This is a genomic window from Acinetobacter junii CIP 64.5 (assembly GCF_000368765.1).
Lineage (GTDB): Bacteria > Pseudomonadota > Gammaproteobacteria > Pseudomonadales > Moraxellaceae > Acinetobacter > Acinetobacter junii.
On the sequence record NZ_KB849654.1, the window covers coordinates 692729 to 750399 of the forward strand.

A 57671-nucleotide genomic window follows, 5' to 3' on the forward strand; every position below is an offset into this window, starting at 1 on the left:
TCTTTAAAGTCAACAGGTAATTTAGATATTTTTAAAACTTATCAACCAACCCAAGAATCCAACCATTTTAGCCAAATCCTTGTTTCTCAACAAGTTTTTATCCGCATCACCGCCGATGGATGTGCATTCTACAGTATTCTCACACCTATGCAACACCCTTCAATAGGATTTTATTTCGAGTGAACATTTTTAAACCAAATTCACAATATTTCTTATATTTTTCGATCGAATTTGCTTTAATAATAGTAGAACAAATAAATTGTACTTACTTTATCTATGTTTTGCGTTTAATTAGCGCATTCATTTTAATGACTGTAATTTCGCTCTAACTGCGATTAAGGACTTATATGCATTACTCAAATTTTTTCTTGCTTGGGTTGTTAACTGCTGGAGCATTTAATACAGCAATAGCTCAAGATGTATCTGAGCAATCCCCAGTCGTAACTGAATCAATTGAAAACCAATTAAATACACAACAAAAAACATCAACTCTGCAAGCAATTAAAGATTTAAAAAAAATAACCAAGGATGATTTGAAGGTAAATGCAAATGCAGCGCAACCTGATGCGGTTAAAGATCCTCTACAACCATTAAATCGCCAAATCTTTGCCTTCAACGATACATTAGACCGATATGTACTTAAGCCAGTAGCTATCCAATACGTTGAAAAAGTACCAGAACCTGTACGAAGTCCTTATCGTCAATTTCGCAAAAACCTCGGTGAGCCGTGGAATGCCGTCAACCAACTTATACAAGGGCGTCCATCTCGCGCAGCAAAAACATTAGGACGCTTTACTTTAAATACTTTAACAACCTTAGGTTTTTCTGACCCAGCACGTCGTTTAGGATTACCAACCGAAGAGGAAAGCTTTGGTGTGACTTTAGGCTATTACGGCGTCCCGTCTGGTCCTTATGTAATGCTTCCTTTTTTCGGACCTAGTACTTTTCGTGATGGGTTTGGCTTAGCTATCGATCGTTATGGTCGCCCACAAAAATATATGCTCGACGACCAACAAGGAATTTATTGGTCTACAAATGTGTTACAAGCTATAGATGCTCGTGCTCAAGTTTTGGATATTGAAGAAAGCTTAAAAGGCGATAAATATGCAATGATTCGAGATTTCTATCTGCAAAGAAAGGCTTTCCAAATTGCTGAAAAACATAGCGACTCTGCAGATGTATCATTTGTAGATGATACTGAAGATAGTGAAGAATCTTCGGATAATCAGTAAATTCGTATTTCTATATTTATAGACATAAGTATTACTCTCTATTTTAAATGTGAGTAATACTATGTTTTCCATCATATTTCATCTATGATGAATTAAAAAATGATCATACAAAGGATCGGCTATTCATCTATGTATTTCATTCAACCATCGCGCTCAATACCTTGTTTAGATCAAGCTCTGAATGAGCTACCCAGTCTACAGATCATTCAAGTTGATGATTTAGACTTATATGATCAAACAATAATTGCAATTGCCGATGTGCAGGACTTTTTGAAATATCAATGGAAGCTCCCAACGATCGTATTAGCATTTGAAGATGAAGGTGCTGCATTAGCCCAAGCTTGGGAAATGGGTGCTTTAGCTGGTTGGATTTGGAACAATTTACCCAAAAATCCAATACATGCTTTATTCAAAATTGATGCGCAATACAAACGAAATCAAGATAGTCGTGATCTTCCTTCAGCAGCAGCATTACAGAAACGTTTACTACCGAACCCAATAAGTCTACCCAATTATGAGGTTGAGTCTTTTTTTCAACCTTCGGCTTATTTATCAGGAGATTGGTATGATTATTGGAAACTCAATGAATATGAAGTGCTGTTTTATTTAGCTGATGTTTCAGGTCATGGTGTCACAAGTAGTTTACTAACCTCATGGATGGCAGCTTTTCATGGTCGTTCCAAGACACCTCGCCAGCTCATTCAAAAACTGAATGCAATGTTAGTTCAAGAGAATATTGAAAAACATATCACAATGGTGGCAGGTATTCTAAATCTACAAACTCATGAAATTACATGGTCTAGTGCAGGGCACTATCCACCTCCAATTATCTTTGAACCTAATCAAGCACCTCAAATTCTTACAACCAGTAGTTTCCCTTTGGGACTCACTGAGGATTTAGATGTTGAAGAACACATTTGTAAATTAAATCCTGATGCACGTTTTATTTTATGTTCAGATGGTGCTCTTGAACCCTTTGATGGTGGTTTGAATGATCAGTTCAACCAATTGGTTGATCATCTTCAGAATAATTCATTCCAAGCTCCTGAACACGTTGCAGATGACATCGCTATACTCAGCATATGCCGAATGAATTAATCTAATTATCAATAACTTAAAAACAAAGAACTATACAACCACTTGTGTCTACCATATCACTATGGGATAATTTTATATCCTTTCTCTGAAAATGGCATTTATATGTCAACAGGTCATGTTGAATATGCAAGTTTGAACGGAACGCATATTTTCAAGCTTATTGGCGAAGTGCGTGCACATTCTTGTATAAGTCTAGACAAATTACTCAACAAAATTGAACAGCAGCAAAATGTTGTTGGTGCAATCGTTGATTTAACTGAAACAACGTTCATTGATAGTACTGTATTAGGTGTACTTGCAAAGTTGGGCTTAAAACTCAAACAAGTTCATCATATACAAGCAGTGATGCTGTCAACCAATCCAGATATTACCACCCTAGCCAATAGCATGGGTTTGGGTCAGGTCTTTGTGATTTTAAATTACTGTGGTGATCCTAATGTTTGCACGCTTGAGCTAACTGAAGAACATGTTACTCACAGCGCCATGCTCAACACTGTATTAGAAGCACACAAAACATTAATGCGTTTGAATGAAAACAATCAAAATATGTTTGAACCATTAGTGAAGCAATTGCAAAAAGAGCAAGATTGTCTAAATCTTGATACACACCAACAAAATGCTTAATTGATAACTAAGTCTGCACACTTATGACCTTACTTTCTGTTGCTCAAATGAATTCACAAGATGACATTGAATCTAATTTCCTTGTCATCGAGTCATTAATTCAACAAAGTAAGGCTCAGGGTGGCGAATTAATCGTTTTTCCTGAAAACTTTGTTTGTTTTGCTGCAGGAAAACAACGTGAAACTGCAAATCAATTTGAAACCATTCAGCAACGTTTAGAACAATTATCACACCGATATCAAATATGGATTATCGCTGGCACTTTACCGTGCCCTTTTCGCCCAGATGGATCAGTCATTACTGATGGACGTGTCAGAACCGTAAGCTTATGTATTAGTCCTGAAGGTACTGAGGCTCGTTATGACAAAATCCATTTGTTTGATGTTCAAGTGGGTGATGCTGTTGGTGGCTATCAAGAATCAAAATTCTTTGAACCAGGTGATCAAGTCGTTGTTGCAAAAACACCTTTTGGTCATATTGGCTTAATGGTTTGTTATGATCTTCGCTTTCCAGAACTCGCACTAACCTTACGCCAACAAGGTGCAAACATTTTATCTGCTCCTGCTGCTTTTACTTACACAACAGGTCAAATGCACTGGCAATTGTTACTACAAGCACGAGCTATGGACAGTCAATGTTTTGTATTAGGTGCTGCACAACAGGGTTGGCATGGTGAAAAACGTCAAACATGGGGTCATTCGGGTATAGCCAATAGTCGTGGACAACTTTTACAAATAATCGACTACGAAGGGCATGGTTTAATTAGCGCTGATTTCGATCAAGTTGAACAAGAAAATATTCGCTTATCTATGCCACTTATGCAACATCGAAGAATAATTGCCTACTAAGTCTCACTTTAATTATTGAAATTTTAGTTTTTGAATTTTTTAGTCACGCTTTATCTCCCCTCCACACCTAGGTTCATGATTTAATAAACATAATTTAGGATAGTCAAACAAACCATAATATTTATGTAGTTTGATTATTGTAAAATTCTTTCTTAACACCAATTAAGCTGTATCCATGTTTAGACTTTTTTCTATTTTGTTGATTATAGGGGCAACTACATTCATTAATGTGGTACCAAGTTATGCTAATGCTGTTGAAGTAACAAATGACATGCAGCACTTACCTACACAATCAAATTTATCATTTAATAGCTTTGGTCTTTGGATTATTGGTTGGGGGACTGGTGCTGAAGGTGCTCGACAAAGACTAGATAATATCCAGCGTGAAGATGTCGTGATCATCAAACAGAAAGGTGTTACTCAAGATATGATTAAAGCTTGGTATAGTTTTTATGAACAACAATCTCAAAATGATATAAATAATCCAACCGCACGTTTTAGAGCAAAATTGATGAAAAAAATCATAGAGCTTTGGTAGATTTTCTGCATCTATTTGATGGGTAGATACTCTTTTCAATTTTATATTTTGTCTTTTACTTCTTTACCAAAGCCGTCATTAAATTTACCGTTTTCTCCTTTGCTTTCATCATCCATTTATGCAGGATTGAATGATACCAAACTGTGTCAGCTAGGATTATTCAATATGTCATTAGAAAAAGTAGTTTATCGAGCAAAAGCTAAAGCAACAGGTGGTCGTGATGGTCGTGCGACATCTTCTGATGGTGTTTTAGATGTTAAATTAGGCGTACCTAAAGAAATGGGCGGTGCTGGTGGTGAAGTGACCAATCCAGAACAACTTTTTGCAGCAGGCTATTCAGCATGTTTTTTAGGTGCCATGAAGTTTGTAGCAAACCGAGATAAATTAAAGATTACTCCAGATGCTTATATTGAGGGTGAAGTTGGTATTGGCCCGATTCCAAATGGCTTCGGTATTGAAGTGACTTTGAATATCTATTTAATCGGAATGGATCAAACTGAGGCTGAGGAACTTGTAGCAGCAGCACACATCGTATGTCCGTATTCAAATGCAACACGCAACAATATTGATGTGAATTTCAATATCATAACATATTGATATATAAAATAAAAAACAGCATGATTGATCATGCTGTTTTTCATTAAGAGTAGAAAATTATTCTTCAGCTGCTTCGTTTGTAACACGTAGCACTTCTTCTAAAGTGGTTTTACCAGCCAAGACTTTTAATAAGCCATCATCACGAATCGATGCGGCATGACGGCGAGCATGATTTTCCAACTCATATTCGGCTGCATTACCATGAATTAATCGACGCATCGACTCATCGACTGGCACAATTTCATAAATCGCTGTTCGCCCACTAAAACCAACATGTGAACATTTCTCGCAACCATGTGGTTCAGGTAATTCCATGTGTTCATCTACCTTGAGATGCTGAAACACCTGTCGTTCAAAATCATCTGCTTTTCGCCAAGTTACGCAATGTGGACATAATGTTCGAACTAAACGCTGTGCAATTACACCAATCAATGAACTTGAAAGCAAGAATGGTTCAATCCCCATATCTTTTAAACGAGTTACCGCACCAATTGCAGTATTGGTATGTAACGTAGATAAAACAAGGTGACCTGTGAGTGAGGCTTGTACCGCAATTTCTGCCGTTTCAAGATCACGAATCTCACCCACCATAACAACATCAGGATCTTGACGCAGCATAGCTTTAAGCGCACGAGCAAATGTCATATCAACTTTCGTATTGACCTGTGTCTGCCCAATCCCTTCTAGTTGGTATTCAATTGGATCTTCGGCCGTCAAAATATTGCGCGTATTATCATTCAAGTCAGATAAGGCTGCATATAAAGTTGTGGTTTTACCTGAACCCGTTGGACCAGTGACCAAAATGATGCCATGTGGACGATGAACCAATTGAGTTAAACGTTCATAATCATTTTGCATCAAACCAAGGTGTGTCATGTTCAAACGACCCGCCTGCTTATCAAGTAAACGCATCACCACGCGCTCACCATGAGATGAAGGTAAAGTAGAAACACGAACATCGACCTCACGTCCTGCTAAACGCAAAGAAATACGACCATCTTGTGGAATACGTTTTTCAGCAATGTCCAACTTTGCCATGACTTTAATACGTGAGACCAGCAAAGGAGCTAATTCACGGCGTGGTTGAACAATTTCTCGTAATTGACCATCTACGCGTAAACGAACAGACAACTTTTTTTCAAATGCCTCAATATGAATATCTGATGCGCCAACACGAATCGCTTCGGATAACAACGCATTAATCAGACGAACAATAGGTGCATCATCTTCTTGATCCATTAAATCTTCAGCTTCAGGCACCTGATCAGCCAAACTTAATAAATCAGGATGATCCTCTAAACCAGCAGCAACTTGCTGAGATTCGCCTGTATCACCTGCATAACTGGAACTGAGTAGAGCATGAAACTCTTGATCTGTACACAATTGATCATGCGCAGCTTTCCCCAAAATTCGACGTGCTTCTTGTAATGCAATTCGCGCTGTATCCTTGCGTCGTACAATAAAAACTTGATCGCCTTCATAGCGCAATAAAACGCCATGCCTTTTGGCGAAACTATATGGAATTTGTATTTGTTTAAGTATTTGCATCACAATTTATAATGATGAAAGGGAGAGTTGAGTGTACTCTAAGGAGATTACAGCGTGAAGTCTGTTTAGCATACTCACAAAGGAATTTTGCACCTTGTCTCAAAATAATCCATATAAAGCACCTCACTCTGACACATTGAGATGGTGGGGTGAACAACAATTTGAAATTCAACAAGCCAAAGCTTGGCAATTTGGTTCACTGCTCTTTCGCCTAACGAGAGGCATTAAAGAATGGCGTTTAGAATATCATCGACCACAATGTCAGCATGATTACGAGCAACAATGGCATGTTTTGTCTGATACAGAATTTGCAATGCCTCAACCTGCAAAAATTGAACGCTATATGTTTCACAAAACCAATAGCTCATTTCATTTAATGCCACGTTTGGCAGATCGCTCTGTTGTTATTAAACCTGTTGATCCGATTTATATTCCTGCTGGTCAACGCGGAACGCTGTATATCAGCACTCCGTTATGGATTGCAGGCTTAGTAGATGGTTTAAGTGAACCTTTGTTTGATATCCCTGTGATTCAGCCGAAAGACACATGGTTTGGTAAAGATCCTCAGCATGGTGAAATTTGTTATGCGACATCTGTAGATGGACGAACTGACCTAAATCTATTAAAGCCACGTGCCTTTAGAGCTGTTACACCTATCGAGTTTCATAATACAAGTCAGCATCAACTGCGATTTGATCGTATGAATGTTCCTGTTCCTGCCCTACCTTTATTCTATAGTGAAGGCACAGGTCGTCTCTGGACATCTCAAATCAAGGTGTATTATGAGGGTTCAGAACATCCTGCACGTATTCGTATTGAAAACAAAACCCCAACTCAGGCGGGTGAAGTCATTTACGTACATCCTCCACGTGCGCCTGGAAGCAACTTATTTAATATGTTTGATTCATTCTTTTAAGGAGTTGCTATGGCAGATACCAATATTCCAAAAGATGTCGCATCTAGCTTCACCAGCATATTTACCAATATTAATTTTGAAAGACTAAGTGAAATTGCTGTAGCCCTAATTTTATGTTTAATCGGCTTTGTAATTGCACGTCTAGTTTCTAATACCTTTATACGCACCATTGGTAGTCGGTTTAACGCACATCAACGATTATTATGGCGAAGAGGTATTTTTTACTTTATTTTCCTACTCTTCATCATGACCAGTTTAAGAGAAGCTGGATTTAAACTCAGTGTCTTCTTGGGCGCAGCAGGGATACTAACTGTTGCTCTAGGTTTCGCTTCTCAAACCTCAGCGACAAACTTAATCAGCGGGCTCTTCTTAATCGGTGAAGGTTCTTTTGAAGTCGGCGATACAATACAGATTACGTTGATTCGAGGACAAACCATTGAAGGTGAAGTGATCTCTATCGATCTTTTATCGGTCAAACTTCTGACGCTCGACAATGTCTACATTCGGCTTCCAAATGAGCAGCTCATTCGCACCCCTGTCATGAATTTATCCAAATACCCGATACGGCGTATTCCGATTACCTTAGCGATTAATTTTCACGAAGATATTATTAAGGTAAGACAGGTACTATTAGATGTTGCATCTAAATATCCACTGGTTATGGATGATCCTAAACCAACCGTAACAGTAACTGCATTTCGTGAATCCTCAATTGAGCTGTTGTTTGCGGTATGGTGTCGTCAGGAAAATGCATTAAAAGTCCGAGATGAAATGCAAGAAAGGGTTCGTAATGGTTTCCTTGAAAATGAAATTGAAATCCCTGTGCCTAAAATGGGTTTAATTGATCGCCCCATCACTTTAGAAGATGATGAGGTCGATCAATATGCCCATCAAAAAGAGCTCAAAAAAGAAGATAAAGTTAGATAGATGAAGATTCTTTAGACTGTTCTTGGGCAGGTGGTAAAGGTGCAAGATATGCAATTACAAGCATGACTGCACCTGAACCAATAAACGAAATAACACGTGTCAAAGTACCACTTTGCGATAAATCTAATAACAATAACTTAAACACAACGATCCCCAACAACGCAGCCCCAACAAACCAAATTTGTCGAATATGATGACAGCTTGAAAAGGTCATAAGAATAAAAGCTAAAATCACCCATAATAAGGTCAAACTTAGTTGTACATTGCCATTCCGCCAGATTTCTATCCCCCATAATGGTGTTCCAACATAATGATGCATAGCGCGTACAACGATGCTACTTAATACAAGTAAACCGACTAAAATCGTTGAGACTTTGAATCCCCATTCTACTGAATGCTCATCGTCAAAATGATGATGATAAATCACCCAGATCAAACCAATAAACATTAGTAAAGAGAGAAAATCAGTTAAGTTAAATAAAGGAAGCACATAAAACTGAGTTGCAGAATATGAATCTAAACAAATTAAAAGTAACCAAAATAAGGTTAGCCCCCACACTGGTTGTTGATTCAATAAAAGCAGGTTTTTTGATAAAAATAACCAGCCAGCGTATATTGCAGGAAAAACAGCCAATGCAATAACAGCAATATTTGGGAAAAGTGTAATACCAATACCCGCTAAACTTAACCAAAGTAAAGCAGACCAGATCAAAGAATATAGCGATGAAGAGAAAGATTTCATCTTGATGAGCAAAATAGTCAGCACAAGTGTAGTCGTCAGGGCGCTAAATTGGCTTAGAGGTGTAAACCAATCACCTGTGGAGTAAACATTCTCCGCAAAACTTACGCCATAAATTAAGAAAAGTAATCCACTGATCAAGATAAGTTGTACATTAACCCATTCGATTTTGGACTTAAGCTGAACCATAAAACTAAATAACAACAACAAAACGGCTGCGATTGCCAAATAAGGATTCATGCCTTGATTTTGCCAATGCATAAACTCTATCGCAGCAATTGATCCTGCATACATACCAAGTGCTAAAAAAATACCGCTTAGCATCCGCGCACTAAAATATTTTTCGACCTCTTGATAGTGCAATAAATAGAAAGCTGATATGAATTGCGCAAGTGCAAAAATCACTGTACTCAAAATTGGGAAGTCATCATTTGACCAAACTTGGAAAATAAGTGCCACAGAACTCAATAGCACTAAGGCAACCCCGATATATCGACTAAGACGATAACGCTCGGTCACCCCCCAAACGATCAATGCTGTTCCTTGAATGACCCAACCTGTTGATGTCCAATGTGCTCCTTTTGCCAATGGAAATATCAAAGCCGTAAATACCACTGCAAGAATAAAGAAGCTTTTAGCCAAAATAGAAAGCTGCGGATGCCTTTGTTTAATCCAAATATTTAAAGCACCATAAATAATCGCAAGTGCAACTGCACCCCAAGTCAGTGCTTGAGTAGAGTTGTGCATCAGATAAGCATGTAGAGAGAAACCCAATACAGGAACACTAAAAATCAAACCTACATCTAAAATTGGTTGTAATCGCTGTTCCTTTTGATTCGCTTTATTCTCTATTGATAAATCCTCATCACGTACCCGCAGCATCAATTGGCTATAACGAATACTTAGCCAAATAAACAAACCGATATGCAACCATAAAATTAAATCTAAGGTGTCGAACTGTTGAGTCTCTCCATAAAGCCCAATCATAGCCCCACCAATAAAGAGCGTGGCAAAAAAGGCAATCTGATGCAGAATTTTCCAAGGTTGAATAAAGTTAACGGCTGCAACAGCAAGGTTAATCACAAAATAATAGCCAAATAAGAAAATCACGTCAGGATGTGATTGAGGTATGACAAGTGGTGCAATATAAGCCATCGTCAGCGCTAGCATGGCCAAATATAATGCCTGTTGTTTTAAACTCAGATAAACAGTGACTGATAATAAAATTACAAAGAATAAACTGGCTGTTTTTAAACTCGCAATCACTGCAAAGTGATGTGAGAAAATCAATGTGAGGAACACAATAGCAAGACCGACGCCCTGCAATGCAACAGCAAAAAGCTGATTTTTTCGTTGCAACCAGTATCCTGCGATTGTGATCACAGTACCTGTAAGGGCAATAAAACTAAGCTTTACACCTAAGCTTAACTGCCAATGCTCACTTGCGAAACGTAATAATAATACGACGCCAACCATCAATACAGCGACAGCAATTCGTAAAATCGGATTGCCATGAATCATCCATTGCAAGATAGGTTGCCACCATGCAGTTTGAGATGATGTCGATAATTGCTTCTGAGATGGCTGAGTTAATGAGTATTCGTTTGATGATGAAGATTCTGCTTGCATCCATGTAGCTGGATGTTGCACCTGACTTTCAGAGACAGAATGATTAGGTGTTGATAATTGATTAGCTTGGTTGATATGAGCAGAAACACTATTTAAATCATTTTGGACGTCTGTTTTTCCATATTGTTCTAAATGCAATAACCGCGTTTGAAAGCTACTGATCGTCTGAATAAGACAAAGTAACAACACTAACAATGCACCGCCTGCCAACCACATCCATGTATTTGCATAGGCAAAAAGTGCGACTAATGCAGCACTATAAATCACGATCTTCTGAGCACCAATTGTAGCTGATTGAGCAAAATAACTTGGAGCATCATATTCAAGTTGACATAATCGAGTGTGAATTTCTGAAAGAATGTGCACAATAGCAACAGTTAAACCAATCGCAGAAGCAACAATAGTGCCTTGCCATTGAAATGCAATCGCTGATGCTAGTAATACTGTCAGCACAACTAAAACAATCACGATTCCCTGTTTATCTTTTTTATACATAGACTTATATCAATGATTACAGCTTTATTAATCGTATCTTACTTGATCAGTCTATAAACCGTCATTTTTACATACAAATAACTGCAATTTTTAAACGACATAGATCTTCATCATCGTTCTGCCTAACAAGGACATGGACTGCTTTTTCACGTAAAATAGCTCGCAGTTCATAATAAGGATTTGCGCAATGCCACCTTTTGTCTTGGTTGACGGGTCTTATTTTCTATTTCGTGCTTTTCACGCTTTACCGCCATTAACAACGTCTACTGGCCTACATACTAATGCAATTCGTGGTGCTATCTCAGCGATTCAGAAATTAATGCGTCGTACCCAGCCAACACATATGGCTGTTATTTTTGATACTCCAGAACCAACTTTCCGCCATAAATTATCACCCATATATAAGGGTGATCGTCCAAGCATGCCGGAGGAGTTATCTGAACAAATTCCTTATTTACATGCCCTAATTAAAGCTCTCGGCATCCCGTTATATAGCCTTCCTGGCGCAGAGGCGGATGATATTATTGGGACATTAACAAAACGAGCATTATCAGAAGGTCATCATGTCTTAATCTCGACAGGTGATAAGGATATGGCTCAACTTGTTAATCCACATGTCAAACTTGAAGATAGTTTTAAAGAACGTGTGCTTGATGAGGCTGGTGTATTAGAGAAATTTGGCGTACACCCTCATCAAATTATTGATTATCTTACGCTCATGGGCGATGCATCCGATGGCATCATGGGTGTTCCAGGAGTAGGCGCAAAGACTGCGGCAAAACTATTAACAGAATATGGTTCTCTCAATAATATTATTGCGAACGTGGATCAACTCAAAGGTAAACTCAGTCAGAATATCAAAGATAATTTAGACAATATTAAAATTGACCACCAGTTGGCAAGTATCGTCTGTGACCTCGATCTCGCTTTAGATTGGCATGATCTAAAATTGAGTCAACCGAACACCGAACAACTTCGTCACTTATACACAGAACTTGAGTTCCGTAACCAATTACAATCTTTGGATCATCCTAATAATCCAAATACGCTTGTCTATCAACAGACCTCTCAAAGTATTGTCAAAGCTGAACAAAAAACAGAATCTATAGCGGTAGAAGATCATGCAAATCTTTCAAGCCAAGATGATCAATTAGGTGAAGCGACTTATCATACTGTACTAGAGCAAGCTGACTGGGAGCTATTGTTGCAACGTATGCAACAAGCGGATCACTTTGCAATTGATACAGAAACCACCAACTTAGACTATCGAGTGGCTGAACTGGTTGGATTCTCAATCGCATTTGATGCCAATGAAGCCTACTATGTTCCTCTAGCTCATGATTATGAAGGTGCTCCTGAACAACTCAATCGGGAACAAGTTTTAGCACAAATCAAACCAATTTTAGAAAATGAGCAAGTCAAGAAAATTGGTCATCATTTAAAATATGATGCTCATATCTTTGCCAATCACGGTATCACAATCCAAGGCTGGTACTTCGATACTATGCTCGCGTCCTATGTTTTGAATGCTGCTGCAACTCGTCATGGTATGGATGATGTAGCACGTGTTTATCTCAGCCACCTGACAACTACTTTCGAACAAATTGCAGGTAAAGGCGCTAAGCAAAAAACCTTTAATCAGATTGAACTCGAAGTTGCAGCACATTATGCAGCCGAAGATGCACACGTCACTTATCGTTTGTATGAAGTACTTTCTTCAAAACTAAAAAGCTATCCTGAACTTGTTAATATTCTCCACAATATTGAGATGCCTGTTGCACGAGTACTGACAGGGATGGAAGAAGATGGAATCAAGCTTGATCATAAATTCTTAGATCAGCTCAGTGTAGAATTCTCCGACACCATGCAAACATTAGAGAATCAAGCAACTGAGCTTGCAGGTGAAACGTTTAATATTGCCTCGCCTAAACAGGTCGGAGAGGTTCTATTTGATAAGTTGGGAATTAAAGGCGGTAAGAAAACTGCCACGGGACAATACAGTACCAGTGAAAGTATTCTTGAAAAAATCGAACATCCTTTAGCGGAAGTGATTTTAGAACATCGCGGCTTGGCAAAACTCAAAAATACATATACTGATCGATTAGTTGAGCAATCACATGATGCAACCCATCGTGTACATACTAGCTATCATCAAGCTTTAACTGCGACAGGGCGTTTATCTTCTACTGATCCTAATCTGCAAAACATCCCGATTCGTACACCAATTGGTCGCCAAATTCGTAAAGCATTTATCGCTCCCGAAGGTCGTGTCCTACTTGCAGCCGACTATTCACAGATTGAACTGCGCTTAATGGCTCATTTTTCACAAGATGATGCTCTAGTACACGCTTTTCAACAAGGTCAGGATGTTCATCGTCGTACTGCCTCTGAAGTATTGGGAATCGCTATTGAAGACGTAACCAATGATCAACGTCGCCAAGCTAAAGCGGTTAACTTTGGGTTGCTTTACGGCATGTCTGAGTTTGGCTTAACCCGCCAACTTGGTTTCACTCGTGAAGAATCACGTAGCTATATTGCACGTTATTTCCAACGTTATCCAGGTGTATTGGATTATATGGAACGTACACGTCAGATTGCTCGTGAGCAAGGTTTTGTAGAAACCATTTTAGGTCGTCGTCTATACACACCTGATATTTTGGCAACAAATAAAATGATCAAGCAAGCAGCTGAACGAGCGGCGATTAATGCCCCCTTACAAGGAAGTGCAGCAGATATCATCAAACTTGCAATGATTGCCGTTGATAAAATTTTGCCTAAAGATCAAGCTAAACTTTTACTGCAAGTGCACGATGAATTGGTTTTTGAAGCTGATGTGTCAATTGCAGATGAACTTTCAAAACAAATTGCTGATGTGATGCAGTCTGTATTAGAAATTTCCGTACCTTTTGTGGTGGAAGTTGGACAAGGTCTAAACTGGGATGCCGCACACTAATTTGTAGGCATAAAAAAAGGATTGTTTTGACACAATCCTTTTTTTATTTTCAAACCGATCAAAGACCCGTCAACAGAACTTTTGCAGCTTCATTCATCAAAATCTCAGCAATATACAACGCCAAGAAAGCCAAAATTGGTGACAAATCAATCATCCCCATATTTGGTAGTAAACGACGGAAAGGCGCAAGTAAAGGTTCTGCGAGTTCCTGAATAACTTCGATATATGGTGAGCGTGACTGTGTAAACATCACCACCCAACTCAAAATAATCGTTGCAAAAATCAAGTAGCGACAGAAACGAATCAAATCCTGAATCATCGTCACGAATGTCGTAATTACAAGATAGACAGCACTATGGGGCATCTGCCCTGATAGATACATCAACCCGAAAATTTTCAACAAATAAAGCACAATCAATAAAGCAATTGCCGCTAAATTGACGCGCCCTTTGCCTACGGTTGGCAAACTACGACTTAGGATATCTACAATTTTGGTCGCTTTAACAGTTGAAAGTACAACTGGGTTATAAGGGCTAACCGCTGCCAATTGCATTAAAAAACGGAAAAAGACCAATAAAATTGCGACATTGATCAAAACACCAAAAATTAGCGCAGAACTTGCACCCATACTTGTCTTATCCTACTTAAACTGATTTTGTCTTTTCACTTAACTCTTGTGCAAGCTCTTGACTACGTTTCTGAGCTGCCGCAAGCGCTGCTTGAATATTTTGTGAAATCTGCGCACGATCAAATACCTCTAATGCAGCTTGAGTCGTACCATTTGGAGATGTCACATTTTTACGCAATTCTGATGGTGAGTTAGAGCTGGTAATTGCCATTTGGGCTGCACCCAATGCTGTTTGCAACGTTAGTGCTGTTGCAACTTTCTCATCTAAGCCCAAATTCTTTCCTGCTCGAATCATACTTTCCATTAGATAGAAAAAATATGCAGGTCCCGAACCTGATACCGCTGTTACAGCATCAATTTGAGCTTCGCTATCGACCCAAATCGTCAAACCTGTTGCAGCTAAAATTTGACTCGTTAACTCACGATCTTGAGCATTAACAGCTTCTGAAGCATAAATACCGTGCGCACCTGTTTGTACTAAAGCAGGTGTATTTGGCATTACACGCACAATACGCTGGCTTCCACCAATCAGCTCTGAAATTGTTTGAATTTCTGCGCCTGCAATAATGGAAATAACCAGTTTATCGGATAGCAAACCTTTTAAAGGTTGTAAAACCGTAGCTAACACTTGAGGCTTAACCGCCAGTACGACCACATCTGCATTTTGAATTGCTTCAACATTGTCCGTGATTGTTTGAATTCCTTTTTCTTCTAATATTTGACGAATTTGTTCTACTGGATCTGAAACTGTAATTCGTGTTGTTGGCAGCCCACGAGAAAGTAATCCTCCGATCAAGGCCTGAGCCATGTTACCGCCGCCAATAAAACAGATGTTTTGATTCAATGCTGTCGCCATTTCCTACTCGTCATTTGAAAAAGATTGAGGAGAGTTTTCTCGACAATCTGAAACTAAACTTGGTTGCCACCCTCCCTGCTCGATATAGTCAGATTGAGCCAACCAAAACCCTTTAGGGCTAAAAACCCCAAGCATAACATTTTCCACGACTAATATTTGAATTGTATGACGGAACCAAGGCAAAATCTGTGCATCTTGAATCGCTTTTTTCAGTGGCCAATGCCCGATTCGCCCGTAAAGATGAATTTTTTCACCACCTTGACGTTTAATCAATTTTAAATCTTTATTTAATAATTGTTTGGAAAGACCTATATCTTGCGTCAATATTTTGAACTTACCTGAAGCAGTTTGAATCATTTGTTCCAAGTTGTAAGATTGATTCATAATAGGTTGAATTGGAAAAAGCTTTTCTGCGTACAGCTCTGCATGAGTTAGACGATACAATTTTTTCTGGTAGCGGACATAATAATAAGAATTAATATGTAAAGTTGCTTGTGCGTCAGGCTTAGCAAAAATCACTTCATCTTGAAGGCGTTTGACCATTTCATAACTTGGGCGGTATTGATCTTTGCCTTTTATCCAAGCGGACAACAATTGACGTTTGCGTGCATCCGATAATTCCAACAGGCGAGTTAAATCCAGCTCATTCTCAGTTGCACATAATTTCCAATCACTTTGCAGTACATCATCTAAAATTTCTGCGGCATCTTGCATCAGATAACTCGTTCGTGACACAGCTGATTGCATTTTTGGGAAGCGCCTTTCTAATACAGGCCATAACTCTTCACGACACCATGCCCGATCATAATGAGTATCATGATTTGTTGGATCGACAACATATTCAAAACCAATTTGTTTAGTCCACTCCTCAATTTGCTGTCGGCTGAGCTCTAAAAAAGGTCGCCATATCGTCAAATCTTTTCGCACATCATATGCTTGCATGGCGGATAAACCATTAACACCTGCACCTGAAAATAAACGCAATAGTAGAGTTTCAGCTTGGTCTTGTTGGTGATGAGCTAACACCAAGATTTCATGATTTTTTAAATGCTGTATATAGGCTTGATAACGTGCATGACGTGCTTGCTGCTCAAGATTTCCTGCATCGACATGTACTTTTTGGATCACACAAGGAATGTTTAATTGTTCAGATTGTTTCTGAACTAAACATCCCCACTCCGTACTGCTCGATTGCAACTGATGATCAATATAAATTGAACGGGTTTGGCTTGGGAAAATTTCGGACATTAGATACAACAACAGCATGGAATCCATGCCGCCGCTGCACCCAATTAAGAATTGAGTATCTTTAGAAAAATGCTGTGTTTGTGCTAAGACGCGATGCCTAAATTGCTGCTGCCAAACTTCATTAAACGTTGATAACGTGCTTCGCATCGTGCTTGAGCATCCATCGGTTGCAATTCTTCTAAGGCTTGTTTGAGTACATCTTTCAAATCATGCATGACTTTCTCAGGTTGCAAATGTGCCCCCTCACCTTCATCCACAACATACTCCACAATTCCAAGCGCTTTCAATTTGTCAGCAGTCAGAGCTAAGGCTTCACTCGCTTGCGCTGCTTTATCAGCAGTTTTCCATAAAATAGAAGCACAACCTTCTGGTGAAATCACAGAATAAATACTGTGTGAAAGCATAATTACTCGATCTGCCACACCTATACCTAGCGCACCACCTGAACCACCTTCACCAAGTACAGTCGCAATCACTGGCACTTTCAAACTAGAAAGCTGAGCCAAACTGGTTGCAATCGCTTCTGCTTGTCCACGCTCTTCTGCACCTACACCTGGATAAGCACCCATGGTATCGACAAAAGTAAATACAGGTAAATTAAAACGCTCAGCCATATCTAGCAAACGTTGTGATTTACGATAGCCTTCTGGGTTACACATACCAAAGTTATGTTGTAACTTTTCACGCGTACTACGTCCACGATGTTGACCAACTACCATTACGGGTTGTCCGTCAAAACGAGCAAGACCACCGATCATGGCACCATCATCACCATACAAACGGTCACCGTGAAGTGCATCAAATTCAGTAAAGATTTCACTAACATAATCTAGAAATTGCGGGCGTTCAGGATGTCGCGCAATTTGAACCGTAGCCCAAGCCTTGGACTGAGTCGCTTTATTTTTCATAAGTCGTAGATAATCCCTAACAAGGATGTATTGTTAATCAACAAAATTGTCTGACTGAATATTTAACTCAATGTCCCAATTCTTAAACTGCACTTGCTCATCATGCAAATCAGCAACCAATAAAGGCCATTGTTTAGCATCGCCAGAAACGCTGAGTTGCCATTGTTGACCATTTACAACACTCAGTTCAATGGCAGGAAGCATCTGATCACTACGACTATGGTTCAGCAAAACAGCGAGGCGTAATAGCAAACACAAATAAAGTAAATGGCTGCCACCCACCTTCATTACATCATTTTTTGCATCTGCACGTAATTTACGACGATGGTGCGATACAAGATGAGAGAGGTGATTTTGATCGATTTGAGAGAAACCGGGGATATCAGAATGCTGCAATAAATATGCACCATGACGATGATAACCACCATGACTAATCGCTAATCCAATTTCATGTAAATAAGCTGCACGACGTAGTAAGTCACTGTCTTCAGTCGTTAAATTTAAAGCAACTGCAACGCCATCAAACAATTGTTGCGCGGTATTCACTACACGTTCGGCTTGTTTAGGATCAGCGTTGTAACGTCCCATTAATGCTTGCACACTACGGTCACGAATATCTTCATGTTTAAATCGACCTAACAGGTCATACATCACACCTTCACGTAATGCACCGTCAGAATATGCCAATTTATCAATATTCATCACTTCAAAAATAGCGTACAAAATTGCTAGACCAGCTGGCAAAACTGCTCGACGATCTTCGCGTAGTCCTTCAAAATCAATTTCAGAGACATGTTTGAATTTTAACAAACGATCTTTTAACTTATATAAGCCTTCACGGGTCAGATTTTCTTGCTCATCACTTAAACCTAAATTCACAGAAATCTGGCGACAAGCTTTAATCGTCCCGCTAGAACCGACTACTGTATCCCAGCCTTCTGATTTATAAGTATTTGCGATTGCAGAGAGCTCTTTACGAGCAGCAACTACCGCTTTATCAAAGGCTTTTGTTGAAATCTCACCATCTGCAAAATATGCCTTACTAAAGGCAACGCAACCCATTTGCAAGGATTCAGTATGCAAAGGCTCAAACTCTTCACCAATAATAAATTCTGTTGACCCCCCACCGATGTCAACGACTAAACGTCTGCCACCATTTGCCATGGTATGAGAAACACCTAAATAAATTAGACGAGCCTCTTCACGACCAGCAATAATCTCAATTGGCTTTGGTAAAATTTCAGCAGCTTTTTGAATAAACTCGTGACCATTTTTAGCTTGTCGTAACGCATTGGTTGCCACAATTCTTAAACGATTAGGTTGAACAGAACTTAAACGCCCAACGAATCGAGCTAGACAAGCCAAACCACGCTGTTGCGCAGCTTCAGTTAAATTTTTATTTTCATCGAGTCCAGCGGCCAACTGAACCTTTTCTGACATTGAAGCAACTTTCTTAACCTCTCCGTGATCTACACGAGCAATTGCCAAATGGAAACTATTCGATCCCATATCAATCGCAGCAAGTAATTCTTCATCAATCAGAAAATCAGACATTCTTCATATAAACCCATGCTCAATTCACGCATTAGAGTAATTCACATGCTTAGAATTTTAAAGTCATTTTAAGCAATAAAAGCAGCAGATTTTCTCTTTTTAACACATAAATGATTGTATAAGTCGATAGTGAACATCGTGAGCATCCATTGGACTTTTCATTTTGATACTTGAATAATGGCAACAAACCCTTACATTGAATAAAGTAGCAATGTAATATTCATCGTGAAGATGATTGAATTCGCACTTTATTTCTAAATTTTGGAGCAACCTTATGTCTGCGACTATTGTTAATACAACTGATGAAAACTTCCAAGCAGATGTTTTAGATGCTGAAACTCCTGTACTTGTAGACTTTTGGGCTGGTTGGTGTGCACCTTGTAAAGCAATTGCACCTGTCCTAGAAGACCTTTCTAACGAATATGCAGGTAAAGTAAAAATCGTTAAAGTCGACGTAACTGCATGTGAAGAAACAGCTGTGAAATACAATATCCGTAATATTCCAGCTCTATTAATGTTCAAAAATGGTGAAGTTGTTGCTCAACAAGTTGGCGCAGCTCCTCGCTCAAAACTTGCTGCATTTATCGATCAAAACGTCTAACTTTATTTAGATTGAACCCGACTTCAAATACGTTATTAGTCTAATAGCGTATTTCCTCGTATAAATTGACATTTTCCTTGATTTAACCTATATTACTGGATCAAGAAGCTTTGAATGGAATCTACTTCATCGCGCTTCTTACAAGACACAAACATAAGATCGCCGCTCGGCAATAACAATTGTTTTCACATTTCTCTCTGAAACAATGAACCAGACTACTGAATTGTGGTTGTGTAAATACAATTACATCAGCACGTATGTATGCGGTCGATTTTTTATTCTTTCCCTAACATTATCCTCCACTTATTCCATTCTGTCTGACCACTTATGAACTTAACTGAACTCAAGAAAAAACCCATTGGCGAACTCATTAAAATTGCGGAGTTTATGGGCCTTGAAGGCATGGCACGTAACCGTAAACAAGATATTATTTTTGCCATTTTAAAGCGCCATGCCATGAATGGCGAAGAAATCTTTGGTGATGGTGTTCTTGAAATCCTTTCTGATGGCTTTGGTTTCCTTCGCTCAGCCGCTGGTTCATATTTAGCTGGACCAGATGATATTTATGTGAGCCCATCACAAATACGTCGTTTCAACCTTCGCACTGGCGATACCATTACAGGTACAATTCGCCCACCTAAAGAAGGTGAACGTTATTTTGCTTTACTAAAAGTAAATCAAATTAACTACGACACACCAGAAAACTCGCGTAATAAGATTTTATTCGAAAACCTCACTCCATTGTTCCCAACTGAACAACTCGTTATGGAGCTAGGCAATGGTACAACTGAAGATCTCACTGCACGTGTAGTAGATTTAGTAGCACCAATTGGTAAGGGCCAACGTTCAATCATTGTTGCACCGCCTAAAGCAGGTAAAACAATGTTATTGCAAAACATTGCTCAATCAATCGTCCGTAATAATCCAGAAGTATTTCTGATTGTTCTTCTTATTGACGAACGTCCCGAAGAAGTAACGGAAATGGAACGTACAGTACGTGGTGAAGTGGTTGCCTCGACCTTCGATGAAGCACCAGCTCGTCACGTACAAGTTGCGGAAATGGTGATTGAGAAAGCAAAACGTCTAGTTGAGCATAAAAAGGATGTTGTGATTCTGCTTGACTCAATTACTCGTCTTGCACGTGCTTATAATACTGTCATTCCTTCATCTGGCAAGGTACTTACAGGTGGTGTAGATGCTCATGCATTAGAACGCCCAAAACGCTTCTTTGGTGCTGCACGTAATATTGAAGAAGGTGGCTCACTTACAATCATTTCGACCGCATTAATCGAAACAGGTAGTAAGATGGATGATGTCATTTACGAAGAATTCAAAGGTACAGGTAACCAAGAGATTACGCTTGATCGCCGTATTGCAGAGAAACGTGTATTCCCTGCAATGAACATCAAGAAATCAGGTACTCGTCGCGAAGAGCGCTTAATGGGTGAAGAAAACTTACGTAAAGTCTGGATTCTACGCAAATTATTACATCCGATGGATGAGCTTGCCGCAATGGAATTTTTATTAGATCGAATGAAAGAAACCAAGACGAATGATGATTTCTTTGATCAAATGAAACGCAAAGCATCAACATAACGGCAACATAAAAAAGCCACCTTAATGGTGGCTTTTTTTAATTGGTTGACAAGATTACATATTTTTTACATTTAAAATGTATTTCTTGATAAAAATTCAAGTATTTGATTTTAAAAAAATTAACAAATAAAACCCTATTGTAGTAATAAAACTCCTATCAAAAACCAATTATCAATAGTTATTTTCTATCAAAAATTAGCCAATTTTTGTCAAATTTTGTCGTTTTGTTGGACAGAACAGTAGTAATTCATGGTTTGCTTTGATAGGATAGCCACAGACCAGTTAGGCTGCTCCCTGCGTTGTTACCTAAAAGCGTTTAGGAATATTAAAAGCACAAACAGACTAACTAAGGTTTTTTTTAATCTCACAATTTTATGAGAGTGATGCCATGTTATTCAAAAAATTTGCTGTTGTTGCTGCTATCGCTACTACTTTAGCTTTCGTTGGTTGCTCTAAGAAAGAAGAAGCTGCTACTGATGCAAACGCTGCTGCTTCTGAAGCTACTGTTGCTGCTTCTGACGCTGTTGTTGCTGCTTCTGACGTTGCTGCTTCTGACGTTGCTGCTTCTGACGTTGCTGCTTCTGCTGCTCAATAATCTAATTTTAGATTATAAAAAAGAGAACCTTACGGTTCTCTTTTTTTATGCCTGATACTTTTATGTTTAATTTTAAATAAAAAAAAGTGGATATAAAAAAAGCAGATCAATCGATCTGCTCATTTCCAACACGTTGTCTAAATTTCTGCCCTGCTCTAAACGTCACTACACGACGAGCAGAAATTGGAATTTCTTCGCCAGTCTTAGGATTTCGCCCTGGGCGTTCACGTTTATCACGCAATTCGAAATTACCGAATCCAGAAAGTTTGACTTGTTCACCCGCAATTAAGGCTTGGCTTATTTCATCAAAAAATAGCTCAACCATTTGCTTTGCTTCTCGGCGATTTAAGCTAGTAAGCTCACTTAAATGGTCCGCCATCTCTGCTTTTGTTAATGCTGTCATGAGGCCCTCAATGTCGCTTGGTAAGTGTCTTCCAACACTTGAATAATGTTATCCATACCAGATTTAATTTCAGCATCTTCAAGCGTACGTGCTGGATGTTGCCACAACACTGCAAAAGCTAAAGAGCGCTTGCCTTGTTCAACCCCTTGCCCCGTATACACATCGAATAACCATGTTGAGTCGAGTAACTCACCACCAGTCTGCTCAATTAAGCGCTGAATATCTCTAACCTCAATATTATCAGAGATTAAAAGCGCAATATCACGTCTAACCGATGGAAAACGTGATAATTCTGTAAAATTAGATACATAAGATTGCAAAACAGCCTGCTGATCCAGTTCTGCCACCCATGTTGTGCTCAAATCCAGCTCATTTTCCAGTGAGGGATGTAAACGCCCCAAGTAACCAATCGACTGTCCATTTACCACAATTTCCGCAGATTGACCTGGATGCAGCCATGCACGCTCAGTACGGACAAATTCAGCCTTTACACGCCCCGCAGCCAGAATTTCTTCCACCTCACCCTTGAAATCAAAGAAATCCATTGCCTGTGGCTTTGCATGCCAAGATTCTGGTACACGTGAACCAACCGCAATCATGGCCAGAGTCGGAATCTGTTTCAGGTCATGAATACTTTGTGCATTTTGATAATCAAAACGCAAGCCCAGTTCAAAGAAACGGACACGCTGCTGCTGACGGTTTAAATTGTACTGGACACAAGGAATCAGGCTGGATAACAAGGTACTACGCATTGCAGCCAAGTCACTTGAAATTGGGTTGGCAAGCATTAATGGCTGCACATTTGGATTCAATTGCTTTTCAAGTTTTGCATCGGCAAAGCTAAAGCTAATCGCCTCTTGATACCCCAAAGTTGCAATGGTCTGGCGCAGTTGAGCAATTTCAAAACGGTCTTGATATTTCTCTAGTTTCACATCAATTTTTGGCAAGCTGATCTGAATGTTGTCATAGCCGTGAATACGTGCAACTTCTTCAATCAAGTCTTGATAAATTGCCATATCATAGCGATGTGATGGTGGAACTACGCTCCACTCACCTTCAGCTTTGCTTTCCACCACACAGCCCAACCGTGTTAATGCATCTGCAATAAAATCACCAGCAACTTGATAGCCTAACAACTGATCAACCTGTGCTTGTAGCAATACAATCGCTTCACGTTTCGGCAATAAAGCCTCTTGCTCGGCAACCGTAATTGGACCAAATTCACCACCAGCAAAGGCTTGAATCAGCTCAGAAGCACGGTGCATGGCAATCATCGGCAATTCAAAGTCAACGCCACGTTCGTAGCGCTGTGATGAGTCAGTATGCAAACCAAAACGACGAGCACGACCTGCAATAGCTAAAGGTGCAAAAAATGCACTTTCAAGGAAAATGTCTTGAGTCTCATCAGTTACCGATGAATCCAGCCCGCCCATAATGCCTGCAATTGCCAATACTTTCTGATCATCTGCAATAACCATGATGTCATCTTGCAGTTCAACTTCTTGATCATTGAGCAAAGTCAGTTTTTCTTGTGGCTGCGCTTGGCGCACTTGAATCGAACCTTCGATTTTTGCCAAATCAAAGGCATGCATCGGTTGACCAAGCTCAAGTAATACATAGTTAGTAATATCCACCAAAATACTATGCGTACGAATGCCTGAGCGTGCCAATGCCTGTTCCATCCATTCAGGGGTTGGCGCTTTGACATTGACATTTTTGATAATACGACCCAAATAACGTGGTGTACCTTCCGTGCTAATCGTTACTGCTTTCTCATCTGTGATTGTTGCAGGTACAGACTGGATCTCAGGCTCATTCATCTTTAACTGATTGATCACTGCGATTTCACGGGCAATCCCGCGGATACTAAAGCAGTCACCACGGTTTGGCGTGATACTGATATCAATGACATTGTCATCAAGTTTTAAATATTCACGAATATTCATCCCCACTGGTGCATCAGCAGGCAACTCTAACAAACCATCAATTTTGTCTTCTAAATCAATTTCAGAAGCACCGCAGAGCATACCTTGTGATTCAACACCACGCAGCTTGCCTTTTTTAATTTTGAAATCACCTGGCAATACTGCACCGATCATTGCAACAGGAGCTTTCATGCCCACACGAACATTTGGCGCACCACAGACAATCTGTAAGGCCTCACCCGAACCAATATTAATCGTGGTCACACGTAAACGATCCGCATCTGGATGTTGTTCAACCGTAAGGACTTCACCAACAACCACACCAGTAAACGGTTTTGCAACAGGTGCTAACTCATCAACTTCTAAACCCAACATGGTCAATTGATCGGACAATGTATCGCTATCAATCGCTGGATTTACCCAGCTGCGTAACCAATTTTCACTAATTTTCATTTGTATAAACCTTCTTTAATCCTGAAAAACTGTTTAGGCAAATTGGCGTAAGAAACGCACGTCATTTTGGTAGAACATACGCAAATCATTGATGCCATAACGCAACATTGCAAAACGTTCTACCCCTAGACCAAAGGCAAAGCCTTTGTATTTATCAGGATCAATTCCTGCGGCACGCAATACATTTGGATGCACCATGCCACAGCCTAAAACTTCTAACCAACGACCACGTTCATCCATAATATCCACTTCTGCACTTGGCTCTGTAAATGGAAAGTAAGATGGACGGAAACGTACTTTTAAATCTTTTTCAAAGAACTCATTGAGTAGGTTAATCAATAAACCTTTTAACTCAGCAAAGCTGGTATTTTCAGCAACGTACAAACCTTCGATCTGATGGAACATTGGCGAATGGGTTTGATCTGAGTCACAACGATAAACACGGCCAGGACACACGATACGAATTGGCGGCTGACTGGTTTCCATGGTTCGAATTTGCACGCCCGAAGTATGGGTACGAAGCAAATGGGTTGCATCAAAGTAGAAAGTGTCATGCATGGCACGTGCTGGGTGATGTCCCGGAATATTTAAGGCTTCAAAGTTGTGATAATCATCTTCAACTTCTGGACCATGTGCTACTTGGAAACCTGCTTTAGTAAAGAATTGGCAAATACGCTCTTGTACTTGAGTCACAGGATGAATACTTCCCATGCGCTGACCGCGGCCTGGTAAAGTAATATCAATGGTTTCACTTGCTAATTTTTTTGCCAACTCAGCTTGTTGTAGTGTCTGCTGACGTTCAGTCAAAGCAGCATTGATAGCCTCACGAACAGCATGAATCGCAGCACCTTGTACTTTGCGCTCTTCAGGATCCATTTTTCCTAATGCTTTAGACTGCTCTGCAAGCTGGCTTTTTTTCCCTGTAAATTGCACACGAACTTGGTCGAGTGCGGCAAGGTCTTGAGCCGCTGCAATGGCAGCAAGCGCTTCAGTGGTCAGGGCTTCCAGTGACATAGTAACTCTCAAAGCAACAAATTATAGAAATATAATAAAACGCTATAGTTTATCAGCTTTTTACCTAGTTTATGAAGATAAAGGACTGTTTAAATAGAGTACTTTTTAGCGTTAAACTTTATGCCCAAATGGACAACAAATGCCCGTGGTGCAATAAATTTTCGCAAAAAAATAATCAATATCTGAATAAAATGTATAAGATACGAATATCGTCAATGAGAAACAATAACGATGGCGCTTGATCAAATCTGTAAACAACAACTTACACTTGTTAGCTATGGCAATGAATTTCTTGCAGGAAATCTGAACTTTAATCGCTGGATCGAACATCCTATTTTCAGTAAAAACTGCTTAATCTTCAGAGATCTACTATCACAACATTTGCTGGCACAACATTTCCAAATTTGGCTTGAGGGTTTGAAAAAACAAGGCGTCAAAAAACTAAGCTTACATCTTTCTAGTATTCTCAACGACGAACAAAATCCTAATCCTAATGTCGAGCTTCTACCATTTGCACATTTTATTGTAAGTCATCAAACCAATAAAAAAACCGCTTGGATTTGCGGACATGAACTCGCTGAATGGTTTAACACTGATCAGGAATTTGAAACACCTTTTTCTCAAAAAAACACAATAAGAGAAGAGACATTTTGGCGCTATGAATTAAATGATAAATACGCTAAAAAAATCGATACTGATTTACAGAAAATCAATTGGAACGATGTCTCAAAATTTTTAGAGCGCGAATTATTTAATAGCAAATATGCGGAATACTTTTTAGAACCTGAACAACAAGATTTCCCATTTTATGGCTACGAAATAGATCATAATCAGCCTGATGAAACACTTTTGGCGTTGATCCCAACAGATTATCCAGCTGATTGTGCTCATCAATTATTACATCGAACACAAGCACTTATCGACCACTTAGAAGAACAAAAAAAGCACCCTTATACAGATTCTGGTGAACTCATTAGCCCTGAAGAACAAATCAATCTTCGTAATTTTTCACAGAAGGCTGAGGATTTATTCGCTAAATTAATCGTCAAAACAGCAAATCATTATCAGACAGCTCAACTTACCATGGATGAACCAGAGATCATCGACCGAACCATGGAAACCCCACAACAGTTCAATGAAGCTCATCCACACAAGGTTGGAACTTCTAGCGTCATTAAATTAATTATTCTTACGGTAATTATCTGTTTGGTTGCTTATTATTTTGGGCTTTAATAAAAGCGTACAACTTTTAATTAGATTAAATTTCCCATTGATAAATTAGCTCCGTTATTCCTTCGCCGAACTCTGGAAGTTCGGCTTCTCCAATCAATTCAGCTCCAATCTTTTCATAAAAGAAACGACTGGGATTCTTATTAAAAACCTCTAAACGAATAAACTGATATCTTTTCTGAACAACATAGTCGTAAAAGCATTGAAACATTTCACGCCCAATACCTTGTTTTTGGATTTCCTGCAAAAGATAAAAAGCGCGAATTTCAGCTACATTATTTTCAGGATTTAAATATCCATCTAAAAAACCCTTTATTTTTTGATCTTCAATATACACTAACAATTGATGATCTAAACTTCTTGTGATTGCTTGCCATAATATCAATTTTTCCTGTGCATCTAATTGATCTAATATTTCTTGATTAAGGATATTTGCGTAAGTTTCTTTCCAACACTGTACGTGAATCTCAGCGATTTTAGCTACATCTCCAAAGTTAGCTGTACGTATTTGACCTTTTCGATTGCTTTGCAATTCAAACTCCACAAAAATTTGTTCAGCTAAGTGTTGATCACCCAACTTGTATATGAATGTTAAAGAAGCAAAAACTGTGCAAAAGCGAACTAATTATTAAGATCATTTTTCTAAATTAAAAAAATATTTAGCCATAAAAAATAGAGTTTTCACAATTTAAATCACATACTTAAATTGTGAAAACTTAGACTACTAAAAGCAATAATTTACAGTTATAAAAAAAATAAATTATGGATGCTCCTATTCTTTTAGGAGATTTTATTGATCTCTAATTATTCTCTATTACTAAATCCTAAAACCATAAAAAAAGACCGCTAAAAAGCGGCCTTCTTTTGAATCTCTAAGCTTATGCAGCTAATGCGCCTTTAGCTTTTTCAGCTAAAGCAGCAAATGCTACTGCATCATGCATAGCGATGTCAGCTAATACGCGACGGTCGATGATCACTTGAGCTTTTTTCAAGCCATCGATCATACGGCTGTAAGACAAACCGTTTTGACGAGCACCAGCATTGATACGCGCAATCCATAAAGCACGGAATTGACGTTTCTTTTGACGGCGGTCACGGTAAGCGTATTGACCAGCTTTGATTACCGCTTGGAACGCTACGCGGTAAACGCGTGAACGAGCACCATAGTAACCTTTAGCGCGAGCAAGAATTTTTTTGTGACGACGATGAGCCACTACACCACGTTTTACACGAGCCATTTATAATCTCCTTAGATGTATGGGCACATAGCACGAACTGATGCAACGTCACTTACGTGAACCATTACACAACCGCGCAATTGACGGATACGCTTAGCAGATTTTTTGGTCAAAATGTGGCGCTTGAATGCTTGTTTGCGCTTGAAACCGTTTGCAGTCGCTTTGAAGCGTTTAGCTGCACCACGGCGAGTTTTTAACTTAGCCATAGTAACCTCTTTTAGGCACCTGTTCGGCGCGTTTGCACTATTGCAAATCGACCTGCAGGTAAGGAATGCAGCATGATATAACATCTGCGAATAAAACAAAAGTAAAATGCTCATTTTTTGAGTAAGAGTAAGACTTTTACTCAAACGAAATTTTCCATTATTAATTCTCAAAATACGAGAAATTTACATTAATTACTTACTTATAATAGCTTCAATTCAATCATAAACACTCGAAATGAATACACAACAAGATGCTTTTGCTGCATTGCGCTATCGAGATTTCTCTATCGTTACCTTGAATCAATTCTGCTTAACACTGGCAATTCTGATTCAAGAAATTATCGTTGCTTATTCACTGTATCAAATCACACGTGATCCACTCACATTAGGTTTTATCGGTTTAGCTGAAGCCATTCCATTTATTGCGCTTTCCTTATGGGGTGGTTATTTTGCAGATAAACTCAATAAGCAAACCATTATGAAGGTCTGTTTATTTTTTGCAGCACCATTGCCACTCGTGCTCTGGGCACTCTTCCATTTATATGGTTTAGAAAAGATTAGTGTCTCAACTTTGTCATGGGGAATTTATGCAGTCATTTTTGCATTAGGAACAACCCGAGGTTTCTACAACCCCTCAGCAACCTCTCTCAAACCATTTCTTATTCCACGTGAACTTTATGCGAATGGTGCAACATGGACGACGATTGGTTGGCAAAGTGGCGTGATTATCGGTCCAATGTTGGGTGGATTTATGCTGGCATTTCTTGGGCGAGAGACCAGCTTGTTCACAGTCACAGGATTGTTAGCAACTTGTTTTATTCTGATTACCCAACTTCAAAAAAGAACTTTTCCAAAAATGGAAACTGAGAACGTTCTTCAAAGTCTGACAGACGGTTTTCGCTTTATTTGGAAAACCAAAATTGTCTTATGGGCCATATCATTAGATCTTATTTCAGTATTATTTGGAGGGGTAATTGCACTTCTGCCTATATTTGCTGAGGATATTTTAAAGGTCGGTCCAGAAGGATTGGGATATTTACGTGCTGCTCCATCAATTGGTGCGTTGTTAACAATGATTGTTTTAACCAAATTTCCACCAACGCATCATGCTTGGCGAAATATGTTATTCGCTGTTGCTGGTTTTGGTATTTTTACCATTCTGTTTGCCTTTTCAAACAATATATGGCTATCACTATTTGCCTTAGCCATGACTGGTGCATGTGATAGTGTTTCTGTTGTTGTTCGTCAAACCGTCTTACAAATTTTCCCTCCTGAGAATATGCGAGGTCGTGTTGCTGCGGTTAATGGCATGTTCGTTTCTTCAAGCAATGAACTCGGCGCTTTTGAATCTGGTTTAGCCGCTAAGTATATGGGAACCATAACTGCAACCATTTTTGGCGGATGTATGACACTTGCTGTGGTGACTTATTGTTGGTTTAAAACTACTGATTTATTTAAAGTCGATATCACCAAAGGTTCGGATCATTAGAACACTTAGGGAAAGCGAGCAAGCTTTCCCTACCCTCAGAAAATGCCTAGATATAAAGCATATAAAGTTAAATAACGCCCACCTTTGGCAATCGTAACGATCAGCAAAAAGCGCCAAAAATTTTCTTTCATCAATCCTGCAATTAAAGTGATCGGATCTCCAACGACAGGTGTCCAGCTTAATAATAAAGAATAGAAACCATATTTATGATAAATCTGTTGTGCTTGTACTAAACGCTGTTCAGAAACAGGAAACCATTTTTTATCTTTAAAATGTTCAATTTTCAGCCCTAACCACCAGTTCACACATGAACCTAATACATTGCCTACAGTCGCAACTAAGATCAAATAAAATGGATTAGAAAGCCCCTGCACCAGTAAAGTCATTAAGACTGCCTCTGACTGTAGAGGCAATAATGTCGCTGCACCAAAAGCAGAAATAAATAACAAAAGATAAGAGATCACGAAACTTTGGACTCCGATTTAGATCGGACAATATAACTTAGGCTTGAATATAAAAATGGAACAATAAAAGCAATCCAAAATGCGGCATCAGATTTAATCATTTTCTGTAATATTGTTAATTGTATCTCACCCTCTGAAACAGCATTCCAATCAATCAACAGTGTGAGATCAATATAAAAAAGTAAGATAAGGTATAAAGCGAAAATGCCTCCACAAATTCCTGTATGAAAAACAGAATGCTTTGCTTTGACTTGTAAAAATGCAAATAGTGAAGCAAAAACAAAGCCTGTACTTAAGATTAAAACTAAGACCATCTATTCAAAATTATCTATCGCTAAAAAATATTGCATCAGACTGCAACTCACTGCTACTACGATCAGTAATCCCATGAGAAGAGCCCAATGCTTAATATAATCATTAAACACGGTAGTAATAATAAAGTTAAACTTTGATTGATAATGCTTTTTGAATAGCAGGACGTGCGGTCAAACGTTCAATATAGTCTTGAACATATGGATAATCCTCAAGCTGTATGCCTTGCCAATCGTAACGCAACGCCCACGGCAGGATAGCCATATCCGCAATAGAGTATTCACCAGCTACAAACTTTTGACCAATTAATTGTTTATTGAGCACACCATACAGACGTTTAGTTTCATTCACATAGCGCTCTATCGCATAAGGAATACGTTCAGGTGCAAATTTACTAAAATGATGATTCTGACCCAGCATCGGACCAAAACCACCCATTTGCCACATCAACCATTGCTCAACTTCAACACGTTCTTGTTCATCCGTAGGATAGAATAATCCAGTCTTCCGACCTAAATATTGTAGGATTGCACCTGATTCAAATACAGAAATCGGTTCACCATTTGGTCCATTTTGATCAACAATCGCTGGAATTTTATTATTTGGCGAAATACGTAAAAAATCAGGTTGAAATTGATCATTTTCCAAAATATTAATTGGGAAAATTTGATAATCCAAGCCCATTTCCTCAAGTGCAATGGTTATTTTATGTCCATTGGGTGTTCCCCAATAATAAAGATCAATCATTTTAAAATTATTCTCCATACACCGTAGATGGTGGCTCTTTACACACCTTAATAGATTTAAAAAGAAACAACAAGTTCTGTAAATTAAAAATAATTTTTATAATTATCAAATATATATAAAATTTATTTAAAAAAATAGATCTTTAACTTGAATTTTTTAAACTCAAACACATATTAATTATTGTGTTAGAAATGACGATTTTTAACATTCTGTCGATGTTTATACATGGCAGGTTTAAGTTTTATCTTCTTATTTTTAAAACTTTGCTGACCTCAGGAGGTTCTAATCATGAGTAATCTAAATCTTCATCCTTTATTTCGTCGTAGCATTGGATTTGACCGTTTAAATGATTTTATTGACTACGCCATGCAAAGTGATACACCCAATTACCCTCCATATAACATAGAGAAATCTGGTGAAAACCGTTATCGCATTGTGGTGGCTACCGCAGGTTTTAGCCTAGAGGAATTAGGACTGAGTCTAGAAAATCAGCTTCTTACCATTTCAGGTAAACCTGAGGTTGTTCAGAAAGAAACAACTGAATATCTGCATAAAGGAATCGCGCGTCGTGCCTTTAAATTGTCTTTACGCTTAGATGAACATATTGAAGTTCAACAAGCTGATTATGAGAATGGTTTATTGGTCATTGACTTGGAACGAATCATACCAGAAGAGAAACTTCCACGCGAAATCCCAATTGGTAAGAAAAAACTTTTACTTGATCAGCCTGATTCTACAGAAAAAACTGTAAGTACTCAGTAATTATGCTTTAAATCAAAAAAGCCCTGCTATTCGAGCAGGGCTTTTTTGATGATTGGATGATTACTTTTTCTTTTTCGGACCAAGTAACATGCCCATCTGACGACCTTCCATCTTCGGAGCTTGTTCTACTACACCAAACTCCGCAACGTCAGCTTCAATCTTTTGCAATTGAGCTAGACCAAGTTGCTGATGCGCCATCTCACGACCACGGAAACGTAAGGTAATTTTCACTTTATTTCCTTCTTCAAGGAAACGTAAAATTGCGCGCAATTTTACCTGATAATCACCTACATCCGTTGCTGGACGTAACTTGATTTCTTTCACTTGCACTTGATGCTGTTTTTTCTTCGCATCTTTTTGCTTTTGTTTCAAATCAAACAAGTGCTTGTTGTAGTCCATGATTTTACAAACAGGCGGTTCTGCATTAGCAACAATCTCAACAAGGTCAAGATTTGCTTCTTCAGCAGCACGTAATGCTTCAGTTAATGAAACGACACCTTTTTGTTCTCCATCTGCAGCAACAAGGCGTACTTCTTTTGCACGGATCTCGTCGTTAATCGCAGGACGGTTACTTTTAGCACCTTGTTGTTGGTTACGGTCAGGCTGTTTAATCTTTATTACTCCACAATGTACCGGCCACGTTCGGCTACGGCAGATTTCACTAGATCAATGAATGCATCCACTGACATAGTACCTAAATTTTTTCCTGAGCGAGTACGGACATTGACAGTTCCCTCTTCAACTTCTCGGTCACCAAGAACCAGAAGATAAGGAATACGCTCTAGGGTACGCTCACGAATCTTAAATCCGATTTTTTCATTTCTCAAGTCAGAAATAGCACGAAGACCATTTTCTTTGAGTTTTGCAACGACTTGCTCACTCGCCTCAGCTTGAGAATCAGTAATGTTCATAACACAAGCTTGAACTGGGGCAAGCCAAGGTGGCATGAAACCAGCGTAATGTTCAATTAGTATACCAATAAAACGCTCAAAACTACCAAGTATTGCACGATGCAGCATGACTGGTTGATCACGTTCGTTTTCTTCCGTCACATATGAAGCATCTAAACGAATAGGTAAATTGAAGTCACACTGGATTGTACCGCATTGCCACACACGACCTAAGCAATCTTTTAATGAAAATTCAATCTTCGGACCATAGAATGCACCTTCACCTGGTTGCAAGTCCCAAGCCAAGCCAGCATCATCTAAAGCATCAGCAAGAGATTTTTCTGCTAAATCCCAAAGTGCATCATCGCCTACACGCTTTTCAGGACGTGTTGAAAGTTTCATTTGAACTTCTTCAAAGCCGAAGTCTTTATAAACATCTAAAGTCAGTTTAATAAAGTCTGCAACCTCTTTACCAATTTGCTCTTTGGTACAGAAAATATGTGCATCATCTTGGGTAAAGCCACGAACACGCATAATCCCGTGTAATGAACCAGATGGTTCGTTACGATGACATGAACCAAACTCCGCCAAACGGACTGGTAAATCACGGTATGATTTTAAGCCTTGATTGAACACTTGTACGTGACAAGGACAGTTCATCGGCTTAACTGCATAGTTACGACTTTCTGAATGAGTCGTAAACATGTTTTCAGCATAGTTCGCTGCATGTCCTGATTTCTCCCACAAAGTGAAATCAACAATTTGTGGTGTTTTAATTTCTTGGTAACCATTGTCTTGCTGAACTTTACGCATGTATTGCTCAAGCACTTGGTAGATTGTCCAACCATTCGCATGCCAGAACACCATACCAGGTGCTTCTTCTTGCATGTGGAATAAGTCCAAAGCTTTACCAATTTTACGATGGTCCCGTTTTTCAGCTTCTTCAATACGTTTGATATAAGCTGCTAACTGTTTTTTATCAGCCCAAGCCGTACCATATATACGTTGTAACTGTTCATTCTTCGCATCACCACGCCAGTATGCACCAGAGATTTTAGTGAGTTTGAATGATTTTAAGAATTTAGTGTTTGGTACGTGCGGACCACGGCACATATCCAAATAATCCTGATGGTAGTACAAGCCCATTTGTGTTTCATTTGGCATGTCTGCAATCAAGCGTAATTTGTATTCTTCACCGCGTGCTGTAAATTCTGCAATCACTTCATCACGTGGTGTCATTTTTTTGATGACATCATAGTCTTGATCGATGAGCTTTTTCATACGCTCTTCGATCGCCGCCATATCATCCAAAGTAAATGGGCGTGGCATCCAGATATCGTAATAGAAACCTTCTTCGATCACTGGGCCGATAACCATTTTCGCCTCAGGGAACAATTGCTTAACAGCATGTCCTACCAAGTGCGCACATGAGTGACGAATGATCTCTAGACCTTCTTCATCTTTCGGGGTAATAATCTGAACTGTCGCATCTTCTGTGATTAAATCACAAGCATCCACCAAACGATCATTGATACGACCAGCAACTGTATTTTTTGCAAGACCTGGACCAATGCTTTGAGCAAGTTCCATCACGGAAATCGGATGATCAAATTGCTTTTGATCACCATTTGGTAAAGTAATGATTGGCATAATAAAATCCTTAAGGAGTGATGCCCTATACGAAGGAGCATATCACCGCGAGATTATGTATTGAGGAGGAATCCTCAAAAGATAAAAAACGGCGGATAAAAAAGTATTCAAGATTTTACACAGGTTTAGATAAGGATGAAACCTTTGATTCAGAAAAACCAAAATCATTCAGGCAACACTTCAGACTAAAGCCTAAATGAATTCCGTTTAACAACACACTATGTTGTTATAGATATATGAAAATAACAGAAATGGAGTACAGACACATGGTGAGTGCATATGATGAATTACCAAGAACCCCTGCAAATTTTGTCGCATTATCTCCTTTACGCTATTTAGAACGTGCTGCGTATATTTACCCTCATCAAGCAGCAATTATTCATGGTGCTCGTCAAATCACTTGGCAGCAAACCTATCAACGCTGTCGCCAGTTTGCACATCAACTCAAAAATCTAGGTATTCAAAAAAACGATACCGTTTCGGTACTGTTACCAAATGTCCCTGCAATGATTGAAGCTCATTTTGCAGTACCAATGGCAGGTGCTGTACTCAATACGCTGAATACACGCTTGGATGCAAAAACTATTGCTTTCATGCTTACGCATGCAGAATCAAAAGTACTGCTTGTCGACCCTGAATTTAAAACCCTTGCAGAAGAAGCATTAACACTGATCAATCAAGATATTATTGTGATTGATGTATTTGATGAGGAATATGATGCTGAACAAATCGCACTTGGGCAGTACGAATATGAATCTTGGTTAGCTCAAGGTGATCCTGAATTTGAATGGTTGCTCCCACAAGATGAATGGGATGCCATTAGTCTGAATTATACTTCGGGAACTACAGGTAACCCGAAAGGCGTGGTTTATCATCATCGTGGCGCTTACCTCAATGCGGCAAGTAATATCTTGGCCTGCGGTATGAAACCTCGTGCTGTTTATCTGTGGACATTACCGCTCTTCCATTGCAATGGTTGGTGTTTTGCTTGGTCTATTGCTGCTAGTGGCGGTACCAATATTTGTTTACGCCGTGTCGATTCTGCTCTGATCTTCAAATATATTTCTGAACACAAAGTCGATTATTTCTGCGGTGCCCCTATTGTGCTGTCTATGCTCATCAATGCCCCAGTAGATCAACGCACATCATTTGATCATCATGTCGAAGTGATGGTGGCTGGCGCAGCGCCTCCCGTTGCCATTATTGAAGGGATGCGAAATATAGGTATTAATGTCAATCATGTGTATGGTTTGACTGAAACTTACGGCCCGTCTGCTTTATGTGCTGCACAAGCAGGTTGGAGTGATTTAACTATCCAAGAGCAAGCTCAATTACATTCACGTCAAGGCGTTCCGTATCCATTACAAGACAGTATGCGTGTACTAGATCCTGAAACCATGCAGCCTGTACCCAATGATGGTGAAACCATGGGTGAGATTATGTTCCGTGGCAATATCGTGATGAAAGGTTATCTTAAAAACCCACAAGCCACCGAAGAGGCATTTAAAGGCGGTTGGTTCCATACAGGTGATTTAGCCGTATGTCATCCTGATGGATATGCGAAAATTACTGATCGCTCCAAAGATATTATTATTTCAGGTGGCGAAAATATCTCATCACTTGAAGTCGAAGATGTTCTTTATCGCCATCCAGCCGTTTTAACTGCTGCAGTCGTTGCAAAACCTGATCCACGCTGGCAAGAAGTTCCCTGTGCTTTTATTGAATTAAAGCAAGGTATCTCAGCTTCAGCGGAAGATATTATTCTGCATTGCCAAAAGGAGCTGGCGCGCTTTAAAGTTCCGAAAGATGTGGTGATTACCGAGATTCCAAAAACCTCAACAGGGAAATTACAAAAATTTATTTTAAGAGAATGGGCAAAAGAACGCGCGACAGGTGAGTTTGGAAACTAACTCTAAAATAAAAAAAGAAGTTTCATTTGAAACTTCTTTTTTTGAATTAACCTTGATCCGATAATAGTGCTACTTGCTGGACATAATTCACAAATTTACGCTTTGATGCCTCAAGTTCTTCTTCACTCACTTGCTGCTTAATATCGCGATGAATACGCAGAACATGTTGGCGTAAAGTATGTCTTTCCGAAGCATTAAAAACCTTACTAAATTCATTGATGATTGGGTCACCTTGATCAATCATACGATCAACCCAACGCATCAATTGCATTTGCTTTTTAGCGCCTTGTTGAGGGGTAAGATAAGACAAAATGGTACTTTCATCTTCATTACGCAAGAGTTTACCGATTCGCTGAAACTGGCGACGACGTGCTTCAAAAGAGCTAATCTTTTGCACTTCAAGCAACGCATCAATCAAACGCTCATCAACAGGAAGTTTTTGAATCTGTTTTACATTTAATTGAGCCAATTGCTCACCTAAAGCTGCCATACGTTGCACAGCTTTTTTCTGTTCGGTTCTACTCGCACGTCCCTCTAATGATTCAAAATCCTCATCGGTATAACGCTGGGTACCACGTGCCACTATTACTCTGCCTCATAAAATTTTGCTGCGAACAGCGTTTGAATTTCTTCCAGTGCTTTATCTTCATCAGCACCGTCTATCACTAATCTTAAAGTCGTGCCTTTACCTGCACCTAACATCAACAATGACATAATATTCTTTGCATCAACCAATTTATCGCCTTTCCCAATCTGAATAGAAGAGCGAAACTTTGTGGTGACTTCGATGAGTTTACCAGAAGCACGTGCATGTAAGCCGAGTTTATTAATTACATCAATCGTTATGTCTATCATGACCAGTGCTTCATTTCTCTATGTAAAATTTGGACAGCCCATTTTGCCTCAAGAGCCTTTTTGAGTCTATCCACAATATAAACGGAACGATGTTGCCCACCAGTACAACCCACAGATATGGTCATGTAATGGCGATGCCCTTCAGCAAAGGCAGGCAACCACTTTTCAAGAAAAGCATAAATATCAGCAAACATCTCATTGGTTTGCTGATTACTTTCTAAAAATTGACGGACTGGCTCATCTAAGCCAGACAGACGGCGTAATTCTAAATCCCAATGCGGGTTTGGTAAATGTCTTACGTCAAATACATAATCAGCATCTAAAGGAATTCCGTGCTTATAACCAAAAGATTGCAAGATCACAATCAAATTATCTGACTGACCTAATTTTGACAATAAAATATGTTTTAAATCATGAACACTTTTATCTGTGGTATCAATATGAACTGTAGAGCGAAATTGTATCGGAATAAGCAGTTGCTTTTCTTCTTGAATACATTGCAACAGACTATTAAAACGACTCGCTAAAGGATGTGGTCGTCGTGATGCACTGAAACGCGCTATCAAATCTTGATCTTGAGTCGTCAGATAAATAACATCAACCGAACCATGTCTTTTTAACTGCTCGAAGACATGATCGAACTCTTGCATATCTGCACGAGTGCTTCGGATATCAACACCTAAGGCAAGTTGCTCCAAATTATTCTCATGATCTAGTTTTGCCACAATCTCAGGCAATAATGCCAAGGGTAAGTTATCTATACAATAATAGCCGAGATCTTCAAGCACTTGTAATGCTGAAGATTTCCCTGAGCCTGACTGACCTGTAACGATAAGAATACGCTTCATGGCATTTTGCCCTTTTATAGTTTTATGTTTTATATTCGACTTGTAAATTATCAATCAATCGTGTCGAGCCAAGTTTTGCAGCAACAAACAGAACTAAGTTTTGAGTAAACTGTTCAATTGGCTGTAAATTTGGCTGTCGAGCCTCGACATAATCTACAACAAAACCTGCTTGAGTCAACTGATCCGAGATTGTAGCCAAAACCGCTGACAAGGCTTTACCTTCATGGAGATCTTGCTCAGCTTGTTTCAATAGCTGATAAATCTTCGGTGCTGTTGCACGTTGCTCTTCAGTTAAATAACCATTACGAGAGCTTAAAGCCAAACCATCTTGAGCGCGAACAATTGGCACCCCAATCACTTCAAGTGGAATATTCAAGTCTTGAACTAATTGACGGATAACAGCAAGTTGCTGATAGTCTTTTTGCCCGAAAAATGCATAATCTGGCTGAACAATATTAAATAATTTAGTCACGACAACCGCAACACCATCAAAATGTCCTGGACGTGATTTACCACATAAATCGTCAGTAATCTGACCAACACTAATGTTAGTTAAACGTGGCTGTGAACCATACATTTGTTCAACAGAAGGCGCAAAAATAATATCGCAACCAACATCAGCCAATAAACGACTGTCTTGTTCTAGTGTACGCGGATAACTATCAAAATCTTCTCCAACACCAAACTGGGTTGGATTAACAAAAATACTTACGACAACGACATCGCAAATCTTCTTTGCCTCACGAACTAAGGTCAAATGACCTTCATGCAAATTCCCCATGGTTGGTACGAAACCAATCATTTTTTTTGCAGCACGCGCAGGTGAAAGAGACGCAGTTAAGCCTTGAATTGTTGTTTCTGTTTTCATGAATTACAGCTCAACTTGGAAAGTATGTTCTTTAGCTGGGAAAGACTGATCTTGTACAGCAGCATGATAAGCTTTAAAAGCATCTAGGATTGCTGTTTCACCTGATTGTTCTTTCATAAAATTACGGACGAAACGTGCAACACGTCCAAATGTTAAACCAAGCATATCCTGTACAACCAACACTTGACCATCGGTTTGATTACCTGCACCAATCCCAATCACAGGTGTGTTTGGAAATAATTCAGCAATTTCTTTACCGAGTTGTGCAGGTACGCATTCAAGCAATAAAACTGCTGCGCCAGCATCAACTACAGCTTGGCAGTCTGCAATCAATTGATCAGCTGCTTCACGTGTTCTCGCCTGTAGTTTATAACCGCCAAAAACATGTACAGACTGAGGTGTTAAACCCAAATGTACACAAACAGGAATACCATTACGTGTAAGCACTTGAACCAATTCACTTAACCATGCACCACCTTCGATCTTGACCATCTGCGCGCCAACTTGCATCACAGCTTTTGCACTTTTCAAACCATCTTCAAGTGTCGCATAACTCATAAATGGCAAATCAGTCATGATCAAAGCATGCGAATTACCGCGACGAACAGCAGCAGTATGGTAAGCCATATCTTCTACTGTTACAGGAAGGGTTGAGTCCCGTCCTTGTATCGCCATTCCGAGAGAATCACCGATTAAAATCGTATCGATTTCAGCCAGTTCCATTGCTTTAGCCATACTTGCATCGTAACAAGTTAGACATGAAAACTTGCGTCCTTCGGCTTTAAACTTTCTTAAGTCACTTAGACTAATCATGATGGTGTCCTCTACAGGCATTTCCAGAACAGACGAATCTTAAGCATTTGCCCAAGATTGATCTGCGATTACAGTCAAATTTGCTTGCTGTAAAAGTTCTAAATCTCTTAAAGAATGACCATTTATTTGTAAATGATCATCTAAATCTAATAATGGAATCACGACAAAATCACGCTCCAACACACCAACATGTGGCACGGTCAAACGCTCATTGTGTATCTGCTCTTGTCCATAAATCAGTAAATCCAGATCAAGAGTCCGCTCTCCCCAATGACGTAAACGAATACGTCCAGCATCTTTCTCAAACTGTTGCAATTGATCAAGCAAATCTAGTGGCGACAATTCTGTATCTAACTGAACCACAGCATTCAGATAATGAGGCTGATCTTGCGGTCCCATCGGTGGACTTTGATATAGTTTAGAGACTTGAACAGTACCCAAACTTGATAATTTCAAAACTGCTTCTGCAAGAATGTGTTTTGAGTCACCTAAGTTTGAACCTAAACCAATATAAGTACGAATCGTCATTGCGTCGGTCCAAAAACAACTTCTGCTAAATCACGTTTTACACGTTTACGTTTCAAAATCGGATGATCAGCATGAATTAAATTTGAATCAGTTGAAGCTTTCTCAATAAAACGATTGACCGAATCATCTGTTCTAACACGCTCTTTTTTAGCACGTCGATTTTTAGGTTCAGGTACATTCACCAAAGGTTCAATTTCAGTAGTCTTTACATCATCAACTTCAGCAAGCTTACGTCTTGATTTTGTACGTTGGCGATTATATTGACGAATGACCGCTTCTTTTTGATCAATTGACATCTCTTGGTAGTTTTCCCACCAAACACCCATACCATCTGTGCTTGTGTCACCAGACTTCTCACGAAGCAATAAGAAATCAAATCCTGCGCGAAAACGTGCATGACCTGCTAGGGCTTCTATTTGTTGCGGTTTTGGATTGAGCAAACGTGTCTGCATTTCCCAAACTTCACGAATAAAAGTTTCAGCAAAACGAGGAATAATAGTTCGAGTCGCTTGACGTTTTAAAACATCCAAACCTGCTTGTGCGCGAGCCTCTGCAGGAACCATCCCTTTATTTAAATAAAAATCACATCGCTCTAAAAACGGTTTCCATAACAATACCGCATAGAAAAATGCAGGATTAATAGTTTTGCCAATTTGAATACGCTGATCTGTATTTCTAGCTGCATGCTCGATAAAAGCAGTGATGTTCGGTGGAATTTCAGCAAACAATTGCTTCCAAACACCAAACTCAATCAACATCGGTAGAACACGGTTCAGGTGTCCCATCGTAAATAATTTTTGAGATTCATCATATAAACGATGCGGAGAGACATCACGCAACAATTGCGTCATCTCAGGATTAAATACATCTAAGATCGAAGAATCAATTTGAAAGTTTAATTTTGCAGCAAAACGCAAGGCACGTAGCATTCTTACAGGATCTTCTTCGAAACGCTGTGCTGGTTCCCCAAGAAATCGTAATGTACGTGTTTTAATGTCATCAACTGCATGACAAAAATCTAGAACGATGGCTTTACGTGGTTGATAATATAAAGTGTTAATTGAGAAATCACGGCGAGCAAAGTCCTGCTCAATCGTTCCCCAGTTATTATCTCGTAAGATCATACCAGAAGCACTGGTTACTGCTTTTTTAGGCGGTGCACGGAAGGTCGCAACTTCAATTAATTCTCGACCAGAATAAACATGTGCAAGCTCAAATCGTCGACCAATAATACGGCAACGTCGACCAAAAACCTCTTTAACTTGAGCTGGTGTAGCATTGGTAACTGCGTCAAAATCCTTAGGATTAAGACCAAGCATCATATCGCGAACACCACCACCGACGATATAAGCTTCATAACCTGCTTTAGTGAGGCTATCAATTACATCAAGAATTGAAGGTGGTAGTTGAGTTGTGGACAAACCACATTTTGACGCGCGCAAAGTTTGCAAAAGACACTGTCTCCTACGTCAGGACGTAAATAACATTTTGTCGCTAATCATAGCTCTAACACACACAAAGGGCAATTTATTCTGTTGAAGTTTCAACAGATCAATTGCTCAGATTAGCGACTTTTTCCCTATTGAATCTTAAAGTATGAGCTTTGCTTTATTCTTCTCAAGCAGTTTTGGCCCGATTCCTTTTACATTCATTAATTCATCTATTGTTTTAAAACCACCCTTCTTTTGGCGGTATTCAATGATTGCTTGAGCTTTTTTCTGTCCCACTCCATTCAAAGTTTGTAACTGTTCTAGATTTGCCTGATTCAAACTAATTTTATCTGACTGAATATTTACAGAAGATGAAAATTGTTTGGTGTTTTGCTGACTAGGTCTTGATAAATAGTAACTATTGTTGGGCTGTTTAGCTAACTGCTGGTCACGCGCTTGCTGTTGAGCTTTCCACTTTTCATAAGATTGATCAAATTGCTGCGCATAACCACTTGTATAACACCCAACCCATAGTAAAATCAGTATAAATAGATTATGTCTGCTGCGTGGCTGCGACAAAATCATGTGTTTTCCCCTCAGTTTTTAATTGTCGTTTTGCTTGCTCCCAGAGTTCATCCATTTCTGCCAAACTCATTTCTTGCAAGTCTTTATTTTGTCGTTGTGCTTGTTGTTCAATATAAGCAAAGCGGCTTCTAAATTTATAAATTGTTGCCAACAATGCCATCTCACTCGACTGCCCAAGTTTACGGCCAACGTTGATCAAAGAAAATAGGCAGTCTCCGAATTCTTCTTGTATTTCATCATTTTTTTGATTTCTAATTGCTTGTTGCAACTCTCCTAACTCTTCTTCTAATTTCGCATAAGCATCAGTCACCGTTTCAAAATCAAAACCAAGCTGCGCTGCTTTCTTTTGAACCTCTTGTGCTTGAACCAAGGCTGGAGCATATTTGATTTCATCTAATCTAGATACACTTTTATCTTTTTTTTCTTGTTGCTTAATTTGCTTCCACAATTCACTTACTTGGTCTGAACTCAAATCTTTAAACTGATCTGCTTGGAAAACATGTGGGTGACGACGTATCAACTTTTCACTGATTGCATCTACCACATCGTTAAAATCAAATGCCCCTTTCTCACTAAACATTTGTGATTGAAACACCACTTGCAACAGCAAGTCACCCAATTCATTTCGAATCTCATCAATATTGCCCTCACGTATGGCAGCTTCGACCTCATAAGCCTCTTCAATTGCATAACGAGTTAAACTTTCAGGTGTTTGTTGTTGATCCCATGGACATTTTTGTCTTAATTCCTGCATGATCTTTAATAATTTTTCCATGATGATCTCCTCAAACCTAAACCGCTAAATTGTTGCAGCATAAAGCCGCATGTGCGTAATATACACCCACTCAAGAAATATCAATATAAAGGACAGCAATGCAAGCTAGTGTTTTTATCAGTGGTGCTGCACAAGGAATTGGCGCTGAAATCGCACGTTTATTCCATAAGAATGGCTATAAAGTTGGAATTTATGACATTAACCAAGAACTTGCTGAGCAATTAGCCACCGAATTGGGTGAGAATGCTAAGGCTGGTTACCTCGATGTCTGCAATTACCGTCAATGGCAAATCGCTTTACAAGAGTTTAGAAACTGGGCTGGTGAACTCAATATTTTAGTCAACAATGCGGGAATTTTGTATTCAGGACCATTTGAAAAAACAGATATCCAATCACACCATCACACCATTGATATCAATGTCAAAGGCGTTATAAATGGCTGTCATACGGCTTTAAATCATTTGCAACAGGCAAGATTTGCTCGTGTTATCAATTTATCCTCTGCTTCAGCAATTTATGGTCAAGCAGATTTAGCCTCATATTCCGCAAGTAAGTTTGCCGTTCGTGGTTTAACTGAAGCATTAGATGTCGAATGGCAAAAGTACAATATTCGTGTACTTGATGTCATGCCTTTATTCGTTCAAACCAATATGGTGAAGAATATGGATGCAGGTAGTATTCAAAATATCGGCGTTGATTTAACCCCTGCTGATGTTGCCAAACAAGTATTACATTTGGCACAACAAAAAGATCATGCTTTAATTCCGACACATACGCCTGTAGGCATCAAAACCAAACTGATGTATCAATTGTCGAGTATAAGCCCACAATTTTTAAATCGACTCACCAATATTTTCTTATCGAAGCGCTAATACAAAAAAAGCTGCATTTACATGCAGCTTTTTATTAATTTAGCTTCCTTGAACCAAACGCCTAGCGCTAATAATCCCTGGTTGTTGCTCCAAACGAGCTAATAACCGAGACAATTGCGCCAAACCTTTAACTTCAATCAAGAGTTTCATATTGGCGATACCATCTGCCTCAGAAATCGTATTGACCTGACGAATATTAATTTGGTCTGAGAAAATCACCTGTGTGAGATCTTTCAGTAAACCACGGCGATCATACGCTTCCACCACGATTTGAACACTCTGCCCTCGTGTTGGCTGCATTTCCCAATCCGCCTCAACTGCTCGTTCAGTCTCTTGAGTCGTCATACGAATATAATCAGGACAAGCCACTTTATGGATACTTACACCACGATTTAAAGTGATATAACCACCAATTGACTCACCATGAACAGGTTGACAGCACTGTGCAATATGCAGTTCTACGTTATCCAAACCATCAATCAAAATCCCATGCGCAGATAAAGTATGGCTTGCACGTGGATTCAATGCTGGTTTCAGCACTAATTCAGGCTCATCTTGATCTAGATGCATTTGACGATTAACTTGATTAATCAATGCATGTAGACTGATATCACCACTCACCAAAGCCACTAAAATATCATCACCAGATTTCAAATTGAAATGTGATGAATAATCTTTTAGATCAATACTCTTTGGATGAATCGCTAAACGCGCCAACTCTTTATTGAGTAACTCACGTCCAACTTCAATATTTTTACTACGATCTTGCTGTCTAAACCAGTGACGTAACTTATCTCTTGCTCGAGCGGTTTTAATATAACCTAAAGAATTCACCAACCAATCACGATTAGGTTCACGATCTTTCTTCGTTAAAATTTCAACTTGCTCACCTGTTTTCAAGGTATAAGTAAGTGGAACATAACGCTGGTTAACACGTGCAGCATAACACTTGTTACCGACTTCAGTGTGCACATGGTAAGCAAAATCTAAAACAGTCGAACCACGGGGTAATTCTTTAATATCCCCATCACGACTGAACACATAAATCTTTTCAAAATTTTCAAAATCTTGAATATGATCAATACCATTAGACTCATCATCTTCGGCATGTGGTGTTGTTTCAGTACGTTCTTGGTAATGTTCAAGCACTGCACGCAAAGAGTGTAAGCGATCATTAAATGAATGATCGGTATTCTTCGCACCTTCTTTATAGTTAAAGTGCGAACATACGCCTAATTCTGCCTCATTGTGCATTTCAAACGTACGGATTTGTACTTCAAGTGACTTATTCTCAGCAATCACAGCCGTATGCAAAGAGCGATAGCCATTTGCCTTAGGATTGGTCACATAATCATCAAACTGATTTGGAATATGACGCCACAACTGATGCACAATACCCAAAGCGTGATAGCAGTCAGGAACTCCCTTAACCAAAACTCGAACAGCACGAATATCATATAACTGATCAAAGCTAAGGTTCTTGCTTTTCATTTTGCGATAAATCGAATAAATGTGTTTTACTCGACCACTAATTTCAGCTTGGATATCATGCTCTGCTAATTCAGTTTTGAGTTTATCAATCACGAATTGGATATATTGTTCGCGCTCTAAACGCTTTTCATTCAACAAAGAAGCAATTTCTTTGTATCGCTCTGGCGCTAAATATCGGAATGCAAGATCTTCAAGTTCCCACTTGAGTTGAGCAATCCCTAGGCGATGCGCTAAAGGCGAATAAATCGTTAGAATTTCTCGTGCTACACGCTCTTGACGCTCTTTACTTGCAGTCGCCAATTCACGTAAGGCATAAGTACGCTCAGCAAGCTTAATCAGTACAACACGAACGTCTTCCGTCACTGAGATCAGCATTTTATAAATGCCACTCAGGTGTTCGCGCTGATTGTTATTAAAATGATCTTCTAAACGTTTATTTTTTTCGATCAACTCAGAGAGCTTACCCATTGCAAGCGTACCTTTTACAAGGCTCAACACTTGCTCTCCAAATTGTTGTTGAATATCTTCTAAAGTAATCAGGCCTTCACGTACACTACGATATAAGACAGCTGCCGAAAGGGTATCTTCATCAACATGTAAGTGTGCCAAAATATCCGCCATACCAATACCTGTACTAAAGGTATTGCTACGATGATTCACCGTTGTTTCTAACTCTTTTTCTAAGCTAAGTTGCGCAACTTTTTGTAGTTGCTTTAACTCTGCCCCACCCAAGATATCGCGCACTCGATCTAACCATGAGACTAGACCACTTTGCGCTTCAGCGGCATGTTCTACAGTCGTTTCCTCTGACAACTCGTGAAGTCGTCCAGGTAACTGCTCACGTACTGTGACCATACCATTCTCCTCTGGATATGTAACTCATTTTCTAATCGTTTATCTCTTGGGTCTTTTCAAGCTGTTCAATTTTTTCAAATAAGGCAATTGACTCAACATGTTCAGTATGGGTAAACATGTCCATCACTGCCGCTTTTTTAAGTTGATAGCCATATTGTGCCAGTACACCTGCATCCCTTGCCAGTGTCGAAGGATTACATGAAACATAAACGATTCTTTTCGCTCCAAAATTAAGTACGTATTGCATAACCTCATAAGCACCTGATCGTGGAGGATCAATTAATAATGCATCAAATCCTTGCTTTGCCCAAGAATGATGCGAAAAGTCTTTTGTTAAATCTTGTGAAAAGAAGCTGGCTTGAGTCAAATAATTTGCTTGCGCATTTTCAGTTGCTCGTTCAACCATCTCATCACTTGCTTCAACACCGATGACTCGACCCGTTTCACCAACACAGCGTGCTAAAGGTAAAGAGAAATTACCTAACCCACAAAACAGATCAAGTACTCGCTCACCCTCTTTCAAATCAAGCAATTCACATGCCAACTGAACCATACGCTCATTCACATGGCTATTCACTTGAGTAAAATCTAAAGGCGAAAATGCAAACTTCACCTTAAAATCCTCAAGACTATAATGTAAACGCATAGGTGCATGTTCATCGTCAACTCGATGCAAACTGTCTATACCTTTTGGTTGAAAGTATAACTGCCATCCCTTGAGTAACGTAAATTGACGCAATTGGTTGACATCCGACACATTTAATTCATCCAAGTGACGAATTAATAACGCGACCTCATCATCACCCATCGCCAATTCTATATGACCGATGTGGGCTTTGCCTGTTAGACTTTCGAGTAAAGTTTTTAGTTCTACCAACGCATCTGACAAAACCTGATCTAAGACCTTACATTGCTGTATATCAGTCAAATGGTTACTATGATGTTCTCGAAACCCCATCACTAGTCGATTTTGTTTTGGAATATATCGCACGCCAATGCGAGCACGGCGACGATAATCTGTTTTGACCGAACGAATTGGAGCTAACCATTCTTCTGGTTGTAAACCGGCAAAATGTTCTAAATGTGACTTCAATACATTTTGCTTTAACACTATCTGTTGATCTGGATGAATATGTTGCAAACTACATCCACCACACACACCAAAATGTGCGCACACAGGTGCAACTCGTTGCTCCGAAGCATCACTTTCTAGTGTGATCATTTCCGCTTCTTCTAAACGTGTGGTTTGGTTGGTAATTTTTGCTTTTACCGTCTCACCCACCAGAGCATAACGAACAAACACTTTCTTACCATGCTTTTCTTTAGGATGGTCAGGATGTGTTCCATAGTGCGCTATACCACGCCCTTCGTGTGAAAAAGCTTCAATATCGAAGGTGTAAATCGGATGGTGAACGGGACGTTTTTTTGCTTTATGCTTCAAAAGATCAACCTAATTTTTTTGCGCAAACGTATCTGCGGTGAATACAGTATATTGCGATGTCTGCTGCCATACCTGTAAAAATTCTGTCTGTTGCGTTTGAGTTTGTAAATAATCAATAGTTGATTGAATCAACTGTTGATGATCAAGTTGATTTAATTGACCTTTCAACAATAACCAACGCAAATAAACCAACCATGTATTTAAGACATCGCCTTCGCAATAACTGGTCAGTTTCAACCACTGTGCCGAGCGCACATACTCTGGTACATGATAACCTGATTCACCACGCTTGCCTGGGAAGCCAAGTAAACAGGCAATATCATCAAGCTTCTGGAAATTGCGACCATTAAACATCGCCATCACATCCATCAAATCTACATGACGCTGGTGATAACGATTTTGGTAGTTATTATACCGCTTCTGATTATCAATTTCGCCTTGATCAAATAAACTTGGAGCAGATAAACCATGATACATCGCCCTAAATAAAATAACGGGCAAATCAAATTGCGAACCATTCCAACTGATCAACGTAGGCTGTTTTTTATCAAAAATTGATAAAAATTTAGTTAACATTTCTGCTTCTGAATTACTTTCCTGACTAAATGAAAAAAGTCGAAATCCTTTCTCATCAATCCATAATCCTGAAATACAAACGATCTCATGTAATGGAAGTCGCTGAAAATCCATACCAGATTCTTGACGACGAATTTTTGTAAGCGCTTGCTCCACATCATGATCAGTTAAATCTAAATGATAAAGGTGAGCCCCTGCCTTTAGATCGGTGAGTGTTTCAATATCAAAAACTAAAATTGGAAAACGTAAGTTCATCGGAATCTCGCTCAATCCCTCCCAACCTCTCTTTTTTCAAAGAGAGGAGCTAGGCAGAGATTTTAATCTTGTACGGAGAATAATCCCGTTGATAAGTAACGATCACCGCGATCACAGATAATACATACAATCACTGCGTCAGGATTTTCTTCTGCGATTTTAATAGATGCCCACACTGCACCACCCGATGATGTACCAGCACTGATACCTTCATGGCGGGCGAGCTTACGCATAGTTCGCTCAGCTTCAATTTGTGGAATATCTATAATACGATCAACTCGACTACGATCAAAAATAGTTGGTAAGTACTCTTCTGGCCAACGACGGATTCCAGCAATACTTGAACCATCAGACGGCTGTAGGCCTACGATTTGAATATCAGGATTTTGTTCTTTTAAATATTTGGAAACACCCATGATGGTACCCGTAGTTCCCATTGAGCTTACAAAATGGGTGATTTTCCCACCTGTTTGTTTCCAAATTTCAGGACCTGTCGTGAGATAATGTGCTTCCACGTTATCTGGATTACCAAACTGGTTCAACACCAAGCCCTTACCTTCAGCTTGCATTTGCATCGCGAGATCACGAGCACCTTCCATACCTTGTTTCTGAGTCACTTCAATTAACTCAGCACCATACGCAGACATTGCGTCTTTACGCTCTTGGCTCATATTGTTTGGCATGATCAGTTTCATTTTATAGCCGCGCATTGCCGCAACCATCGCAAGTGCAATACCTGTGTTTCCACTGGTTGCTTCAATCAAAGTATCACCAGGCTTAATTTGTCCACGCTTTTCAGCTTGGATAATCATGTTATAAGCAGGACGGTCTTTCACTGATCCAGCAGGATTGTTGCCTTCTAATTTTGCTAATACCGTGGCTTGAGTATGACTCGCTAAACGCTGTAAACGCACCAAGGGGCTTTTACCGACATAATAATCCAGTAAAAATTCTTCTGCTAAAAAATCAGTTTGCGTATTCGTCATGATCGACACCGATATTAAGGTGGCGACTATTGTATGAAAAAAACCAAAATACTGCACCTTTTCAATATGCTTTTTATTGGCTGGTAAATGCCTCGCTTTTCTCAAAGCATGATAAGATGTTTCGCAGAATGATAAATCTGACCGCACTATGTCAAATTTCAATAAAACCCTATCAAAGCGTTTACGGCTGAATCATGCTTACGGACAGTTGATCGCACTGATTTTAGTGCCGATTGCGGTATTGACCAGCGTTGGAATTCTTTGGGTCTTATCAGAAACGACGAACTCAGCAAAACAACAACAACGTTCAGATGCTTCTGCAATCTTAGCTCGATATCATCAAACTGCCGCAGATTTACTGCGACTGGTGCAAGAACGTCCTGATCAATATTATCGTGCTCAAAACATCATGCAAAAGATGTTTAATGAGAAGAACTTACAACGAGCCGTTTTGATTGATAGTCAAGGACAAACCTATCTTAGCGTCGGCTATCAAAACAATCGTTTCTGGCCAACTTTCCCAAATAACAGTAATTTTTTTGGACCAATACAACACAATCACAACAGCATTTACGGTACAAAAATTAAAAGTGATGCTACCAATCCAGTTTGGTTGATGGTTGAGCTCGATAATCACCCTCTAGAACTGGCTCGCTATAAGATTTTATTATCATTAGTCGTAACAGGTCTGATCACCTTACTCATTCTATTGTTCTGCTTAAATGTATTTTCACGACGTTGGTTAGCTCCACTGTATGAAATACGGATGCAAATGCAACGCTTAAATGCAGATACATTAGATCAACATATTGTAGTGAACAGTACTGGTGAGCTACGTTTATTGCAGCGAGATATAGCCAACGTTGTTAAACGCCTACACTTCAGTTTCTTGGAACTTAAAGAACATACTGAACAGACAGAAGAAGATTTACGCCGTACTTTAGATACCTTAGAAGTCCAAAACATTACCTATCGTCAGGCACGTGACCAAGCAATTTCATCAAATCAATCAAAATCTGTTTTCCTTGCCAATATCAGCCATGAGCTGAGAACACCACTAAATAGTATTGATGGTTTTATTCATTTATTACTCCGCCAACAAAATTTGAGTAATGAACAAAACCTTTATCTTCAGACTATACGCAAGTCATCTGCACATCTATTGGCACTCATTAATGACGTACTAGATTTTTCTAAAATTGATGCAGGAAAACTAGAACTCGAAACTGCACCTTTTGACCTAGAAGAAGCTATTTTTGATGTTATGGATATGCTTTCGCCTTTGGCTGCACAAAAGCATATCAACATGGCGTTCTACTATGCTGAAAATATCCCACAACACGTTGTAGGCGATGCATTACGCTTTAAACAAATTCTGACCAACCTCATCTCAAATGCAATTAAATTCACCCCCGATGGTGAAATCATCGTGCGCGTTCGAATGGAGGATGATGAAATTGGTCAATGTTTACTACATTTCAGTGTTCAAGATAGCGGGATTGGTCTAAGTGGGACCGATCGTAAAAAATTATTTGAATCATTCTCGCAAGGTGATGCATCCGTTACACGCCAATTTGGTGGTACAGGTCTTGGGTTAGCAATTTCCAAACAATTAGTACACTTAATGCATGGTCATATCGGCTTCGAGGACAATCAAGAACGCGCACCGACAGAAAAAGGATCAACCTTTTGGTTCACGGCGCTGTTTAAAGTTGAAGAGCAAGATGAATATGTTGAGCATCCACACTTTGAGCACTTGCAAGTGGTGTCTTATCTCGCTCACCCTGCAACAGCAAGTGTTTTACGTTCATATTTAGAAAACTATCATGTCGCACATATTGAAACCCAATCAATTCTGGATCTATTCAGTCGCTTAAATCATTTAAGCCAACAAGATAATACTTGGTTGATCGTTGATCACAGTGGCGATACAGAAGCATTGCTCAAAGAAATCCGTCAACGTTATAGCGGCAATTTAGCAGTGTACGGATATCAAATGAGCCTTGAACCAAATATGCTCAATGAATACCGCGCTCGACCACTTTATCAGCCTTTGAGTCGTCGTGAACTTGTACAGCTCCTGAGCAACCAACCGATCTTCGAACAAGAGCCTGAAGACTTTAATGGTCAAGGCTTGCATGTTTTAGCCGTTGATGACCACTTACCCAACCTCATCGTTCTTGAAGCCTTACTTGGTGAGTTAAATGTCACCACAACCAGAGCATTGAGTGGTCAAAAAGCCATTGACCTGATTCAAGAACGCATCGAGCAAAAACTTCCGCCTTTTGATCTTGTGTTCATGGACATTCAAATGCCTGTGATGTCAGGGATAGATACCACGAGAGCGATTCGCTCATTAGAATCAACCTTAGATTCAGGTATGCAGCTCCCAATCATTGCTCTTACAGCACACGCTTTAGCGGATGAAAAACAAAAGCTACTCAAAGTGGGTATGAATGATTACGTCACTAAACCTATTCAAATGGAACAAATCATTCAAATCCTTACCCATTGGACAAAGAATAATTTTAGTTCTCAAACTCAAGTGAACGAGCAAAAACGTCCTGTTGAATCGATTGACCCGCAAATTCTAAATTGGCAACAAAGCATTCAACTTGCCGCGAATAAAGAAGATCTCGCTCAAGACCTACTCAACATGTTAGTCGATAGCTTTGATACTGAACTAGCAGAAATGCAGCAGTTAATCGAACTTGAAGATTTCCCTCAGCTGGAACATGTCTTGCACCGCTTATATGGTGCAACACGTTATGTTGGCACACCTAACTTGCAACGTGTTTCTGGTGAATTTGAGCAATTTATTTCGACACTGCGAAAGGAGCGTAGAAAAGCGGATGATGCATTTATTCGTGAAACAAATCATCGCTTTAATGAACTCAATACAGCAATCGAACAAGTCAAGCTAGCTGCTAATCTGGTTTTACACTCTCATGACATTTAGCGTGACTGTTGTGTCATGTTTCCACTCTGGGACTCATGCTATGCTGACTTATCGCACACAATAAGAGTTAAGCAAATGTCGCTTTTACGTATTGAGAAAAACAACGGAATTGCAACGGTTTATCTAAACCGCCCAGACAAACGTAATGCAATGAGTTTTGCATTATTAAAAGAACTTGTTTCCACTGCAAAAAAAATCGAAAAAGATCGTTCGATTCGTTGTGTCATTTTGACAGGTGAAGCACATGTCTTCAGTGCTGGGATTGACTTATCCGACCTGAATAATCCTAAAAATACGGCATTTGCAGCGTGGGAACTGATCAAACCAGGGCAAAGCTTATTCCAAAAAGCATTTCTTATTTGGCAAAATCTTCCTATCCCTGTCATTGCTGCGATTGAGGGATATTGTTTTGGTGCAGGAATGCAGCTCGCTCTTGCTGCTGATATTCGTATTGCAACACCTAACACCCAAATGTCTATTATGGAAAGTCGTTGGGGATTAGTACCAGACATGGGTTTAACACGTTCATTAAAAGGTTTGATCAGTGTTGATTTAGCGAAAGAACTCACACTCACTGCACGTATCTTTGATGCAGAATATGCAAAAAATATCGGTTTAGTGACTCATCTTGATCAAGATCCTTTAGCAAAAGCACATGTGATTGCTCAAGAAATGCTGCAACGCTCACCAGATGCATTAATGGCAGCAAAACGAGTGCTCGACGCCATGGAGCACCAACCAGAAAAAGCATTACGCCTTGAAAAATTATGGCAACTCAAACTGTTATTAGGTAAAAATAGTGCCCTCGCTCGTAAGAAAGATAAGAACCCTGAAGTTCAATTCTTACCTCGTCAATACAAGTAATTATGATCTGAGTATTTTCACATGCATGTTAATCAGCAAACACCAATCGCATTCTTAGGAATGGGGTTAATGGGAACGCGTATGGCAATCCGATTACTCCAAGCAGGTTATAAAGTCGCTGTTTGGAATCGAAGTCCACATGCATGTGATTCAATCATTCAACAAGGTGCGATTGCACTCGACTTAGAACAAATAAATGAATATCCCGTTATTCTAATCTGTTTGGCTGATGACTCTGCCGTCGAAAATGTTTTCAGCAAAATTCAACCTCATTTAACCGCAGGACAGATTCTTGTCGATTTCTCAAGCTTGTCTGTGTCAGCAACACAAAATTTAGCTCGGGCTGCTCAAGAAAAAAACCTAACATGGATTGACTCACCTGTTTCAGGTGGGACTGCAGGCGCTGAACAAGGTACACTGGTCATCTTTGCAGGTGGAGATGAACAAACCATCCAGCAACTTGCTCCGATATATCAAGTATTATCACAACGTGTTACGCGCATGGGGGCATCTGGCACTGGTCAAGCAACAAAAATATGTAATCAATTAATCGTTGCTGCAAATAGCACCTTGATTGCAGAAGCTGTCGCTTTAGCAGACCAAGCAGGTGTTGACACCCAACTACTTGCCCCTGCTCTTGCAGGCGGTTTCGCCGACTCCAAACCATTTCAAATACTTGCACCACGAATGGCAACTCATACATTCGAACCTGTGCAATGGAAAGTGCAAACTTTATCAAAAGATTTAAATAATGCGCTAAAACTAGCTCAAAGTTTTAACTTAACAATACCTGTTGCACAAAAAGCTCTATTACAGTTACAAGCTCACCAAGAAAATGGCTTTGCTGAGAAGGATTTAGCGACTATCATTCAATATATAGAACAATAAAGTATTAATTCAAGGAGATTGAACATGAGCCGACTTGCAGTCAATTTATCCATGATTTTTACTGAAGTACCTTTGATAGAACGATTCGAACTCGCTCGAAATCATGGTTTTCAACATATTGAAATTCAATTTCCATACGAATTAGACATCCTAGACATTCAAACTCAGCTTGAACAACATGGGTTATCACTTTGCTTAATTAACGTTCCAGCTGGGGATCTTATGCAAGGTGGTGATGGTCTTGCAGGGGTACCAGGTCAGGAAATCGCTTTTCATCACGCACTTGAATTAGCCATCAAATATGCAAAAGCACTCAAGGTACCAAGTGTCAATATTTTGGCAGGTAAGCAACCTTTGGATGCAGACCTTTTACCTTGCCTAAACACGTTATCAAGCAACTTAAAACTTGCCTGCCATATGCTGACAGAACAAGGTATTACTCCTGTATTTGAAATGATCAACGGGACCGACATGCCCCGCTTTCTCGTTCAAAATATTGCTCAAGCCCAAGAAATGTTAGAAGCAGTGAACCACCCTGCGCTTAAAATGCAATACGATTGCTATCATATGGCAATGATGGGGGAAGATGTTCTAGCAGGATTGCAGGAAAATATTGATCTTATTGGACATATTCAATTTGCAGATTGTCCACATCGACATGAACCCGATACAGGTAGTATTGTCTACAAGCCTATTTTCGATTGGTTACTTCAGAGTGACTACAAAGGCTACATTGGGGCTGAATACAGACCAAAAGATCAATCAGATCAATCATTTGGATGGAAAAAAAAGTACTTCTCCAATGATGTGAATACATAAACTGTTACGGCTAAAATTTGAATTTTTTAGAGAAAAACGGTATATTTGACAATGAGCAATTGTCAGGAAAATATACCCTCTATGAATTTAGAACCATCGCCCAGCGCTTCTAATTCTCACGACCTAAAAATCCAACCATCTAATAAAGATGTACAAGCTTGTCTAAAAGTTGTACATGAAGCCCTTGCAGATGTAAAAGCCAAAGATATTTTAGAACTTGATGTAAGTTCAATCAGTAATGTTGCCGATGCAATTGTAATTGCAAGCGGTACTTCTACTCGTCATGTTAAAGCCCTTGCTGATAATGTTGCTGATGAAGCACGTAAAGCAGGTTTCCGCCCACTCGGCGTCGAAGGCGAACGAGATGCTGAATGGATCCTTATCGATCTAGGTTATGTCGTTGTACATGTAATGTTACCTACTGCCCGTAAGTTTTATGATCTCGAAAGCCTATGGCGCACTCCTGAATCAGTAGCTTAAAGCTCAAAAAAGCGACCTTAGTAGGTCGCTTTTTTATATCTATAATAACGATGTGAGATTCACTTCAGTATAATTCTGTTTGATTTCTTGCCGTATTGCAGCATAAAGCTGATCTGCTTTAATCGGACCGTAAAAATCACAATAAATCGCATATAGCATCGTTAACATATCAGCATAATGTTGCTGTGAAATTTGCTTTAATGACTCCTGCTCTGCACCCAGGAGATAAAAATATCCAGCAAGTAATCGATGCTTCTTCATGCTTTTCTGTATTTCATCCACAAACTCCAGATAATCATCTCGCACCACACCCTTTAATACAGCCATCACAAAATCATGAAACACCTGAAAAAGCGCATTATTATTTTCATTAATTTGAATACTAGGCTGTGTGGTGGATACTTTTTTATCTTTTACTTTAAGATGTTGCTGCTTCTCTAATATTGAGATTTCGTATAGAACTTGACGCAACATTTCTTTGCGCTGCATACGCAATTCATCATTTGAACAAATTTCACTGAGAAATCGATTCAAAACAAATGATGGCTGATGCCCATATTCACGTTCCCAGTAACTTAAAGCACGCTGCAAAACAGACTCAGGTAAATACTGAGATAAGCCTTTTTCAATTGCTAATCTTTTTTGCTCAATCGTTAATTCAGCCATAAATACAGCTCCTATTAATGACGATGCGTAATATTGTCAGCATCAAAGGTTAAATCCCTTTGAAACTCTGGGTATGAAAGCTCCGCGTGCTCTGTATAATCCAGGCCTCGTTGTTCATGTTGCTGAGACACTCTCAAACCTCCAAGAACTTTGTCCAAAATCTTAAATACCAGCAATGCCAAACCAAATCCCCAAACGAACGCAGCAAAAATTCCTATGATCTGAACATACATCACATTTGCATCAAAAAGATTAGTTTCCAAAAATGCACCAGCAGCCAATGTACCCCAAGCACCACATACGCCATGAACCGCCACCGCATCTACAACATCATCCAACTGCATTTTGACAAGAAGTTGTGGCACAAAGCTAATCAATATGCCTGCACCAACACCTGTCATAATTGCGAAAATTGGAGACATCGTGGCACAACCAGCAGTGATCGCGACCAACCCCGCCAGCGAAGCATTAATGGTATTGCGTATTAATACAGCCTTAGATCGGATCAATGCCAAAATCATATAAGTTGAAGCTGCTGCACATGCTGCTAAATGTGTATTCAACGCAATACGACCAATACTGACATTTGCTGAAACAGTTGAAGCAGCATTAAAACCAAACCAAGCAAACCACAAAATAAACCCACCTAGCGCAACTAGAGGTAAATTATGTCCAGCTAAAAAATGGCCTTGTCCTTTACGCCCAAATCGCCCTAAACGAGGACCAAGGACAATAATCCCTGCAAGAGCCACCCAACCACCAATAGAATGCACAACTGTAGAACCTGCAAAATCAATAAAGCCCATTGCTTTAAGCCAACCATCTCCCCCAAACAAACCACCCCACGCCCAACTGCCAAAAACTGGATAAATCACACCACTCACAAAAATGGCACTTACTACATAGGCAACAAAATGGATACGCTCTGCCATTGCTCCACTCGCAATGGTTGTAGCCGTCGCAGCAAACATCATTTGGAAGAAAAGCAAATTCC

Annotated in this window: 53 protein-coding genes and 2 pseudogenes (1 of these 55 cut by a window edge); 22 read left to right on the forward strand and 33 right to left on the reverse strand. The window is 39.4% G+C overall.

What is annotated here, in order from left to right; all coding sequences use genetic code 11:
* The first annotated feature begins 347 nt into the window (after positions 1–347).
* The 6 genes from F948_RS04880 (at position 348) to F948_RS04905 (ending at position 4937) form a co-directional block, all read left to right on the forward strand.
* Positions 348–1232 (forward strand): MlaA family lipoprotein, encoded by an 885-nt coding sequence (locus F948_RS04880; protein ID WP_004960630.1) that lies wholly within the window; start codon positions 348–350, stop codon positions 1230–1232.
* A 129-nt stretch (positions 1233–1361) separates the two neighbouring features.
* Positions 1362–2330: an RsbU family protein phosphatase GigA gene (gene gigA, locus F948_RS04885; protein ID WP_004960633.1), complete on the forward strand. Its 969-nt coding sequence runs from the start codon at positions 1362–1364 to the stop codon at positions 2328–2330.
* 102 nt (positions 2331–2432) lie between these two features.
* A complete protein-coding gene (gene gigB, locus F948_RS04890) occupies positions 2433–2954 on the forward strand; it encodes an anti-anti-sigma factor GigB (RefSeq protein WP_004906790.1) in 522 nt (173 codons plus the stop codon).
* A gap of 23 nt (positions 2955–2977) precedes the next feature.
* Positions 2978–3802 carry a carbon-nitrogen hydrolase family protein gene (locus tag F948_RS04895; protein ID WP_004960636.1) on the forward strand — a complete coding sequence of 275 codons (825 nt, stop codon included), beginning with the start codon at positions 2978–2980 and terminating at the stop codon, positions 3800–3802.
* A 175-nt stretch (positions 3803–3977) separates the two neighbouring features.
* The gene (locus tag F948_RS04900; RefSeq protein ID WP_004960638.1) at positions 3978–4340 is read left to right on the forward strand and encodes a DUF4951 domain-containing protein; all 363 of its coding nucleotides are present in this window, start codon (positions 3978–3980) and stop codon (positions 4338–4340) included.
* Positions 4341–4505: 165 nt separating this feature from the next.
* Positions 4506–4937, forward strand: a complete 432-nt coding sequence (locus F948_RS04905) for an organic hydroperoxide resistance protein (protein ID WP_004960641.1) — start codon at positions 4506–4508, stop codon at positions 4935–4937.
* A 57-nt stretch (positions 4938–4994) separates the two neighbouring features.
* Here F948_RS04905 and gspE read toward each other — a convergent pair whose 3' ends face one another.
* Entirely contained in the window at positions 4995–6485 is a 1491-nt protein-coding gene (gene gspE, locus F948_RS04910) for a type II secretion system ATPase GspE (protein ID WP_004955732.1), read from the reverse strand.
* 94 nt (positions 6486–6579) lie between these two features.
* Here gspE and F948_RS04915 point away from each other — a divergent pair, with 94 nt between their 5' ends.
* Both F948_RS04915 and F948_RS04920 read left to right on the forward strand, forming a co-directional pair.
* Positions 6580–7401: a hypothetical protein gene (locus tag F948_RS04915; protein WP_004906776.1), complete on the forward strand. Its 822-nt coding sequence runs from the start codon at positions 6580–6582 to the stop codon at positions 7399–7401.
* Between the two features lie 9 nt (positions 7402–7410).
* A complete protein-coding gene (locus tag F948_RS04920; RefSeq protein WP_004960643.1) occupies positions 7411–8328 on the forward strand; it encodes a mechanosensitive ion channel family protein in 918 nt (305 codons plus the stop codon).
* Here F948_RS04920 and F948_RS04925 read toward each other — a convergent pair.
* Together F948_RS04925 and F948_RS16855 are read right to left on the reverse strand one after the other, a co-directional pair.
* Positions 8321–10621 (reverse strand): annotated as a pseudogene (locus F948_RS04925) (DUF2339 domain-containing protein); the annotation flags it as partial. The gene F948_RS04920 and the pseudogene F948_RS04925 overlap by 8 nt on opposite strands.
* 195 nt (positions 10622–10816) lie before the next feature.
* A pseudogene (locus tag F948_RS16855) lies at positions 10817–11191 on the reverse strand (DUF2339 domain-containing protein); the annotation flags it as partial.
* A 187-nt stretch (positions 11192–11378) separates the two neighbouring features.
* Here F948_RS16855 and polA point away from each other — a divergent pair.
* Positions 11379–14144 carry a DNA polymerase I gene (gene polA, locus F948_RS04930; protein WP_004960646.1) on the forward strand — a complete coding sequence of 922 codons (2766 nt, stop codon included), beginning with the start codon at positions 11379–11381 and terminating at the stop codon, positions 14142–14144.
* A 58-nt stretch (positions 14145–14202) separates the two neighbouring features.
* On the opposite strand, the gene F948_RS04935 is transcribed toward polA, so the two are convergent.
* The 5 genes from F948_RS04935 to ppx are packed head-to-tail and all read right to left on the reverse strand — an operon-like array spanning position 14203 to position 19338.
* Positions 14203–14772: a YggT family protein gene (locus tag F948_RS04935; protein WP_004906765.1), complete on the reverse strand. Its 570-nt coding sequence runs from the start codon at positions 14770–14772 to the stop codon at positions 14203–14205.
* A gap of 16 nt (positions 14773–14788) precedes the next feature.
* Positions 14789–15628, reverse strand: coding sequence for a pyrroline-5-carboxylate reductase (gene proC / locus F948_RS04940; RefSeq protein WP_004906762.1), 840 nt, complete (start codon positions 15626–15628; stop codon positions 14789–14791).
* Positions 15629–15631: 3 nt separating this feature from the next.
* Positions 15632–17023, reverse strand: a complete 1392-nt coding sequence (gene tilS / locus F948_RS04945) for a tRNA lysidine(34) synthetase TilS (protein WP_075696116.1) — start codon at positions 17021–17023, stop codon at positions 15632–15634.
* Complete coding sequence (locus F948_RS04950; protein ID WP_004960656.1) at positions 16960–17784, reverse strand: acetyl-CoA carboxylase carboxyltransferase subunit alpha; 825 nt, start codon at positions 17782–17784, stop codon at positions 16960–16962. The genes tilS and F948_RS04950 overlap by 64 nt, the downstream gene beginning before the upstream one ends.
* Positions 17785–17817: 33 nt before the next feature.
* Positions 17818–19338 carry an exopolyphosphatase gene (gene ppx / locus F948_RS04955; protein WP_004960659.1) on the reverse strand — a complete coding sequence of 507 codons (1521 nt, stop codon included), beginning with the start codon at positions 19336–19338 and terminating at the stop codon, positions 17818–17820.
* 274 nt (positions 19339–19612) lie between these two features.
* Here ppx and trxA point away from each other — a divergent pair, with 274 nt between their 5' ends.
* The 3 genes from trxA to F948_RS04970 all read left to right on the forward strand — a co-directional run bounded on the left by trxA (position 19613) and on the right by F948_RS04970 (position 22130).
* Positions 19613–19939, forward strand: coding sequence for a thioredoxin (gene trxA, locus F948_RS04960; protein WP_004906753.1), 327 nt, complete (start codon positions 19613–19615; stop codon positions 19937–19939).
* 327 nt (positions 19940–20266) lie between these two features.
* A complete protein-coding gene (rho, locus tag F948_RS04965; protein ID WP_004955720.1) occupies positions 20267–21535 on the forward strand; it encodes a transcription termination factor Rho in 1269 nt (422 codons plus the stop codon).
* Positions 21536–21923: 388 nt separating this feature from the next.
* The gene (locus F948_RS04970; protein ID WP_004960663.1) at positions 21924–22130 is read left to right on the forward strand and encodes a hypothetical protein; all 207 of its coding nucleotides are present in this window, start codon (positions 21924–21926) and stop codon (positions 22128–22130) included.
* Between the two features lie 106 nt (positions 22131–22236).
* Here the strand turns inward: F948_RS04970 and F948_RS04975 are convergent, their stop codons facing one another.
* The 3 genes from F948_RS04975 to pheS are packed head-to-tail and all read right to left on the reverse strand — an operon-like array spanning position 22237 to position 25925.
* A complete protein-coding gene (locus F948_RS04975; RefSeq protein WP_004664224.1) occupies positions 22237–22533 on the reverse strand; it encodes an integration host factor subunit alpha in 297 nt (98 codons plus the stop codon).
* A complete protein-coding gene (gene pheT / locus F948_RS04980) occupies positions 22530–24911 on the reverse strand; it encodes a phenylalanine--tRNA ligase subunit beta (protein ID WP_004960666.1) in 2382 nt (793 codons plus the stop codon). Before pheT ends, F948_RS04975 begins: the two co-directional genes overlap by 4 nt.
* Positions 24912–24944: 33 nt before the next feature.
* Positions 24945–25925: a phenylalanine--tRNA ligase subunit alpha gene (gene pheS / locus F948_RS04985; RefSeq protein WP_004664219.1), complete on the reverse strand. Its 981-nt coding sequence runs from the start codon at positions 25923–25925 to the stop codon at positions 24945–24947.
* 231 nt (positions 25926–26156) lie between these two features.
* On the opposite strand from pheS, the gene F948_RS04990 reads away from it, so the two are divergent.
* On the forward strand, positions 26157–27158 hold the full coding sequence (locus tag F948_RS04990) for a hypothetical protein (RefSeq protein ID WP_004960671.1): 1002 nt from the start codon (positions 26157–26159) through the stop codon (positions 27156–27158).
* 25 nt (positions 27159–27183) lie between these two features.
* On the opposite strand, the gene F948_RS04995 is transcribed toward F948_RS04990, so the two are convergent.
* From F948_RS04995 to rpmI, 3 genes are all read right to left on the reverse strand, one after another.
* On the reverse strand, positions 27184–27732 hold the full coding sequence (locus tag F948_RS04995; RefSeq protein WP_004960675.1) for a GNAT family N-acetyltransferase: 549 nt from the start codon (positions 27730–27732) through the stop codon (positions 27184–27186).
* 301 nt (positions 27733–28033) lie between these two features.
* Complete coding sequence (gene rplT / locus F948_RS05000) at positions 28034–28393, reverse strand: 50S ribosomal protein L20 (RefSeq protein ID WP_000124858.1); 360 nt, start codon at positions 28391–28393, stop codon at positions 28034–28036.
* Between the two features lie 11 nt (positions 28394–28404).
* Positions 28405–28599 (reverse strand): 50S ribosomal protein L35, encoded by a 195-nt coding sequence (rpmI, locus tag F948_RS05005; protein WP_004637967.1) that lies wholly within the window; start codon positions 28597–28599, stop codon positions 28405–28407.
* A 235-nt stretch (positions 28600–28834) separates the two neighbouring features.
* Here rpmI and F948_RS05010 point away from each other — a divergent pair, with 235 nt between their 5' ends.
* Positions 28835–30088 carry an MFS transporter gene (locus tag F948_RS05010; protein WP_004960679.1) on the forward strand — a complete coding sequence of 418 codons (1254 nt, stop codon included), beginning with the start codon at positions 28835–28837 and terminating at the stop codon, positions 30086–30088.
* A gap of 35 nt (positions 30089–30123) precedes the next feature.
* Here F948_RS05010 and F948_RS05015 read toward each other — a convergent pair whose 3' ends face one another.
* Positions 30124–30549, reverse strand: coding sequence for a YqaA family protein (locus F948_RS05015; protein ID WP_026057386.1), 426 nt, complete (start codon positions 30547–30549; stop codon positions 30124–30126).
* A gap of 444 nt (positions 30550–30993) precedes the next feature.
* The gene (locus tag F948_RS05025; protein ID WP_004960689.1) at positions 30994–31611 is read right to left on the reverse strand and encodes a glutathione S-transferase N-terminal domain-containing protein; all 618 of its coding nucleotides are present in this window, start codon (positions 31609–31611) and stop codon (positions 30994–30996) included.
* 288 nt (positions 31612–31899) lie between these two features.
* Here F948_RS05025 and F948_RS05030 point away from each other — a divergent pair, with 288 nt between their 5' ends.
* Positions 31900–32373, forward strand: a complete 474-nt coding sequence (locus F948_RS05030; protein ID WP_004960693.1) for an Hsp20 family protein — start codon at positions 31900–31902, stop codon at positions 32371–32373.
* 60 nt (positions 32374–32433) lie between these two features.
* Here the strand turns inward: F948_RS05030 and infC are convergent, their stop codons facing one another.
* Positions 32434–32985 (reverse strand): translation initiation factor IF-3, encoded by a 552-nt coding sequence (infC, locus tag F948_RS15965; protein ID WP_075696111.1) that lies wholly within the window; start codon positions 32983–32985, stop codon positions 32434–32436.
* A gap of 5 nt (positions 32986–32990) precedes the next feature.
* The gene (thrS, locus tag F948_RS05040; RefSeq protein ID WP_004960696.1) at positions 32991–34913 is read right to left on the reverse strand and encodes a threonine--tRNA ligase; all 1923 of its coding nucleotides are present in this window, start codon (positions 34911–34913) and stop codon (positions 32991–32993) included.
* 266 nt (positions 34914–35179) lie between these two features.
* Here thrS and F948_RS05050 point away from each other — a divergent pair, with 266 nt between their 5' ends.
* Positions 35180–36823, forward strand: a complete 1644-nt coding sequence (locus F948_RS05050) for an acyl-CoA synthetase (RefSeq protein WP_004960698.1) — start codon at positions 35180–35182, stop codon at positions 36821–36823.
* A gap of 46 nt (positions 36824–36869) precedes the next feature.
* On the opposite strand, the gene yjgA is transcribed toward F948_RS05050, so the two are convergent.
* The 9 genes from yjgA to mazG all read right to left on the reverse strand — a co-directional run bounded on the left by yjgA (position 36870) and on the right by mazG (position 43525).
* Positions 36870–37406, reverse strand: coding sequence for a ribosome biogenesis factor YjgA (gene yjgA / locus F948_RS05055; protein ID WP_004955693.1), 537 nt, complete (start codon positions 37404–37406; stop codon positions 36870–36872).
* Positions 37407–37408: 2 nt separating this feature from the next.
* On the reverse strand, positions 37409–37678 hold the full coding sequence (locus tag F948_RS05060) for an HPr family phosphocarrier protein (RefSeq protein ID WP_004960701.1): 270 nt from the start codon (positions 37676–37678) through the stop codon (positions 37409–37411).
* Positions 37675–38526: an RNase adapter RapZ gene (rapZ, locus tag F948_RS05065; protein WP_004906708.1), complete on the reverse strand. Its 852-nt coding sequence runs from the start codon at positions 38524–38526 to the stop codon at positions 37675–37677. The genes F948_RS05060 and rapZ overlap by 4 nt, the downstream gene beginning before the upstream one ends.
* Before the next feature lie 22 nt (positions 38527–38548).
* The gene (gene panC, locus F948_RS05070) at positions 38549–39394 is read right to left on the reverse strand and encodes a pantoate--beta-alanine ligase (protein WP_004960706.1); all 846 of its coding nucleotides are present in this window, start codon (positions 39392–39394) and stop codon (positions 38549–38551) included.
* Between the two features lie 3 nt (positions 39395–39397).
* Positions 39398–40207, reverse strand: coding sequence for a 3-methyl-2-oxobutanoate hydroxymethyltransferase (gene panB, locus F948_RS05075; RefSeq protein WP_004906704.1), 810 nt, complete (start codon positions 40205–40207; stop codon positions 39398–39400).
* A 39-nt stretch (positions 40208–40246) separates the two neighbouring features.
* Positions 40247–40735, reverse strand: coding sequence for a 2-amino-4-hydroxy-6-hydroxymethyldihydropteridine diphosphokinase (folK, locus tag F948_RS05080; RefSeq protein ID WP_004960709.1), 489 nt, complete (start codon positions 40733–40735; stop codon positions 40247–40249).
* Complete coding sequence (gene pcnB, locus F948_RS05085; protein WP_004960711.1) at positions 40732–42186, reverse strand: polynucleotide adenylyltransferase PcnB; 1455 nt, start codon at positions 42184–42186, stop codon at positions 40732–40734. Before pcnB ends, folK begins: the two co-directional genes overlap by 4 nt.
* Positions 42187–42324: 138 nt before the next feature.
* Positions 42325–42750, reverse strand: coding sequence for a ComEA family DNA-binding protein (locus F948_RS05090; protein WP_004906696.1), 426 nt, complete (start codon positions 42748–42750; stop codon positions 42325–42327).
* Complete coding sequence (gene mazG / locus F948_RS05095) at positions 42719–43525, reverse strand: nucleoside triphosphate pyrophosphohydrolase (protein ID WP_004960714.1); 807 nt, start codon at positions 43523–43525, stop codon at positions 42719–42721. The genes F948_RS05090 and mazG overlap by 32 nt, the downstream gene beginning before the upstream one ends.
* Positions 43526–43623: 98 nt before the next feature.
* Here mazG and F948_RS05100 point away from each other — a divergent pair, with 98 nt between their 5' ends.
* Complete coding sequence (locus tag F948_RS05100; RefSeq protein ID WP_004960717.1) at positions 43624–44397, forward strand: SDR family oxidoreductase; 774 nt, start codon at positions 43624–43626, stop codon at positions 44395–44397.
* Between the two features lie 39 nt (positions 44398–44436).
* On the opposite strand, the gene F948_RS05105 is transcribed toward F948_RS05100, so the two are convergent.
* The 4 genes from F948_RS05105 to cysM form a co-directional block, all read right to left on the reverse strand.
* Complete coding sequence (locus tag F948_RS05105; protein ID WP_004960720.1) at positions 44437–46743, reverse strand: RelA/SpoT family protein; 2307 nt, start codon at positions 46741–46743, stop codon at positions 44437–44439.
* A gap of 31 nt (positions 46744–46774) precedes the next feature.
* Positions 46775–48184, reverse strand: a complete 1410-nt coding sequence (gene rlmD / locus F948_RS05110) for a 23S rRNA (uracil(1939)-C(5))-methyltransferase RlmD (RefSeq protein WP_004960724.1) — start codon at positions 48182–48184, stop codon at positions 46775–46777.
* A 9-nt stretch (positions 48185–48193) separates the two neighbouring features.
* A complete protein-coding gene (locus F948_RS05115) occupies positions 48194–49015 on the reverse strand; it encodes a 3'-5' exonuclease (protein WP_004960726.1) in 822 nt (273 codons plus the stop codon).
* A 62-nt stretch (positions 49016–49077) separates the two neighbouring features.
* Positions 49078–50001 carry a cysteine synthase CysM gene (gene cysM / locus F948_RS05120; RefSeq protein ID WP_004955667.1) on the reverse strand — a complete coding sequence of 308 codons (924 nt, stop codon included), beginning with the start codon at positions 49999–50001 and terminating at the stop codon, positions 49078–49080.
* 148 nt (positions 50002–50149) lie between these two features.
* On the opposite strand from cysM, the gene F948_RS05125 reads away from it, so the two are divergent.
* From F948_RS05125 to rsfS, 5 genes are all read left to right on the forward strand, one after another.
* Entirely contained in the window at positions 50150–52960 is a 2811-nt protein-coding gene (locus F948_RS05125; protein WP_004960728.1) for a GacS-like sensor histidine kinase, read from the forward strand.
* 75 nt (positions 52961–53035) lie between these two features.
* The gene (locus F948_RS05130; RefSeq protein ID WP_004960733.1) at positions 53036–53824 is read left to right on the forward strand and encodes a crotonase/enoyl-CoA hydratase family protein; all 789 of its coding nucleotides are present in this window, start codon (positions 53036–53038) and stop codon (positions 53822–53824) included.
* 21 nt (positions 53825–53845) lie between these two features.
* Entirely contained in the window at positions 53846–54712 is an 867-nt protein-coding gene (locus F948_RS05135; RefSeq protein WP_004960737.1) for an NAD(P)-dependent oxidoreductase, read from the forward strand.
* A 24-nt stretch (positions 54713–54736) separates the two neighbouring features.
* Positions 54737–55531, forward strand: a complete 795-nt coding sequence (locus F948_RS05140; RefSeq protein ID WP_004960740.1) for a hydroxypyruvate isomerase family protein — start codon at positions 54737–54739, stop codon at positions 55529–55531.
* Between the two features lie 81 nt (positions 55532–55612).
* On the forward strand, positions 55613–56011 hold the full coding sequence (rsfS, locus tag F948_RS05145) for a ribosome silencing factor (protein ID WP_004906669.1): 399 nt from the start codon (positions 55613–55615) through the stop codon (positions 56009–56011).
* 39 nt (positions 56012–56050) lie between these two features.
* On the opposite strand, the gene F948_RS05150 is transcribed toward rsfS, so the two are convergent.
* Together F948_RS05150 and F948_RS05155 are read right to left on the reverse strand one after the other, a co-directional pair.
* Positions 56051–56677 (reverse strand): hypothetical protein, encoded by a 627-nt coding sequence (locus F948_RS05150; protein WP_004960744.1) that lies wholly within the window; start codon positions 56675–56677, stop codon positions 56051–56053.
* A gap of 14 nt (positions 56678–56691) precedes the next feature.
* A protein-coding gene (locus F948_RS05155; protein ID WP_004960748.1) for an ammonium transporter crosses the window boundary here: on the reverse strand, positions 56692–57671 show its 3' portion. 343 nt of this gene lie beyond the right edge of the window; only the last 980 of its 1323 coding nucleotides appear in the window; its start codon lies beyond the right edge, outside the window; its stop codon occupies positions 56692–56694.

Excerpts from the sequence above, each read along its gene's own strand:
- F948_RS04880 (WP_004960630.1), top strand. The coding sequence starts at position 348 with ATGCATTACTCAAATTTTTTCTTGCTTGGGTTGTTAACTGCTGGAGCA.
- gigA (WP_004960633.1), top strand. The coding sequence starts at position 1,362 with ATGTATTTCATTCAACCATCGCGCTCAATACCTTGTTTAGATCAAGCT.
- gigB (WP_004906790.1), top strand. The coding sequence starts at position 2,433 with ATGTCAACAGGTCATGTTGAATATGCAAGTTTGAACGGAACGCATATT.
- F948_RS04895 (WP_004960636.1), top strand. The coding sequence starts at position 2,978 with ATGACCTTACTTTCTGTTGCTCAAATGAATTCACAAGATGACATTGAA.
- F948_RS04900 (WP_004960638.1), top strand. The coding sequence starts at position 3,978 with ATGTTTAGACTTTTTTCTATTTTGTTGATTATAGGGGCAACTACATTC.
- F948_RS04905 (WP_004960641.1), top strand. The coding sequence starts at position 4,506 with ATGTCATTAGAAAAAGTAGTTTATCGAGCAAAAGCTAAAGCAACAGGT.
- gspE (WP_004955732.1), bottom strand. The coding sequence starts at position 6,485 with ATGCAAATACTTAAACAAATACAAATTCCATATAGTTTCGCCAAAAGG.
- F948_RS04920 (WP_004960643.1), top strand. The coding sequence starts at position 7,411 with ATGGCAGATACCAATATTCCAAAAGATGTCGCATCTAGCTTCACCAGC.
- polA (WP_004960646.1), top strand. The coding sequence starts at position 11,379 with ATGCCACCTTTTGTCTTGGTTGACGGGTCTTATTTTCTATTTCGTGCT.
- F948_RS04935 (WP_004906765.1), bottom strand. The coding sequence starts at position 14,772 with ATGGGTGCAAGTTCTGCGCTAATTTTTGGTGTTTTGATCAATGTCGCA.
- proC (WP_004906762.1), bottom strand. The coding sequence starts at position 15,628 with ATGGCGACAGCATTGAATCAAAACATCTGTTTTATTGGCGGCGGTAAC.
- tilS (WP_075696116.1), bottom strand. The coding sequence starts at position 17,023 with ATGCGAAGCACGTTATCAACGTTTAATGAAGTTTGGCAGCAGCAATTT.
- F948_RS04950 (WP_004960656.1), bottom strand. The coding sequence starts at position 17,784 with ATGAAAAATAAAGCGACTCAGTCCAAGGCTTGGGCTACGGTTCAAATT.
- ppx (WP_004960659.1), bottom strand. The coding sequence starts at position 19,338 with ATGTCTGATTTTCTGATTGATGAAGAATTACTTGCTGCGATTGATATG.
- trxA (WP_004906753.1), top strand. The coding sequence starts at position 19,613 with ATGTCTGCGACTATTGTTAATACAACTGATGAAAACTTCCAAGCAGAT.
- rho (WP_004955720.1), top strand. The coding sequence starts at position 20,267 with ATGAACTTAACTGAACTCAAGAAAAAACCCATTGGCGAACTCATTAAA.
- F948_RS04970 (WP_004960663.1), top strand. The coding sequence starts at position 21,924 with ATGTTATTCAAAAAATTTGCTGTTGTTGCTGCTATCGCTACTACTTTA.
- F948_RS04975 (WP_004664224.1), bottom strand. The coding sequence starts at position 22,533 with ATGACAGCATTAACAAAAGCAGAGATGGCGGACCATTTAAGTGAGCTT.
- pheT (WP_004960666.1), bottom strand. The coding sequence starts at position 24,911 with ATGAAAATTAGTGAAAATTGGTTACGCAGCTGGGTAAATCCAGCGATT.
- pheS (WP_004664219.1), bottom strand. The coding sequence starts at position 25,925 with ATGTCACTGGAAGCCCTGACCACTGAAGCGCTTGCTGCCATTGCAGCG.
- F948_RS04990 (WP_004960671.1), top strand. The coding sequence starts at position 26,157 with ATGGCGCTTGATCAAATCTGTAAACAACAACTTACACTTGTTAGCTAT.
- rplT (WP_000124858.1), bottom strand. The coding sequence starts at position 28,393 with ATGGCTCGTGTAAAACGTGGTGTAGTGGCTCATCGTCGTCACAAAAAA.
- rpmI (WP_004637967.1), bottom strand. The coding sequence starts at position 28,599 with ATGGCTAAGTTAAAAACTCGCCGTGGTGCAGCTAAACGCTTCAAAGCG.
- F948_RS05010 (WP_004960679.1), top strand. The coding sequence starts at position 28,835 with ATGAATACACAACAAGATGCTTTTGCTGCATTGCGCTATCGAGATTTC.
- F948_RS05025 (WP_004960689.1), bottom strand. The coding sequence starts at position 31,611 with ATGATTGATCTTTATTATTGGGGAACACCCAATGGACATAAAATAACC.
- F948_RS05030 (WP_004960693.1), top strand. The coding sequence starts at position 31,900 with ATGAGTAATCTAAATCTTCATCCTTTATTTCGTCGTAGCATTGGATTT.
- thrS (WP_004960696.1), bottom strand. The coding sequence starts at position 34,913 with ATGCCAATCATTACTTTACCAAATGGTGATCAAAAGCAATTTGATCAT.
- F948_RS05050 (WP_004960698.1), top strand. The coding sequence starts at position 35,180 with ATGGTGAGTGCATATGATGAATTACCAAGAACCCCTGCAAATTTTGTC.
- F948_RS05060 (WP_004960701.1), bottom strand. The coding sequence starts at position 37,678 with ATGATAGACATAACGATTGATGTAATTAATAAACTCGGCTTACATGCA.
- rapZ (WP_004906708.1), bottom strand. The coding sequence starts at position 38,526 with ATGAAGCGTATTCTTATCGTTACAGGTCAGTCAGGCTCAGGGAAATCT.
- panC (WP_004960706.1), bottom strand. The coding sequence starts at position 39,394 with ATGAAAACAGAAACAACAATTCAAGGCTTAACTGCGTCTCTTTCACCT.
- panB (WP_004906704.1), bottom strand. The coding sequence starts at position 40,207 with ATGATTAGTCTAAGTGACTTAAGAAAGTTTAAAGCCGAAGGACGCAAG.
- folK (WP_004960709.1), bottom strand. The coding sequence starts at position 40,735 with ATGACGATTCGTACTTATATTGGTTTAGGTTCAAACTTAGGTGACTCA.
- F948_RS05090 (WP_004906696.1), bottom strand. The coding sequence starts at position 42,750 with ATGATTTTGTCGCAGCCACGCAGCAGACATAATCTATTTATACTGATT.
- mazG (WP_004960714.1), bottom strand. The coding sequence starts at position 43,525 with ATGGAAAAATTATTAAAGATCATGCAGGAATTAAGACAAAAATGTCCA.
- F948_RS05100 (WP_004960717.1), top strand. The coding sequence starts at position 43,624 with ATGCAAGCTAGTGTTTTTATCAGTGGTGCTGCACAAGGAATTGGCGCT.
- F948_RS05105 (WP_004960720.1), bottom strand. The coding sequence starts at position 46,743 with ATGGTCACAGTACGTGAGCAGTTACCTGGACGACTTCACGAGTTGTCA.
- F948_RS05115 (WP_004960726.1), bottom strand. The coding sequence starts at position 49,015 with ATGAACTTACGTTTTCCAATTTTAGTTTTTGATATTGAAACACTCACC.
- cysM (WP_004955667.1), bottom strand. The coding sequence starts at position 50,001 with ATGACGAATACGCAAACTGATTTTTTAGCAGAAGAATTTTTACTGGAT.
- F948_RS05125 (WP_004960728.1), top strand. The coding sequence starts at position 50,150 with ATGTCAAATTTCAATAAAACCCTATCAAAGCGTTTACGGCTGAATCAT.
- F948_RS05130 (WP_004960733.1), top strand. The coding sequence starts at position 53,036 with ATGTCGCTTTTACGTATTGAGAAAAACAACGGAATTGCAACGGTTTAT.
- F948_RS05135 (WP_004960737.1), top strand. The coding sequence starts at position 53,846 with ATGCATGTTAATCAGCAAACACCAATCGCATTCTTAGGAATGGGGTTA.
- F948_RS05140 (WP_004960740.1), top strand. The coding sequence starts at position 54,737 with ATGAGCCGACTTGCAGTCAATTTATCCATGATTTTTACTGAAGTACCT.
- rsfS (WP_004906669.1), top strand. The coding sequence starts at position 55,613 with ATGAATTTAGAACCATCGCCCAGCGCTTCTAATTCTCACGACCTAAAA.
- F948_RS05150 (WP_004960744.1), bottom strand. The coding sequence starts at position 56,677 with ATGGCTGAATTAACGATTGAGCAAAAAAGATTAGCAATTGAAAAAGGC.